This is a genomic window from Aquimonas voraii (genome assembly GCF_900101825.1).
GTDB lineage: Bacteria > Pseudomonadota > Gammaproteobacteria > Xanthomonadales > Xanthomonadaceae > Aquimonas > Aquimonas voraii.
On sequence record NZ_FNAG01000006.1, the window covers coordinates 172,803 to 230,473 of the forward strand.

Annotated in this window: 41 protein-coding genes and 1 pseudogene (2 of these 42 cut by a window edge); 14 read left to right on the forward strand and 28 right to left on the reverse strand. The window is 71.2% G+C overall.

Annotation, left to right across the window (positions count from 1 at the left end; translation table 11 throughout):
- Nucleotides 1-1,645, forward strand: partial view of an efflux RND transporter permease subunit gene (locus BLP83_RS11555; protein ID WP_091242824.1) — the 3' portion only. It extends 1,484 nt beyond the left edge of the window; only the last 1,645 of its 3,129 coding nucleotides appear in the window; its start codon lies beyond the left edge, outside the window; its stop codon occupies nt 1,643-1,645.
- Nucleotides 1,646-1,940: 295 nt separating this feature from the next.
- Here the strand turns inward: BLP83_RS11555 and BLP83_RS11560 are convergent, their stop codons facing one another.
- Together BLP83_RS11560 and BLP83_RS11565 are read right to left on the reverse strand one after the other, a co-directional pair.
- A complete protein-coding gene (locus BLP83_RS11560; protein WP_091242827.1) occupies nt 1,941-3,335 on the reverse strand; it encodes a sensor histidine kinase in 1,395 nt (464 codons plus the stop codon).
- Nucleotides 3,332-3,994, reverse strand: a complete 663-nt coding sequence (locus BLP83_RS11565; protein ID WP_091242830.1) for a response regulator — start codon at nt 3,992-3,994, stop codon at nt 3,332-3,334. Before BLP83_RS11565 ends, BLP83_RS11560 begins: the two co-directional genes overlap by 4 nt.
- Nucleotides 3,995-4,304: 310 nt before the next feature.
- Here BLP83_RS11565 and BLP83_RS11570 point away from each other — a divergent pair, with 310 nt between their 5' ends.
- Entirely contained in the window at nt 4,305-4,865 is a 561-nt protein-coding gene (locus tag BLP83_RS11570) for an REP-associated tyrosine transposase (protein WP_245680029.1), read from the forward strand.
- Between the two features lie 562 nt (nt 4,866-5,427).
- Here BLP83_RS11570 and BLP83_RS19090 read toward each other — a convergent pair.
- Genes BLP83_RS19090 through BLP83_RS18720 form a run of 5 tightly spaced genes read right to left on the reverse strand, consistent with a single transcriptional unit; the run spans nt 5,428 to nt 10,040 of the window.
- Nucleotides 5,428-6,189 carry a tetratricopeptide repeat protein gene (locus tag BLP83_RS19090; protein WP_245680030.1) on the reverse strand — a complete coding sequence of 254 codons (762 nt, stop codon included), beginning with the start codon at nt 6,187-6,189 and terminating at the stop codon, nt 5,428-5,430.
- Entirely contained in the window at nt 6,186-7,157 is a 972-nt protein-coding gene (locus BLP83_RS11580; RefSeq protein WP_091242832.1) for an SDR family oxidoreductase, read from the reverse strand. Before BLP83_RS11580 ends, BLP83_RS19090 begins: the two co-directional genes overlap by 4 nt.
- Nucleotides 7,157-7,828, reverse strand: a complete 672-nt coding sequence (locus tag BLP83_RS11585; protein WP_091242834.1) for an iron-containing redox enzyme family protein — start codon at nt 7,826-7,828, stop codon at nt 7,157-7,159. The genes BLP83_RS11580 and BLP83_RS11585 overlap by 1 nt, the downstream gene beginning before the upstream one ends.
- Nucleotides 7,825-9,384 (reverse strand): AMP-binding protein, encoded by a 1,560-nt coding sequence (locus BLP83_RS11590; protein ID WP_091242837.1) that lies wholly within the window; start codon nt 9,382-9,384, stop codon nt 7,825-7,827. Before BLP83_RS11590 ends, BLP83_RS11585 begins: the two co-directional genes overlap by 4 nt.
- Nucleotides 9,381-10,040: a thermostable hemolysin gene (locus BLP83_RS18720; protein ID WP_176764161.1), complete on the reverse strand. Its 660-nt coding sequence runs from the start codon at nt 10,038-10,040 to the stop codon at nt 9,381-9,383. Before BLP83_RS18720 ends, BLP83_RS11590 begins: the two co-directional genes overlap by 4 nt.
- Before the next feature lie 946 nt (nt 10,041-10,986).
- On the opposite strand from BLP83_RS18720, the gene BLP83_RS11600 reads away from it, so the two are divergent.
- The 5 genes from BLP83_RS11600 (at nt 10,987) to BLP83_RS11620 (ending at nt 19,728) form a co-directional block, all read left to right on the forward strand.
- Nucleotides 10,987-13,416: a cation-translocating P-type ATPase gene (locus BLP83_RS11600; protein ID WP_091242841.1), complete on the forward strand. Its 2,430-nt coding sequence runs from the start codon at nt 10,987-10,989 to the stop codon at nt 13,414-13,416.
- A 558-nt stretch (nt 13,417-13,974) separates the two neighbouring features.
- A complete protein-coding gene (locus tag BLP83_RS11605) occupies nt 13,975-15,036 on the forward strand; it encodes an efflux RND transporter periplasmic adaptor subunit (RefSeq protein ID WP_091242843.1) in 1,062 nt (353 codons plus the stop codon).
- Between the two features lie 2 nt (nt 15,037-15,038).
- Nucleotides 15,039-18,119 carry an efflux RND transporter permease subunit gene (locus tag BLP83_RS11610; RefSeq protein WP_091242845.1) on the forward strand — a complete coding sequence of 1,027 codons (3,081 nt, stop codon included), beginning with the start codon at nt 15,039-15,041 and terminating at the stop codon, nt 18,117-18,119.
- The gene (locus tag BLP83_RS11615) at nt 18,116-18,430 is read left to right on the forward strand and encodes a DUF3240 family protein (protein WP_218121242.1); all 315 of its coding nucleotides are present in this window, start codon (nt 18,116-18,118) and stop codon (nt 18,428-18,430) included. The genes BLP83_RS11610 and BLP83_RS11615 overlap by 4 nt, the downstream gene beginning before the upstream one ends.
- On the forward strand, nt 18,427-19,728 hold the full coding sequence (locus BLP83_RS11620) for a TolC family protein (RefSeq protein WP_091242850.1): 1,302 nt from the start codon (nt 18,427-18,429) through the stop codon (nt 19,726-19,728). The genes BLP83_RS11615 and BLP83_RS11620 overlap by 4 nt, the downstream gene beginning before the upstream one ends.
- A gap of 180 nt (nt 19,729-19,908) precedes the next feature.
- Here the strand turns inward: BLP83_RS11620 and BLP83_RS11625 are convergent, their stop codons facing one another.
- From BLP83_RS11625 to BLP83_RS11645, 5 genes are all read right to left on the reverse strand, one after another.
- Entirely contained in the window at nt 19,909-20,604 is a 696-nt protein-coding gene (locus BLP83_RS11625; protein ID WP_091242853.1) for a VIT1/CCC1 transporter family protein, read from the reverse strand.
- Nucleotides 20,604-21,143 carry a cytochrome b gene (locus tag BLP83_RS11630; RefSeq protein ID WP_091242854.1) on the reverse strand — a complete coding sequence of 180 codons (540 nt, stop codon included), beginning with the start codon at nt 21,141-21,143 and terminating at the stop codon, nt 20,604-20,606. The genes BLP83_RS11625 and BLP83_RS11630 overlap by 1 nt, the downstream gene beginning before the upstream one ends.
- A 180-nt stretch (nt 21,144-21,323) precedes the next feature.
- Nucleotides 21,324-22,127: a lipid-A-disaccharide synthase N-terminal domain-containing protein gene (locus BLP83_RS11635; protein ID WP_176764162.1), complete on the reverse strand. Its 804-nt coding sequence runs from the start codon at nt 22,125-22,127 to the stop codon at nt 21,324-21,326.
- Nucleotides 22,124-22,879 (reverse strand): glycosyltransferase family 2 protein, encoded by a 756-nt coding sequence (locus tag BLP83_RS11640; protein WP_091242857.1) that lies wholly within the window; start codon nt 22,877-22,879, stop codon nt 22,124-22,126. Before BLP83_RS11640 ends, BLP83_RS11635 begins: the two co-directional genes overlap by 4 nt.
- Nucleotides 22,872-24,584, reverse strand: coding sequence for an ArnT family glycosyltransferase (locus BLP83_RS11645; RefSeq protein WP_091242858.1), 1,713 nt, complete (start codon nt 24,582-24,584; stop codon nt 22,872-22,874). The genes BLP83_RS11640 and BLP83_RS11645 overlap by 8 nt, the downstream gene beginning before the upstream one ends.
- Before the next feature lie 493 nt (nt 24,585-25,077).
- Here BLP83_RS11645 and BLP83_RS19095 point away from each other — a divergent pair.
- Nucleotides 25,078-25,608 (forward strand): annotated as a pseudogene (locus BLP83_RS19095) (ArnT family glycosyltransferase); the annotation flags it as partial.
- A 689-nt stretch (nt 25,609-26,297) separates the two neighbouring features.
- On the opposite strand, the gene BLP83_RS11655 reads toward BLP83_RS19095, so the two are convergent.
- The 6 genes from BLP83_RS11655 to BLP83_RS11680 all read right to left on the reverse strand — a co-directional run bounded on the left by BLP83_RS11655 (nt 26,298) and on the right by BLP83_RS11680 (nt 31,904).
- Nucleotides 26,298-27,089, reverse strand: coding sequence for a response regulator transcription factor (locus BLP83_RS11655; RefSeq protein WP_091242863.1), 792 nt, complete (start codon nt 27,087-27,089; stop codon nt 26,298-26,300).
- Between the two features lie 342 nt (nt 27,090-27,431).
- A complete protein-coding gene (locus BLP83_RS11660) occupies nt 27,432-27,929 on the reverse strand; it encodes a hypothetical protein (protein WP_091242868.1) in 498 nt (165 codons plus the stop codon).
- On the reverse strand, nt 27,926-30,529 hold the full coding sequence (locus tag BLP83_RS11665; protein WP_091242870.1) for a serine/threonine-protein kinase: 2,604 nt from the start codon (nt 30,527-30,529) through the stop codon (nt 27,926-27,928). Before BLP83_RS11665 ends, BLP83_RS11660 begins: the two co-directional genes overlap by 4 nt.
- A complete protein-coding gene (locus BLP83_RS11670; protein ID WP_176764163.1) occupies nt 30,519-31,103 on the reverse strand; it encodes an ECF-type sigma factor in 585 nt (194 codons plus the stop codon). The genes BLP83_RS11665 and BLP83_RS11670 overlap by 11 nt, the downstream gene beginning before the upstream one ends.
- Before the next feature lie 108 nt (nt 31,104-31,211).
- Nucleotides 31,212-31,607: a glutaredoxin family protein gene (locus BLP83_RS11675; RefSeq protein ID WP_091242875.1), complete on the reverse strand. Its 396-nt coding sequence runs from the start codon at nt 31,605-31,607 to the stop codon at nt 31,212-31,214.
- 87 nt (nt 31,608-31,694) lie between these two features.
- Nucleotides 31,695-31,904 (reverse strand): hypothetical protein, encoded by a 210-nt coding sequence (locus tag BLP83_RS11680; protein WP_091242878.1) that lies wholly within the window; start codon nt 31,902-31,904, stop codon nt 31,695-31,697.
- Nucleotides 31,905-32,289: 385 nt separating this feature from the next.
- Here BLP83_RS11680 and glnE point away from each other — a divergent pair, with 385 nt between their 5' ends.
- The gene (gene glnE / locus BLP83_RS11685; protein WP_091242879.1) at nt 32,290-35,079 is read left to right on the forward strand and encodes a bifunctional [glutamate--ammonia ligase]-adenylyl-L-tyrosine phosphorylase/[glutamate--ammonia-ligase] adenylyltransferase; all 2,790 of its coding nucleotides are present in this window, start codon (nt 32,290-32,292) and stop codon (nt 35,077-35,079) included.
- 750 nt (nt 35,080-35,829) lie between these two features.
- Here the strand turns inward: glnE and BLP83_RS11690 are convergent.
- From BLP83_RS11690 to BLP83_RS11715, 6 genes are all read right to left on the reverse strand, one after another.
- Nucleotides 35,830-36,546: a LytR/AlgR family response regulator transcription factor gene (locus BLP83_RS11690; RefSeq protein WP_091242882.1), complete on the reverse strand. Its 717-nt coding sequence runs from the start codon at nt 36,544-36,546 to the stop codon at nt 35,830-35,832.
- 442 nt (nt 36,547-36,988) lie between these two features.
- Nucleotides 36,989-38,140, reverse strand: a complete 1,152-nt coding sequence (locus BLP83_RS11695) for a sensor histidine kinase (protein WP_091242884.1) — start codon at nt 38,138-38,140, stop codon at nt 36,989-36,991.
- 457 nt (nt 38,141-38,597) lie between these two features.
- On the reverse strand, nt 38,598-39,878 hold the full coding sequence (locus BLP83_RS11700) for an ABC transporter permease (protein WP_218121243.1): 1,281 nt from the start codon (nt 39,876-39,878) through the stop codon (nt 38,598-38,600).
- Nucleotides 39,865-40,605, reverse strand: coding sequence for an ABC transporter ATP-binding protein (locus BLP83_RS11705; protein WP_091242886.1), 741 nt, complete (start codon nt 40,603-40,605; stop codon nt 39,865-39,867). The genes BLP83_RS11700 and BLP83_RS11705 overlap by 14 nt, the downstream gene beginning before the upstream one ends.
- Nucleotides 40,602-41,783 carry an efflux RND transporter periplasmic adaptor subunit gene (locus BLP83_RS11710; protein WP_091242889.1) on the reverse strand — a complete coding sequence of 394 codons (1,182 nt, stop codon included), beginning with the start codon at nt 41,781-41,783 and terminating at the stop codon, nt 40,602-40,604. Before BLP83_RS11710 ends, BLP83_RS11705 begins: the two co-directional genes overlap by 4 nt.
- Before the next feature lie 5 nt (nt 41,784-41,788).
- Nucleotides 41,789-42,505, reverse strand: a complete 717-nt coding sequence (locus BLP83_RS11715; protein WP_091242890.1) for a YIP1 family protein — start codon at nt 42,503-42,505, stop codon at nt 41,789-41,791.
- A gap of 470 nt (nt 42,506-42,975) precedes the next feature.
- Here BLP83_RS11715 and BLP83_RS11720 point away from each other — a divergent pair, with 470 nt between their 5' ends.
- The 3 genes from BLP83_RS11720 (at nt 42,976) to BLP83_RS11730 (ending at nt 46,501) form a co-directional block, all read left to right on the forward strand.
- On the forward strand, nt 42,976-44,031 hold the full coding sequence (locus BLP83_RS11720) for a hypothetical protein (RefSeq protein ID WP_143006660.1): 1,056 nt from the start codon (nt 42,976-42,978) through the stop codon (nt 44,029-44,031).
- A 496-nt stretch (nt 44,032-44,527) separates the two neighbouring features.
- On the forward strand, nt 44,528-45,583 hold the full coding sequence (locus tag BLP83_RS11725) for an NAD(P)-dependent alcohol dehydrogenase (RefSeq protein ID WP_091242893.1): 1,056 nt from the start codon (nt 44,528-44,530) through the stop codon (nt 45,581-45,583).
- Between the two features lie 84 nt (nt 45,584-45,667).
- A complete protein-coding gene (locus BLP83_RS11730; protein ID WP_091242895.1) occupies nt 45,668-46,501 on the forward strand; it encodes a hypothetical protein in 834 nt (277 codons plus the stop codon).
- A 297-nt stretch (nt 46,502-46,798) separates the two neighbouring features.
- Here the strand turns inward: BLP83_RS11730 and BLP83_RS11735 are convergent, their stop codons facing one another.
- The 4 genes from BLP83_RS11735 to BLP83_RS11750 form a co-directional block, all read right to left on the reverse strand.
- Nucleotides 46,799-47,980, reverse strand: coding sequence for a lipocalin-like domain-containing protein (locus BLP83_RS11735; protein WP_091242897.1), 1,182 nt, complete (start codon nt 47,978-47,980; stop codon nt 46,799-46,801).
- Nucleotides 47,977-50,532, reverse strand: a complete 2,556-nt coding sequence (locus tag BLP83_RS11740; protein WP_091242899.1) for an ABC transporter permease — start codon at nt 50,530-50,532, stop codon at nt 47,977-47,979. The genes BLP83_RS11735 and BLP83_RS11740 overlap by 4 nt, the downstream gene beginning before the upstream one ends.
- A gap of 3 nt (nt 50,533-50,535) precedes the next feature.
- Nucleotides 50,536-51,195, reverse strand: a complete 660-nt coding sequence (locus BLP83_RS11745) for an ABC transporter ATP-binding protein (RefSeq protein WP_091242901.1) — start codon at nt 51,193-51,195, stop codon at nt 50,536-50,538.
- Nucleotides 51,196-51,325: 130 nt separating this feature from the next.
- Entirely contained in the window at nt 51,326-56,002 is a 4,677-nt protein-coding gene (locus BLP83_RS11750) for a reprolysin-like metallopeptidase (protein WP_218121244.1), read from the reverse strand.
- 305 nt (nt 56,003-56,307) lie between these two features.
- Here BLP83_RS11750 and BLP83_RS11755 point away from each other — a divergent pair, with 305 nt between their 5' ends.
- The gene (locus tag BLP83_RS11755) at nt 56,308-57,120 is read left to right on the forward strand and encodes an SDR family oxidoreductase (RefSeq protein WP_091242909.1); all 813 of its coding nucleotides are present in this window, start codon (nt 56,308-56,310) and stop codon (nt 57,118-57,120) included.
- A 154-nt stretch (nt 57,121-57,274) separates the two neighbouring features.
- Nucleotides 57,275-57,671 carry the 5' end (the start) of a CRTAC1 family protein gene (locus BLP83_RS11760; RefSeq protein ID WP_091242912.1) on the forward strand. Its footprint extends 1,331 nt past the window's final position, so only the first 397 of its 1,728 coding nucleotides appear in the window; it begins with the start codon at nt 57,275-57,277; its stop codon lies beyond the right edge, outside the window.

Genomic DNA, 57,671 nt, shown 5'->3' on the forward strand with positions numbered 1-57,671 from the left:
CGGGCCGGTGCTGATGGCGCTGTGCGTGCGCGGACGCATCCGCGGCGAGCACGAGCAGATCCTCTCGCGCAGCCTGATCGCGCTGTACCGGCCGGTGCTGCGCGGCGTGCTGCGTGCGCCCTGGCTGACCGTGCTGCTGAGCCTCGTGATCGCGGCCAGCGCGCTGTATCCGCTGCGCCAGCTCGGCAGCGAGTTCATGCCGCAGCTGGAAGAGGGCGACCTGATGTACATGCCCACCACCCTGCCCGAGCTTTCGCCCGGCAAGGCGCAGGAGCTGCTGCAGCAGACCAGCCGGCTGATCCGGCAGACGCCCGAGGTCGAAACCGTGTTCGGCAAGATCGGCCGCGCCGACAGCGCCACCGATCCCGCACCGCTGTCGATGATCGAGACCACGATCCGCCTGAAGCCCGAGTCCGAGTGGCGCGAAGGCTTCAGCATCGAGGACCTGATCGCCGAGCTCGATGCGCGCCTGCGCATTCCCGGCGTCACCAATGCCTGGGTGCAGCCGATCCGCACGCGCATCGACATGCAGTCGACCGGCCTGCGCACGCCGCTGGGCGTGCGTCTTGCCGGCGATGATCTGCAGCAGCTGACCGCCTTGGCCACCGAAGTGGAAGCCGCGCTGGCCGACGTGCCGGGCATCCGCTCGGCCTTCGCCGATCGCGGCGCTGCGGCGCGCAGCCTGGAGATCCGCCCGCGCCGCGAAGACCTCGCCCGCTACGGCGTCGAGATGGAGGCCTTCATGGCCTGGCTGGGTGAAGCCATCGGCGGCGCACCGATCGCCACCGCCTACGAGGGCCGGCGGCGCTTTCCGGTGGCGATGCGCCTGCCGCAGGACGTGCGCGACACGCCCGAAGCGCTGGCCGAGCTCGGCGTGGTGACCCCGTCCGGCGCGCAGGTGCCGCTGGGCCGGCTGGCCGACATCGAGCTGGTCGAGGCGCCGGCGATGATCCGCAGCGAGAACGCGCGCCTGACTGCGTGGGTGTTCGTCGACACCGACACCCGTGACCTGGTCGGCACCATGCGCGCGGCCGATGCGGCGCTCGCCGAGCGCGTTCAGCTGCCGCCGGGCGTGAGCCTTGGGTGGACCGGCCAGTACGAGAGCCTGCTGCGCGCCAGCGAGCGTCTGAGCCTCGCCATTCCAGCCGCGCTCGGCATCATCCTGGTGCTGCTCTACCTCGTGTTCCGGCGCTGGCCCGATGCGCTGATCGTGCTGCTGACCGCGCCGCTGTCGGTGGTCGGCGGGCTGTGGCTGCTGTGGGGCCTCGACTACGCGCTGTCGGTGGCGGTGGTGGTCGGCTTCCTCGCCCTGTTCGGCGTGGCCGCCGAGTTCGGCGTGGTGATGCTGCTGTATCTGGCGCAGGCCGTGGAGCGCGCACGCGCCACCGGCCGCATGAACACCCTGCGCGAGCTCGATGCGGCGCTGGAGGAAGGCGCCGTGCAGCGCGTACGCCCGAAGGCGATGACCGTGCTGACCCTGCTGGTCGGCCTCACCCCGATCCTGCTCAGCGACGGCGCTGGTGCCGCGACCATGCAGCGCATCGCCGCGCCCATGCTCGGCGGCATGCTCAGCGCGCCGCTGCTGTCGCTGCTGCTGATCCCGGCGATCTACCGGATCTGGCTGGGGTGGAAGCTGCGGGGCTGAGGAGCGGGGATTGGGGATTGGGGATTCGCGGGCGCCGTGCATGCGGTGCCCGCGAATCGCCGCATAGGGTGGGCCCTGGCCCACCGTGGCCTGGAGACTCGCGCCGGTGTCGCGTGTCCCGGCGCCGGGACTTGCCCCGGTGTCGCGTGTCCCGCCCGGTGCGGGTCCATCGATGCGGCCGACACCGCCGCGGCCATCGCCTGCGCCCTTGCTCTGGCGTGAGCGCCGTGGCGCCACGGGCGCCGGGCGTCGATGGCCGGGGCGCGCGTGACGCCAACCTTGGCCGACGCCCTGCCTATGGCGAGGTGGAACTCGCGGGCCAGGCGATCTCCACCCGCAGGCCTTGCCCCTCGCGTCCGGCACCCAGGTTCAACTGCCCGCCCGAGAGCTCGACCACGCGGGCCACGATCGACAGGCCAAGCCCGCTGCCGTCGGCGCGCGTGCCGGGCGGGCGGTAGAAGGGGTCGAGCACGCGCGCACGCTCGTCGGGGGGCAGGCCGGGGCCGGCGTCTTCAACGGCAAGGCGCACGTGGTTGCCACTCTGAACGACTTCGATCCTCACCCGCGCCGGCCGGCCGCCGTGGCGCAGGGCGTTGTCGACCAGATTGCGCAGCAAGAGCTGCAGCTGATCGCGATCGATGGTGATCGCGCAGCCCGGCGCGGCGATGAGCTCCAGCTCGTCGTCGTTGGCAAGGCCGGAGTCGATCCATTCGGCCAGCCAGCCCGGCAGCTGTGCGGACAGTTCGACCCGCTCGCTGCGCGGTGCCGGCGCGCCGGGGCCGAGGCGGCTGAGTGTCAGCAGCTGAGCCACGCCACGCTCCAGCCTGGCCTGGCCGCGCTGGATCTGCGACAGTGCGCGCGCCCGCGCCGCCTCGTCTTCCGCCTCGATCAGGTTGGACAGATGCAGGCGCATACCGGCGACCGGAGTGCGCAACTCGTGCGCCGCCTCGTCGATGAAGCGGCGCTCGCGGCGCAGGGTTTCATCGACGCGGCCCAACAGGTCATTGATGGCGTCCACCAGGCCGTGGATCTCCACCGGAACCCGCGTACGCTCGATCGGCTGAAGGCGGTCGCCCGCCTGGGCCGATACCGCGCGGGCGATGCGCCGCAGCGATCGGCTGCCCATGCGCACGGCCGCACCGATCAGCAGTGCCAGCAGGGGCAGTTCCAAGACCAGCGGCCAGGCCATGCCGCGCGCGATCTCGGTGCTGATATGGCTGCGGACCTGGAGCGGCTCCAGGCCGAGCACGCGCAGGCCCTCGGGGCCGTCGAGACGGAAGCTGCGCCAGACGCGGTCGCCCTCGCGGACTTCGCCGAAGCCCTCGAGCGCCGCCTCGCGATCCAGCGCCGGCGCGTCCTGCGAGCGCAGCAGGAGGCGCTCACCGCGCCAGAGGTAATAGCGGCGCAGGCGCTCGTAGGCGTGACCGCGCGCGCCCGTGGCCGCGGCACCCAACTGGTCCATCGCGCCCTGCCAGGCCGGCAGCTCCTGTGGCGGAGCGCGCTCTCCGCTGTCCTGCAGCAGGCCCTGCGCCAGCACCGCCAGGCCGCGCACCGACTGCGACAGCTCGGCGTCCAGCAGCTCATCGACCTCAACCCGCGCCGCGCGCCAGCTGACCCAGGTGCTGAGCGCGCCGGCTGCGGTGGTGGCGAGCAGCAGGCCGGCCAGCAGCGGCTTCCACAGCGTCCTCATGTGGGCGCCAGCAGGCGGTAGCCGATGCCGCGCACGGTGCCGATACGCTCCGCGCCCAGCTTGCGTCGCAGATGGTGGATCAGCACCTCCAGCGTGTTGCTGCTCACGTCCTCGTCCCAACCGTACAGGCGCTGCTGCAGCAGCTCGCGCGAGACCACCCGGCCGTTGGCCTCGACCAGCGAATGCAACAGCGCGAACTCGCGACGCGGCAGGTCGAGCAGCTGGCCATCGAGCCGGGCCTCGAAGCGCACCGGATCGAGCTCGATACCGGCGAACGCCAGCTGCATGCGCGGCGCAGCCTCGCGCCGGCGCAGCAGGGCCCGCAGCCGGGCCAGCAGCTCGGCCGGATCGAAGGGCTTGGCGAGGAAGTCATCGGCGCCGCCGTCCAGCGCTTCGACGCGATGGGCCACCGCATCGCGCGCGGTCAGCACCAGCACCGGCAGCGCCGCACCCGCCGCACGCGCCTGGCGGATCACCCGCTGGCCGTCGAGCCGGGGCAGGCCCAGATCAAGCACCGCGATGTCGAAGCCACCGTCGCGCAGGGCGTCGAGCGCGTGCTGACCGTCCTGCAGCCAGTCGACGGTGTAGCCGGCGCGCCGCAGGGCTTCCTGCAGGCCCTCGCCAAGCAGGGTGTCGTCTTCGATCAGCAAGAGGCGCATGGGGGCTCCGTGGTGGGCGCGGTGGACACTGTAATCGCAGCGCGGTCATGGGGTGGGCTCCGGCCCACCGTGGCATGGAGGCTCGGCCCGGTCGGGTCGATGCGCGGTGTCGAGGACGGAGGCGCAGGTGGCGTTGGTTGGGGATGACCGGCGCCAGAGCGGAGCTCATGGTGGGCCAGGGCCCACCCTATGCGGTGCTCGCGCGCCGCCCGCCGCGCAAGGCCGCTTCGAATCCCGAATCCCGAATCCCGGCTGCGCAAGCCAATCTCCTACCCGAAGCCACGGGCATCGCGGATGGCAGCGCGTCGCCGTGCCTGTCGAACATGTGCGCATGCCGAACTATCGACGCCCGCGGATACCCGGCGCGACTTCGTTCTTCACGGTGAACCTGTGGAATCGCGAGGCGCGCCTGCTGGTAGAGAACATCGAGGCCCTGCGCGCGGCATTCCGCGAGACGCGTCGAGTGCTGCCGTTCACGCCCATCGCGATGGTGGTGCTGCCGGATCATCTGCACTGCCTGTGGGCGCTGCCCGAGGGCGACTGCAACAGCGCCGCGCGCTGGCAGCGGATCAAGAGCGGGTTCTCGCGCGCCGTGCCCGAGGGTGAGCTGCGCAGCGCCAGCCGGGCGTCGAGCCGCGAGCGCGGGCTCTGGCAGCGGCGCTACTTCGAGCGGGTCATCGTCGATACGCTCGACCTGCGCGCGCACATCAACTACATCCACTACAACCCGGTCAAACACGGCCATGTGCAGCGCGCGATCGACTGGCCGCATTCGAGCTTCCATCGCTACGTGGAGCGCGGATGGCTGGCGCCCGATTGGGGCACGTCCCTGGCGGCCTTTCATCACGCCCTGGGCGAAGCGCGCCCGTGACCGGCAGCGACATCGAATTCGCTTCGGGTGGGCCCTGACCCGCCACGCAAGGGACGCTCGCCCCGGCTTTTCGATGCGCCTTTTCGAAGACCGTGGTCTGGGTGGCTTGGGGTCGGAACGAGCGGGGCCAGAGTGGAGCTCATGGTGGGCCAGGGCCCACCCTCTGCAGGTGTTGCAAGGCGGCCCGCCGTGCAAGGCGGCTTCGATTCCGCTCTCCGATTCCGCTTTCCCATTCCTGCGCAAGCCGCCAAGCCACACCCACAAGCCGACCTCATCACGCACTCCAAGCACGCGGGCGCCGGATGCGAAGCGGAAGCCCATAGGGTGGGCCCTGGCCCACCGTGGCATGGAGGCTCGCCCCGGTTCGTCGATTCACGATGTCGGTGGTCTCGGAACGGAAGGCCTCGGGTCGCGATGACCGGTGCCAGAGCGGGGCTCATGGTGGGCCAGGGCCCACCCTATGCAGGTGTCGCAAGCCAGTCCGCCGCGCAAGGCGGCTTCGAATCCCGAATCCCGAATCCCGAATCCCGAATCCCGAATCCCGAATCCCGAATCCCCACCCTCAACCCCGCAGCTCCTCCTGCGCCTTGGCCAAGCCGGCCTCGATCTCGGCGCGGCGACCCGCGTCGGCGCTTTCGCGGCCGGGACGCGGTGGGGCCGACAGGGCTTTCTGGAAGGCCTGCACGGCGCCGGCGTAGTCCTCCTGATCGAGCAGGAAATCGCCCCAGAAGTAGTTGGCGTCGATGCCGTCGGGTGCGATCGACAGGCCCTGCTGCAACAGCTCGCGCGCCTTGTCTTCGTCACCGAAACCGATCGGCCAGCCGGGCACCTGGTAGTAGAGGCTGCCAAGGCTGGTGTAGGCCGAACCATCGAGCACCTGACCGTCCTTCTCGATCACCGCCTCGAACTCCTTGCGCGCCTGCTTGCACAGGCTGAGCGCGCCCAGGCCGCCCTGCGCGCCGGCTTCGCTGGCCAGCACGATGCCTTTCCAGACCTGCAGACGGAGGTCGTCCGGCGTGCGCTGCTGGGCCCGGCCGATCTCGTTCACCAGTGCATCAAAAGCCTTGACGCGTTCAGCCTCCGGAAGCTGATAGCGGATCTCGGCCCAGCGGGCCTGGATGCCCGTCAGCGGGTCGAGGGCGTCGACCGCGGCGGTCGCCACGGGGGCATTCGCGCTGTCGTCGGCGCGGGCAGGCTCAAGGCCCACCAGCCCGCCCAGCGCGGCAATCGACAGGGCGAGGGCAAGAGCGCTGCGCGTCAGGGACGCAGGCGAACGCGTCGGCGCCACGCGCGTGGCGCTGGAAAAGAGGCGGATCGGCTTCATGGGGTCACTCCTGGGTTCGAGGGTGTGGCGGAGCTTGGGGCGCGATAGGACGCAGGGGTGGGGCCGGCGCCCAGTCGGTGCTCGGGTCGCTTGAGCGCTGCACGGGCCGTGGCACCCGTGTCCGACGCCGGCGGGGTTGCGCCCGCAATGAACGGGGCCGCCGCAGTGGCCGCGCCGGCGGGCGAGCGCGCCGCATGCGTGCGCACCACCGGCAGCGCCGAACGCAGACCGCGATCCACCAGCGTGGGAAGAGCGCCGTTGAGCCAGGCGAAAAGCTTCTCCGGCCAACCCAGCTGCCGCCGGCGCGTACCGGCGCGCAGGGCGTGGACGATCTGCGCGGCGACCTCGTCAACGGCATCGACGTGGGTCTTCAGCGCTTTGTTCAAGGCCACGACATTCGGTGGATTGAAGGCCGTATCGGTGGCGCGCGGGGCGATCCACTGGGCGACGAGGCCCGTGTCGGCATGCTCGCGGCCCAGCGCCTCGATGAAGCCGCGCAGGGCGAACTTCGATGCGCTGTAGGCAGCAAAGCCCGGATGCGCGAGGCTGCCGAAGGTCGAGCCCACCGCCAGCACGCGCGCCTCGGGTCGCTGCAGCAGGGCCGGCAGCAGGGCCTGGGTGAGCGCCATGGGCGCCAACACATTGGTCTGGAACAGGGCCTCGCGCTCGCTGGCCTCGCTGTCGGCGAACAGGCCGAAGCTGCCCAGCGCGGCGGCGTGAATCAGGGCGTCGGGTGCGCTCGCCACCTCGGCGATACGTGCGCGGTCACGCGGGCAGTTGATGTCGGCGACCAGCGGCTGCAGCCGACCGGGCCGGCCCGCAACGCGCTGACGCAGCGCCTCCAGCGCCGCCGGTCGGCGGCCGATGGCGATGACCTGCGCGCCTTCGGCGCAGAGTTCCAGCGCCAGTGCGCTGCCGATGCCGCCGGTGGCGCCGGTCAGTACCACGGTCTTGCCATTGAGCTCCATCACGCCGCCTCCGCCAGCTGGGCGCCGGCGTCGATGCTGCGGAAGATGTCGGCGTAGAGACGATAGAAGCGGCGCGCGGCGTGCACGATCACGGCCTGCTCGGCGGGGTCCTCGATGCGATCCATCAGACGCTCGTAGAAGCCGGCGTGCTCGATATCGAGGTCGCCGTGCGAACGCAGGTAGGTGAAGGCCGTGCGCGGCAGGCCGAGGCTCTGTTCGATCGCTTCGGCCGCGCGCGTGGCCAGCGCCACGCTGGTGCCTTCAAGCACCAGCACCATGCCGAAGAAGCTGAGCGGCGAGACCCGCGCGATGCTGTCGTAGGCGTAGGCCACCATCAGTTCGGTGGCGTGCAGCGGCGTGCTGGCCGCCCAGCGGGCGCGGTCCTCGCCCAGGGCTTCGAGGTCGTCGAGGATCCACTCCTCGTGACCGATCTCCTCTTCGATGTACTCGGCCACGGCGCGACGCAGCCATTCGTGGCTGGCCGGCAGGCGCGCGCCGCAGGCCATCAGCAGGGGCACGGTGTGGCGCACGTGTTGATAGGCCTGGCCGAGGAAGGCGGCGTATTCCTCGCGGCCGATGCGGCCGGCGAGCGCGCGCTGGACGATCGGCAGGCTCTGCAGTTCGGCGCGCTCGCGGCTGGTTTCGGCGAGCAGTCGGGCGTGGAAACTCATGCGGGGATCTCCTGGGGGCGAGAGGTGCGGTTCATCGTTGGACTGGCGTCAATCAGGGCGGCGTCCGGTCCCTGCGCGCGTCGCGCGGCGATGGCCGCGGCGTAGTGGGCAAGCACGGCGGCGCGACGTGGGCGGCCATTGGCGGTGAGCAGTCCGGCTTCGATCGAGAGCGGCGCGGGCAGTCGCAGCGCGCCGCCGATGCGCGCGTAGTCGGGCAGGCCCGCGTTGACGCGCTGGATCACGCGCGCGAGCTCGGCCTCGCTGATGGCTGGATCGCGCGGCCAGATCAGGGCGAGGTTCCAGGGTTCGGCTTCACCGACCACCACCGCCTGGGCGATCGCAGCCTCAGCCAACAGTTCGCCCTCGACCCAGGCCGGCGCCACGTTGCGGCCGTAGCTGGTGATGAACATCTCGCGCAGACGGCCCTCGATATGCACGCGCCCTTCGGCGTCGATGGCACCGAGATCGCCGGTGCGCAGCGGGCCCGGCGGCAGTGCCGGCTCACCGAGGTAGCCGAGGAAGCGCGGGCCGTCCACGCACAGCTCGCCGTTGTCAGCGACGCTGAGCCGCAGGTGCGGCAGCGGCCGGCCGACGCTGCCGGGCGTCACATCACCCCGGCGATTCAGGCAGACCACCGAGCCGGCTTCGCTGAGCCCATAGCCCTCGAAGACGGTGAGCCCGGCGGCGGCCGCGCGCTGCAGCAGTCGCGGCGCGACGCGGGCGCCGCCGACGGCGATCAGGCGCGGCGGCTGCGGCAGGGCGCCATCGGCGGCGATCGCCAGCAGCAGGCCATCCAGCAGCTGCGGGACCAGGATCAGGCTGTGCGGCTGCACGTCGGCCAGCACCGCGCGCAGGCGCCGCGGATCGAGCCCGGCCGCACCGCTGTAGCCGAGCTCCGACAGGCCGCGCAGTTCGACGCGGCCGCCGACGAACAGCGCGGCATAGGCGCCGACGGTTTCCAGCAGGGTCGACAGCGGCAGCGCGCAGAGATGGTGACGCGGCGCCAGCGCGTCGAAGGCTTCACCCAGCGAGCCTGCGACCTGGGCCAGGTGTTCAGCAGAAAGGCACACGCCCTTGGGCGCGCCGGTACTGCCGCTGGTGTAGGTGATGCAGGCGGTGCCCGACGGCAGCGCGACAGCCTCTGCCGGCGCGGCGCGACGCCAGAGCGACAGGCCCGGCCACGGTGCGGAAGCTTCGCAGCGCCAGCGGGCATCGGGTGCCGGCGCGCCCTGCGGCAGCAGCAGCATCCGCGCACCGCTCTGGTCCAGCGCGTGCCGGCACTGCGCGGCCGTGAAGTAGGGCGGCAGGGCCAGTGCGGCGACATCGGCCGCCTGCGCCGCAAGCTCGACCAGCAGGGCCGGCACGCCGTTGTCGAGCCGGCTGGCGAGCACGGGCCCCTCGATGCGCAGGGCGTAGAGCAGGCCGGTCAGCACGTCCGGCAGCTCACCGAAGCGCAGCGCCCAGTGGCCGTCCTTGAGCGCCAGGGCCTGCGGCTGCGCGCGGGCGGCATCGAGCACGCGGGCGTACAGGGCATTGTGGATGGGCGGACGGCTCATGCCGGTGCCTCGCAGCCCAGCGCGGCGCGCGCGACGACGGGGACGTCGCGCGCGGGCTTCGACGCGGCGTATTCACCGACGCCCACGCGAGCGCCTTCGAGATCCCCGAACAGCACTTCCGGGTCGGTTTCGTAATAGCGCCCCCAGGCTTCGCCCTCGGAACCCAGGGCCTCGGCCTGCGCCCGGCACAGGAAGCGCGGGTCCAGACCCAGGCGGGCGAAGGCATTGCGCAGCTGGCGGGTGGCGGCGAACAGGGTCCAGCGCAGGCCGGCGCCGCGCAGCAGGGGGATCAGGGCGAGGATCAGCGCGCGCGCCGCACCCGGCGTGGCGGCGGCGAAGTTGCCGATCTCCACCACCTCCGCACGCGGCGGCGCGTGGCCCAGACGCTCGGCCAGCACGCGCTCGACCGGCGCGCCGAGGTAGCGCTCGACGAACAGCGGACCTTCGATGGCGCAGCGCAGGCCCACCGCGGCGAGCAGTTCACCGTCGGCGTCGCGGAACGCCAGCAGATGCGGCATCAGCGCCGGCGGCCGCGCGTCGAAACGCGCGGCATAGATCGCGTGGATGAAGGCCTCGACCTCGGCGCGCTGCGGATGCGCACGGTCGATGCAGTCGGCATGGCGGAAGGCGCGAGCGCCCTGGGGGGAGGTGTCCATGGCGCAGAGCCTGCGCGCCGAAGCTTGGGCCAAGCTTGTGGCGGCGTTAAACCGGCGTTCGCGGCGGGTTAGGGATTCGCTGCATGGGCTGGGTGCTCGGCGCATGGCGCACAGGCCGGTGCGCCCAGGGCACGGGATTGGGGATTCGGGATTCGGGATTCGAAAGAGCGAGCGGCCGCGGTTCGCCGTGCATGCCCGAACACCGCATAGGGTGGGCCCTGGCCCACCATGAGCTCGACACCCGCCGCGCAGAGGGTCTTCGACGGGGCAAGGCCGGCTATCCGGGTACGCCTCCGTCGAAGTCCCGGGGCGAGCCTCCAGGCCACGGTGGGCCAGGGCCCACCCTATGCAGGCTTCGGCTTCGGCTTCGGCTTTGGCGGCCAGGCGCCCGCGCTCTTCAAGGGGCCCCTGGGGAGCGGCGGAAGGCGGTCGATCTGCCCGCAGGGTTGGCCGCAGGGATGCGGCCAAGGTTTTCGACAGGCCAGGGATGGCCTGTCCGGAAACCCCGACCGACTCACGCGAACTCTTCGCGCACGGTTGCGCGAAGGGCGCGGACGAACAGGCCTTTCTTTGGCCTACCTTTCTTGACTCCGGGCATCCGGCCCTCCGCCCCTCCGGGGCCGCCTTCGGCGTTCGCGCCGCTCTTGCGGCGCAGTGGCCACGCAAAGAGAGGTAGGTCGGGCAGCCCGCACGTGGGAATGGCCATGGATGGCCATGCTTTGGGAGCGCGGAAGGGCTGGCCGAAAGCTCTTGCTCTGCGCTTCCAGCAACGGAGCGACGAGACAGGACCGGGGCGAGTGCGAAGCGCATGGTGGGCCAGGGCCCACCCTATGCGGTCGCGGGGCGCACACGCCTGCGGCACGAGCGCACGACGCCCTCGGGCCTGCGATCAAAACCGGCAGCACCCGCGCATGCGAGCATCGCAGCAGAACCCCGGATACCGCACATGCCCACACCCAGCGAGCTGCTCGATCGACTGTCCAGCCTGCCGAACGTCGAGACCGGTCTCACCGCGGCGGAGGTCGAAGGCCTGCGCGCCCGCTACGGCGACAACCGCATCGTCGAGCCGCCGCGGCACCGGTTCTGGCATGCCCTGCGCGACGCCTCTCGCGATCCGATGCTGGGCTTCCTGCTGGTGGTCAGCACGCTGTTCTTCGCCACCGGCGAGACCGTCGAAGCGGCGGTGCTGCTGTTCGCGATCCTGCCCCTGCTCGGGATGGACGCCTTCTTGCACCGGCGCACGCGGCTGTCGACCGCGGCGCTGGCGAGCCGGCTCGCCAGCGCGACAGAGGTGCTGCGTGAGGGCCGATGGCAAACGATCGCGGCGACCGAACTGGTGCCCGGTGACCGCGTACGCGTCGGCAGCGGCGAGGCACTTCCCGCCGATGGACTGTGGCGCGTGGCCGAGGCGCTGCAGGTCGACGAGTCCAGCCTGAGCGGCGAATCGGTGCCGGTGCGCAAACAGATCGCCGGGAGCGCGATGAGCGCGTCCGAGGGCTGGGGCTTCGCCGGCACCCGCGTGCTGGCCGGCCACGGCGAGCTGCAGGTGCTCGGCACGGGCGGCGACAGCCGCTACGGCGAGCTGGTGCGGCTGGCGGTGACGGCGCCGCAGCCGCGCACGCCGCTGCAGCAGGCGGTGGGCCGGCTGGTGCTGCAGCTGGTGTGGATCGCGTTCGCCCTGTGCCTGCTGCTGGCCGCGGTGCGCCTGTGGCAGGGCCAGGGCTGGCTGGATGCGCTGCTGAGCGGGCTGACGCTGGCGATCGCCGCCCTGCCCGAGGAGTTCCCGGTCGTGCTGAGCCTGTTCCTCGGCGTCGGCGTGTTCCGGCTGGCGCGGCGCAATGCGCTGGTGCGGCGCGCGGTGGCGGTCGAGGACATCGGCCGGGTCAGCGTGCTCTGCACCGACAAGACCGGTACGCTGACCGAGGGCCGGCTGCGCCTGCGCGAGCTGCGGCCCGCGCCGGACCTTTCTGCCGAGGAACTCGCGCAGCGCGCCGCGCAGTCGCTGGCCATCGACAGCACCGACCCGCTGGATGTCTGCCTGCGCGAGGCCGCGGCTGCAGCCCCCGCCTTGGCGGTTCAGCAGCGCTTTCCCTTCACCGAGGACCGCCGCCGCGAAACGGTGCTGCTGCTCGACGGCACGGCGGTGATCGCGCGCATGAAGGGCGCGCCCGAAACCGTGCTGCGCGCCTGTGCGATCGAGGCGGATGCAGCCACGCGCTGGCGGGCCGAGGCGCAGGCGCTGGCATCGCGGGGGCTGAAGGTGCTGGCGCTGGCCGAACGCAGCATCGAAAGCACTGCCGAGGAGAGCGTCGAGCCGGACGCGGGCTTTCGGATGCTCGGCCTGCTGGGCTTCGGCGATCCGCTGCGGCCCGGCGTGGCCGAGGCGGTGGCGCGCTGCCGCGCGCAGGGGCTGCGGGTCGTGATGCTGACCGGCGACCATCCCGCCACTGCGACTGCCATCGCCATCGAAGCCGGCCTGTGTGCTGGCGCGCCGCGGGTGGTCAGTCTTGAGGATGCGGTCAGCCCGGAAGCGCTGGCGCTGGCCGACGTGGTGGCACGCGCGCAGCCGAAGCAGAAGCTGGCCCTGGTGCAGGCCCTGCAGGCTTCGGGTGCGGCGGTGGCGGTCACCGGCGATGGCGTCAACGATGTGCCGGCGCTGAAGGCCGCCGACGTCGGCATCGCCATGGGCCAGCGCGGCACCCAGGCGGCGCGCGAATCGGCCGCCATTGTTCTGCTGGACGACGACTTCGCCACGCTGGCCGGCGCCATCGCCGAAGGCCGCGCGCTGTATCGCAATCTGCGCGCCAGCTTCGCCTACCTGCTGCTGGTGCACCTGCCCTTCGTGCTCAGCGCGGCCCTGGTGCCAGCCTTTGGCGGGCCGCTGCTGTTCCTGCCCCTGCACGTGGTCTGGCTGGAGTTGATCATCCATCCGAGCGCCATGCTCGGCTTCCAGCGCGAGGCCAGGGAAGGGGACGGCGGCGCGCCAACCCAGGCCGGGCGGCTGTTCGATGCGCGCGCGTGGTGGCGACTGCTGCTCGGCGGCAGTCTGGGCTGCGCCGCCGTACTGCTGGCGCAGGCGCTGCCGGGGTGGTTCGATCCCGCCCACGCCGAGGCCGGCCGGCGCGCACTGGCACTGGCCGCACTCATCGCCTTCAGCGCGGTGGTGCTGAGCGGCCTCGGCCGCAGCCGCAGCGCCTATCTCATCGCCACCCTGTCCCTTGGCAGCCTCGCGCTCACCCTCTGGCCCGCGGCCAGCGAGGTGCTTGCCACTGCCCCGCCGGCGTTCGCACCGCTGCTGCTCGCGCTCTCCCTTGGCGGCGTTGCCGCGGTGGCGGCTTTGGCGCTGCAACCGCTGGGACGGGCGCGGGTTTCCTGAGCCGGGATTCGGGATTCGGGATTCGGGATTCGGGATTCGGGATTCGGGAGAGGCTCGTGGCCGAGCGCGTGCGACGCAAGCGGTGCCTCGCATAGGGTGGGCCCTGGCCCACCATGACCTCGACACTCGCCCCGGTGCATGGCATCGCGGATCTCCGCATGCGCGCTCGTGTTGCGAGTCGACGACCGAGGCGAGAGTGAAGCCCACGGTGGGCCAGGCCCCCCAATCGGAGCGCCGGCTTCTCGATGCGCCTGCCGCCGCGTCGCCACCTGCAGTGCTGCCCGCGGAGTTGTCGGCAAGCCTTGAGCGGGATGGGGACGGCGCGCTTGCCGGGCGAGGCCAGCCCTTGCACATGGCGGCTTTGCCACTTGCCGCTTTCCGCAAGGCGCCTGGCCCCCCTGCGCCACCTCACCCGAGGCGACGCCAGGCTCGCCGGGCCTGCGCCGCCACAACGCGTGCACAGCCGCACAGCAAGAACGCGCGAATTTGATCGCGCTTAAGGCTCGCGAAAGATTCGGCTGCCACCCTCACCGGGAACCCAGCTTCTGGAGAGGCGCCGTGACCCGCACACTGACCGCCCGCCTGCTGTTCTTGGCGCTCGTTTCGCTGGCGCCCTTGGCCCATGCACAAACGCGGCTGAAGCTGGCGCTGCAGCCTGGGCAGGTCGAGGCCATGGCCCTGGGCTTCGCGGCACCGGTGCCGGTGGAGTGGATTCCCGTCGCGCGACTGCCGGCCGAACTCGAATCCCCGCCGGAGACGCAGGCGCTACTCGTCGCCGCCTTTCCCGGCACCCTGGTGCAAGGCATCGCTGCCGAAGGCGAGCTGTTGCAGGCCGGAGCGCCCGTCCTGCGGCTGGCCAGCCCCGCCTGGGCGGCAGCCCTGGCCGAGGCGCAAGCCCGGGCAGCGCGCAGCGAGGCCGCAAGCCGCCAGTCCGAACGCAGTGAGGCACTGCTCGATGCCGGTGTGATCTCGCTGCGCGAGGCGGAGGCGCTGCGGGCCGAGGCACTCGCCCTGGATGCCGCGGTGCGGGGCGACCGCGGGCTCCTGGCGGCCTCACTCGCGGCCGACGGCAGCGTGCTGCTGAGCAGCCCGCGCGCGGGGCGTCTGCTTGCACGCATGTCCGGCGCGGGCATGGCCTTCGAGGCCGGTGCCCTGCTTGCCAGGATCGGCGACGCTGCGGAACGCATCGCCCACGCCCAGGCGCCGGCGCGACTGGCAGGCGTGATCCTGCCGGGCATGCAGGCACAGGTCGGCGAGGCCAGCGGCGAAGTCGTCGCGGTGGCGGCGGCGCTGGATCCCGAGAGCCGCTCGCTGGCGGTGACCGCGCGGGTGCCCGCCGCGGCCGGCTTGCCGGGGGCTCCGGTGGAGCTGGCGGTGTCACGGCCCGCTCCCGCCGGGACGCGGCGCATTCCCGCCGCTGCGCTGATCCGTGTCGATGGCGCCGATGTCGTGTTCGTCCGCCGCGAGGGCGAGATCGAGGGCATGGTCGTGGGCGTGGCCTTTCGTGACGGCGAAGCCGCCTGGGTGACCGGCCTGCCCGACCGCGTCGAGGTCGTGTTCCGCGGCGTCCTGGCGCTGAAGGCGGTGGCCGAAGCCCAGGCCGCCGACGGGGAGGGCTGAGCATGCTCGCCCGTCTTGTCGCCTGGGCCCTGGCGCAGCGCTTGCTCGTCGCGCTCGCCGCGCTGGGGCTCGCTCTGGCCAGCGTGCAAGCCTGGCGCGGACTGCCGATCGACGCGTTTCCGGACATCGCGCCAACCCAGGTGAAGCTGATCCTCAAGGCGCCCGGAATGACGCCCGAGGAGGTTGAGCAGCGCGTCATCGTGCCACTGGAGATGGAGCTGCTGGGTATCCCACGCCAGACCATGCTGCGCGCCTCGGCCAAGTACGCTCTGGCCGACATCACCATCGACTTCGAGCAGGGCAGCGACATCTACTGGGCCCGCCAGCAAGTGGCGGAGCGCTTCGCCGCAGTGGCGGGGGATCTTCCGCCGGGGCTCGATGGTGGGCTCGCGCCGATCGCCACGCCGCTTTCGGACATGTACATGTTCACCGTCGAGGGCGAAGGCTACTCGCTGGCGCAACGGCGGGAAGTGCTCGACTGGGTGATCCGCCCCGCCCTGCGCACCGTGCCCGGCGTGGCCGATGTCAACGCGCTCGGTGGGCGCGTGCGCAGTTGGGAAGTGGTGCCGGACCGGGCGGCACTCGCGGCCGCCGGCCTTGGCATCGAGCACCTGGCAGCGGCACTTGCCGACAACAACGGCAACGACGGCGCCGGACGCCTCGACGAGGGCGAGGAATCGCTGGTCGTGCGCGCCACCGGCGCGATCCGCGACGGTGCGGACATCGAGGCCACGGTGGTCGCCGCGGTCGACGACCGGGTGCTGCGGGTGGCCGATCTGGCCGCGGTCCGCGAGGGCGCGCTGACCCGCTACGGGGTGGTGACGCGCGACGGCAAAGGCGAGGCGGTGCAGGGGCTGGTGGTTGGCCTGCGCGGGGCCGACGCCTCGGCGGTGGTTCGCGGGGTCAAGGCGCGCCTCGCCGAACTCGCCCCCAGCCTGCCGCCGGGCATGCGTGTCGAGGCCTTCTACGACCGCAGCGAGCTGATCGGACGCGCGACCGGCACGGTCGGGCGCGCGCTGATCGAAGCGATGGTGCTGGTGGTCGTGCTGCTGCTGCTGTTCCTGGGCGACGTGCGCGCCGCGGTGGTGGTGGCGGTCACCCTGCCGCTGTCGGTGCTGGTGACCTTCCTGGTCATGCGGATGACCGGGCTGAGCGCCAATCTGATGAGCCTCGGCGGGCTGGCGATCGCGATCGGCATGCTGGTGGACGCCGCGGTGGTGGTGGTCGAGAACACGGTCGAGCAGTTGGCGCCCGCGCGCGAAGGCGATGGCGTTCCGCGTCTTCACCGGGTGTGGCGCGCGGCCGCGGAAGTCGCCGCGCCAGTCAGCGCGGGCGTGCTGATCATCGCCCTGGTGTTCACGCCGCTGCTGACCCTGGAGGGCCTGGAGGGGCGGATGTTCAGTCCGGTGGCGCTGGCCATCGTGTTCGCCCTTGGTGCCTCGCTGCTGCTGTCGCTGACCCTCATCCCGGTGCTGGCCTCGTGGCTGTTGCGCAGCGGACACCACGCCGAGCCTTGGTTGATGCGCCAGCTCAGCCCGCTTTATGCGCGTGCCCTCGAGGCGGCGCTGGCACACCCTCGCCTCGCCGCGACGGCGGCCGCAGCGGCGCTGCTGTTGGCGGCGCTCGCCTGGTCCGGCATCGGCAAGACCTTCATGCCGACCATGGACGAGGGCGCGATCCTCGTGCAGCTCGAGAAGCTGCCTTCCGCCAACCTCGACGCCAGCGGCGAAGTCGACCTCGCGGTGCAGCGTGCCCTGCTGGCCGAAGTCCCCGAAGTGCGCAGCATCATCGCCCGCGCCGGTGCCGATGAGCTCGGCTTCGATCCGATGGGCCTGAACCAGACCGACAGCTTCCTGGTGCTCGCGCCAAAGGACGAATGGCGGCAACCCGACAAGGACTGGCTCACCGAGCAGCTGCGTCAGGTGCTGGATCGCTTTCCTGGCACCGCCTATGCCTTTACCCAGCCGATCGAGATGCGGGTGTCGGAGATGCTGACCGGCGCGCGCGGCGACATCGCCATCAAGCTGTTCGGCCCCGACCTCGTCGAACTCGAGCGACTGTCGGCCAAGGTCGAGGACGCGGTCCGCGCGGTGGCCGGTGCCGAGGACGTCTATCGCCTGAGCAATGGCGGCGTGCAGTATCTGGAGATCGAGGTCGATCGCCTGGCGGCGGGACGCATGGGCTTCGATGTCGCCAGCCTGCAGCGCGAGCTGCGCGTGCAGGTCGAGGGCGTTGCGGTCGGCGTCGTGATCGAAGGTGGGCGGCGCATTCCACTCGTGCTGCGCGGCGACGAGTCGCTGCGACGCGACCCCGCCCGTTTCGCCGACCTCGTGCTGGTCTCGCCCAGTGGCCAGCGCGTGCGCGTCGGCGACTTGGCGGAGGTCCGGCGCGTGGAAGGCCCCGTCAAGGTCGATCGCGAGGCTGGCTCGCGCTATGCCCTGGTGCAGGCGAACGTCAGTGGTCGCGATCTGGTGGGCTTCGTGGAGGAAGCGCGGGCTGCGGTCGCCACCGCGGTGAACCTGCCACCCGGCTACCGGCTGGCCTGGGGTGGCCAGTTCGAGAACCAGCAGCGGGCCGCCGCGCGGCTTGCGCTGGTGGTGCCGATCGCCCTGGGCCTGATCTTCGTGGTCCTGTTCAGCAGCCTCGGCAGCGCCCGCCAGGCGCTGCTGGTGCTGACCAATATTCCCTTCGCACTGGTCGGCGGCGTGCTCGCCCTGTGGGCCTCCGGCGAGTATGTGTCGGTGCCTGCCTCGGTCGGCTTCATTGCCCTGCTCGGCATTGCCGTGCTCAACGGCACGGTGATGGTGGGGCATTTCAACGACCTGCACGCGCGCGGCCTGCCGATGGCGCGGATCGTCGTGGAGGGCGCGCGACGCCGGCTGCGGCCGGTGCTGATGACGGCAGCCATCACCGCGCTGGGCCTGGTGCCACTCTTGCTCGCGAGCGGCCCGGGCTCGGAGATCCAGCGTCCGCTGGCGATTGTGGTGGTCGGCGGGCTCGCCACCGCAACCCCGCTGACCCTGCTGCTCCTGCCCCTGCTGTTCCTCCACTTCGGCCATCCCCGTGCCGGGAGCACCTCATGAACGCAAGGTCCATGGTCCAGCTCGTCCTGGCCTACCCGCGCCCCGCCGAGCGCCAGCTGCTCGCCGAACTGCTCGATCTCGAACCCGGCATGGGCGGCTTCACCACGCTGCTTGCCGAGGGTCACGGCAGCGGGTTCGCTCGCGCTTCGGTGCAGGAGCAGGTGCGCGGGCGCGCCGATCGCGGCCTGCTGCTGGCGGTGATGCCGCGAGAGACGGCCGAGCGCCTGCTCGCAGGGCTGCGCGAGCGCCTGCCTTCAAACGAGATCGCCTGGTGGATCCTGCCGGTCGAGAGCTTCGGGAGGCTGGCATGAGAACGCGCATACTGATTGCGTTCAGCGCAGTGCTGGCCCTGCTGCCGCCTGCGCCTGCCCGGGCGGCGTCGGCCGGGCCGGCGGCTGAACTGGCAACCGCTCTGCCGCCGCGCGCCGCCGTGCTGGCCGCGCTGGACGCGGACCCCGCGGTGGCGCGCGCGCGCGCCGGACAGGCCGCCGCAGAAGCCCGGGCAGCGGCACGCCTGCGCGGGCCGCATGAATGGACGCTCGAAGGCCAACTGCAGAATCGCGACGCTGGCAGCGAAGGCGGCTTCCGCGAATGGGAGGTCAGCGTGCAGCGCGCCTTGCGCCTGCCCGGCAAGGCCGAGCTCGACCGCCAAATCGCGAGCGCCGAACGGGCTCTGGGTGGCAATGCGCTGGCCGAGGCCCGCCATTCCGCGGCGGTGAACCTGCTCGAACACTGGGTGGAATGGTTGGCCGCCAGCGAACTGTCCCTGCATCGCGGCGCCGCGGCAGACATCGCGGCGCGCGACCGCGGCTCGGCGCAGCTGCGCTTCGCGCGCGGTGACCTGTCGGCGGCAGGGCTGGATGCGGCAACCGCCGCCGACGCGCAGGCCGCGCGCGCGCTCCAAGAGGCGGAGCTGCGCGAGCAGGAGGCCGCCCTGGCCCTCAGTGCGCGCTTTCCCGCCATCATCCGGCCGAGCCCCGCGCCGCGCCTGCCGCCGCCCGCCGAGATCGATCCCGACTGGCCGGCCTGGGCGGAGCAGGCCATCGATCTGGACCACGAAAGCAGGGTGGCGCAAGGCCGCGCCGAACTGGCCAGACTCGACGCCGAGCGGGCCTACCAGGATCGGCGCGCCGACCCCTCCTTTGGCCTGCGCACCCTGTCGGAGCGGGGCGGACAGGAACGGGCGCTGGGCCTGTTTGTCAGCATTCCCCTGGGCAGGGGTGTTCGTGGTCACGTGGCCGCCGAGCAGACGGCGCTGGCCGACGCAGCCGAGGTCGAGGCCGCGGCGATCCGTCGCGAAATCGATCTCAAGGCCCGCACGCTGGCGCGACGGGCTGGGCTGCTCACCCAGGCCTGGCGCCTCGCCCAGGCCTCGGCCAGCGCGCAGGGCGAGGAAGCACGCCGACTGGCCGAGGGCTACGCCCTGGGCGGCGTGGACTTGACGGAGCTGCTGGCGGCGCGACGCCGCGCCAGTGAAGCGGCTGCAGCCGAGGTCGAGGCCAGGGCCGCCGCCTTCAGCGCAGCCGCGCGACTGCTGCTGGACGCGCATGCCTATTGGCTGGAGACCAGCGCGCAGACCGGGGCGGATCACCTGCATCCCGACCACTGAAGGCAGCTGCGAGGCCATACACCCGACGCGCCGGCGAGTGCGTCGCGAGCCGTTCGTGGCGGAGCGCGGGACCGGAATTCCCAGGCGTTCGGCGGGCGGGTGAGCACGGACTCCGCGTCGTGCGCTGCCGCCACCCAGGGCCGGCGGCGCCCGCAGCAGGCGAAAGGTTGATGCCTGCTCTCAGCCGACCGCCCCGAACAGCGCCCCCGCCGCCCAGGTGCAGGCCATCGCCAGCCCGCCCCAGAACAGCACGCGCGCCGCGCCACGCAGGACCGGCGCGCCACCGGCCCAGGCGGCCAGGGCACCGAGCGCGCCCAGCAGGACCAGGCTGCCCACCAGCACCCACATCGCCATCGCCGCCGGCGCGGCCAGCAGGACCAGCAGCAGCGGCAGGCCGGCGCCGGTGGCGAAGGCCGCCGCCGAAGCCAGCGCGGCCTGCACCGGGCGCGCGCGCTGCTGCTCGGTGATGCCCAGCTCGTCGCGCGCATGCGCGCCCAGCGCGTCGTGGGCGGTGAGGGCGATCGCGACTTCGCGGGCCAGTGCGGGCGGCAAGCCGCGCGCCTGCTGCAGGGCGACCAGCTCTTCGAGTTCGGCCTCGGGGGTCTCGGCCAGCTCGCGCCGCTCGCGGGCCAGATCGGCGCCCTCGATGTCGGCCTGGGTGCTGACCGAGATGTACTCGCCGGCCGCCATCGACAGCGCGCCGGCCACCAGGCCCGCGGTGCCGGCTACCAGCACCGCGGACGTCTCGCCGCCCGCGGCGACCACGCCGAGCACCAGGCTGGCCGTCGAGATCAGGCCGTCATTGGCGCCCAGCACGGCCGCGCGCAGCCAGCCGCCGCGCTGCACGCCATGGCGCTCGACGTGCCAGCGGCGCATCACGCCCGCGGCCCCGGCAGCATCCGCCGCAGGGTGTCGTCGCGGCGCAGGTAGTGGTGGTAGAGCCCGGCCAGCGCATGCAGGCCGATCAGGGCATAGCCCAGCGTGGCGCCGATCTCGTGCCATTCCTCCAGCGTGTGGGCGAGCTCACCGTTCTTGCCGACCAGGGCCGGCAGCGGAAGGCCCCACAGGCTGATCGAGGCGCCCTCGGCCGAGAGGATCAGCCAGCCGACGAGGGGCATGCCGAGCATGAACCCGTACAGCGCCAGGTGGCCGGCGGTCGCGGCCAGCTTCTGCAGGGCCGGCAGCGGTGGGCTGACCGGCGGGATCGGGCCGCGCAGGCGCAGATAGAGCCGCGCGAGCACGAACAGCAGCACGGTCAGGCCGCCGGAGAAATGGATCGCCTTCATCAGCTCGCGCGGCTCGCTGCCGCGCGGGAAGACGCCGCGGAACTCCATGCAGGCGTAGACCACCGCGATCAGCAGCAGGGTCAGCCAGTGCAGCGCGATCAACGGACGGGGATAGCGGGCTTGGCTCATGGCAGGACCTCGTGGGATGGGAACAGAACTGCGGCGCGATCTTCGCGGCAGAGGTGACACGCGCGAAAGAGGGCAATCCGTCGGACCGAGCGCCGGCGGCTGGCAGGACTTTCACGCGACACGCGAACCGGATCTGGCGGTCCGGCGCAGGTCCGTACCGCCTCACGACACATCAATCGCTCAAGCGCTTGCTTCGTCGTCGCGGCCATCCCTGACCGGGCTGGCAGCCCGTTCTTCAACAGCCTGCAAAGGACGGTTCGTCTGCCGCGGGTCCGCCGCGCAGGCCTCCTCGCTCGCGCCTTCGGCTTCGCGCAGGGCGGCGACTTCATCCTCGAAGTCCTCGCCATGGTGGTCGGGCTCGCGGTGCTTGCGGATCAGCGCCAGATTGCGCAGATAGACGATCAGGCCAAAGCTCTGGCCGAGGATGATCACCGCATCGCCGGTGTGCAGGGCATAGGCCAGCAGCAGCAGGCTGCCGGACAGCGACAGGTACCAGAACTGCACGGGATTGACCGAGGCTTGGGCGCGCTCGGAGGCATAGAGCTGGACGACGAAGCGGCCGGTGAACAGGGCCTGGCCCAGGAAGCCGAGCGCGAACCACAGCGGTGCCGCGCGTTCGACCGCCGCCTTCGCCACCGGCGCCTCGTGGCTCAGCAGGCCGGCGGCGAGCGCGAGCCCGGCCAAGCCCAGCCACGGCCACAGAAAGCCGATCGCGCGGCCCCGCGCCGCGCGCTGCACCAGCTCGATGTTGCGCAGGTAGATCGCGAGCCCGACGATCTGCCCGAGCGCGATCACCGCATCGCGCTGGTGCGCGGCATAGGCCAGCAGCAGCACCGAACCCGCCACGCTGAAGAACCAGAAGTGCACCGGCAGCAGGGAGCGTCGCGCGCGCTCGGACAGCACCCACTGCACCAGGAAACGCGCCGAGAACGCGGCCTGCGCAACCAGACCCACCGCCAGCCAGATCGGATCGGCGAAGTTCACGAGGGCCGCTGCTCGTTGAGCGTGGTCACCCGCGTGCGCCGGCCCAGCCAGGCCACGCCGAACAGGTCGACGATGCCGACCCACAGGCGGTTCCAGGTGCCGTAGTGCGACTGCCCCGCACCGCGCGGCCGGTGGTTGACCGGCAGGCTGTCGACGTTCCAGCCGCCCTGGCGGATCAGCGCCGGGATGAAGCGGTGCATGTGGTCGAAGGCCGGCGCGTTGAGCAGGGCGGCGCGTTCGACCACGCGGATGCCGCAGCCGCTGTCGGGCGTCGAGTCGCGCAGCAGGCCACCGCGCACGGCGTTGGCGATCTTCGAGGACAGGCGTTTGATACCGGAATCGCGGCGGCTGACCCGCCAGCCCTGGATCAGCTTGAGCGCGGGGTCGGCGCGGCGCTCGATCTCGGCGAGCAGGCGCGGCAGGTCGGCGGGATCGTTCTGGGCATCGCCGTCGAGCGTGCCGATCCACACCCCGCGCGCATGCCGCACGCCGTTGATCAGCGCGGTGCTCTGGCCGGCATTGCGCACGTGGCGCAGGACGCGCAGCTGCGGCAGGCGCTGCTGCAGCCGGGCCAGCACGGCCGGGCTGTCGTCGCTGCTGGCGTCGTCGACCACCACGATCTCGTAGTCGCGGCGGCCGGCGAACGCGGCTGCCACCTCGTCGATCAGGCCGGGCAGGTTGCCGGCTTCGTTGTGGGCGGGAATGACGACCGAAATCGTCAGGCGGTCGGAAGCGTCCAAGGGCTCAGTCATCCGGATCGAGATGGAGGGGAGAGGTTTCGTCGGGGGCCGGCGGCACGCAGTCCGCGCGCAGGCCGGCGGCATTGACCAGGAACCAGTGGCGGCGGTTGGACACGCCGACCTCGATGGCCCGGGCCGGGTCGATGCAGTCGTCCTTGTCGCTGCGCTGGATCAGCATCCAGTGGCGATCGGACTCGCGCAGCCAGGCGTCGGCGAGCTGGCGCTGGTGCTCGACCGGGGTCTTGAAGCCGAAGGCGCGGACCTCGCCCACGCCCTGCAGCAGAAACTGCTCGGGCGCGCCGACGAGGCCGAGGGCGGCGTCCCCGGGCAGCAGCGCGTGGGCGCGCTCCATCAGCGCGCGCCCGGAGCGCGCGCCGTTCATGTCGGGATAGCCGAACAGGCCGTAGCCGCTCCACACCAGGGTCATCACCACGGCGAAGGCGATCGCACCGCGCCGCCACAGCGCGACGCAGGCCAGCACGCCCAGCGCGCCGACCGCGAGCAGCCAGTCCCAGGGCGCGACGCCGTTCTGCTCCAGCACGCGCTGGGCGAAGCGCGGCTCGCCGACCAGCGCCCAGGCCGCGGCGACCGCGAGCAGGCCGGCGATGGCGAGGCCCAGAGCCCACAGCGCGCGCTGCGCGCCGGCGCGGCGCAGCAGGCCCGGCAGCAGCGGCGCCAGCGCCATTGCCAGCGCCGGCACCGCCGGCAGCAGGTAGACACCGCGCTTGCCCGGCGACAGCGAGAAGAACAGCAGCACCAGCGCCACCCAGCCCAGCAGCAGCAGCGGCCGCGCATCGCCACGACGCATCCGCCGCCACCACGCGGGCAGCGCCCAGGGCAGCAGCAGGGCGAGCGGCAGCCACAGCACCGGCACCACCTCGACCAGGTAGTACCACCAGGGCTTCAGGTGCATCCAGGCATTGGCATAGCGGGTGACCGTCTGCTTGAACAGCAGGTCGTCGCGGTAGGCGGCGAGTTCGGCGTTGCCCGGCTGGGCGGCGAAGTAGAGCAGCGGCAGCGCCCAGGCGAGGATCGGCAGCAGCATCGCCAGCGGGCCCAGCGCCCAGCGCCAGCCGCCCTCGAAGCGGGCCAGCCCGCGCATGCCGCGCACACGGGCGACGGCATACGGAATCATCAACAGCCAGGGCAGGAAGCCGGTGCCCTTGGTGATGACGCCGAGCCCGGTGGCGACCCCGGCCAGCACATACCAGCCCCAGGCCGGGCCAAGCAGCAGATGGCGGAGGAGGCCGTACAGGCCCAGCGTGGTGAACAGCACCAGCACCATGTCGATCTGCGCGGTGCGGCCCTGCAGGGTGAACTGCACGCAGAAGAGCAGGCCGAGCGCGCCCCAGAAGGCGACGCGGCGGTTGTAGACACGACGCAGCAGATCCCAGGTCAGGGCCAGGGTGCCGAAGGCCGCCAGCAGCGAGGGCAGCAGGAAAGCGAGGCGGGTCTGTCCGGTCAGCGCATAGGCCGCGGCCTGCAGCCACAGGAACACCGGCGGCTTCTCGGCGTACAGCTCGGGCCCGCGGTGCGGCACCCACCAGCGCGCGGTCTCGACCATGTCGCGGCCCATCAGCGCGAAGCGCGGCTCGTCCGCCGGCCAGGGCTCGCGCAGGCCGTAGCCCACGCCCAGCAGCCACAGGGCGAGGGCGGCCAGCAGCCAGAGGTCGAGGGGCGCGCGCAGTCGCGGCACGACGGGGAGGACGGAAACCATGGGTGGGAAGAATGCGCGTGCGGGTTTGCGGAAAGCTTGGCAGGGAGTGAGTGATTCGTTAAGCCGGAGCGGCGCGAGACTCCGCTGCAGCGATCGTAGCGCGCTGCCGTCGCCGCGAGTTCCGGCGTGCAAGCGTAGCCGCTGTCCGCGACGAGCGCCCCCGCCATGGCCGACGCGGCAGCGCTGCGCGCGCTTTGATGCGGTTCGATTCGCCCCTGCGCAGGCTGAGGATCACCACGCGCAAGGCGCGCTCAACGGAATTGCTTAACATCGCCCGCGCCAAGCTGTCGCCACCCATGCTACGTGACTCGACTCCGCCGTGCCGACACTCGATCCCCATCGCGCCCCCTTCGCCTTGCGTCGGCGGCCCCCTGCGCTTGCGCAGTCGCCGCTACCCGTCCTGCTCGCTCTCTTGGCTTTCGCCATCGCCTCGCTGTGGCTGCGGCCGACCCTGCCGGTGGACGAAACCCGCTATCTCGCAGTGGCCTGGGAGATGTGGTGGCGCGGCGATTTCGTGCTGCCCTGGCTGAGCGGCGAGCCCTACCACCACAAGCCGCCGCTGCTGTTCTGGTTGATCCATGCCGGCTGGTCGGTGTTCGGCGTCAGCGAGGTCTGGCCGCGTCTCGTGAGCCCGCTGGCCGCGGTGGCGGCGGTGTTCGGCCTGCGTGCGCTGGCCCGCGCGCTGTGGCCCGAGCGCCCTGCGGCGTCGGCGCTGGCGCCGCTCCTCGCCTTCGGCAGTCTGTATCTGTTCGCGTATGCCTCGGCGCTGATGTTCGACACCCTGCTGCTGGCCCTGCTGCTGGCCGCATGGCTGCAGCTGCACCGCCTGCTGAGCGCACCTTCGGCGACCGCGGCCGCGCTGTTCCTGCTGTGGGCGAGCCTGGCCCTGCTCTGCAAGGGGCCGGTGGCGATGCTGCACCTGCTGGCGCCGATCCTCGGCTGGCCCTGGTGGCGGCCGGCTGGGCAGCCCGCGCTCAAGCGCCTGTGGCTGCCCCTGCTGCTGACCGTGCTGGCGGCCCTGCCCCTGCTGCTGTGGGCGCTGGCCGCCAGCGAACGCGGCGGCGAGGCCTTCCGCCAGGCCCTGCTGTTCGGCCAGACCCTCGACCGGGTGCAGGGGGCGATGGGCCACCCGCGGCCGTTCTGGTTCTACCTGCCCTTCCTGCTGCTGTTGACCGCGCCCTGGAGCCTGTGGCCGCGCGCCTGGCGTGCGCTGGGACGGCTGCGCGCGCTGCGCGGCGACAGCGGCGCCCGCTTCGCGATCGCCACGCTCGGCCTGGCCTCGCTGATCCATCTGTTCATCGCCGGCAAGCAGGTCCACTACCTGATTCCCATGCTCGCGCTGGGCTGCCTGCTGCTGGCGCGACTGCTCACGGAGGCGGACCCGCCCCTGCGCGCGGTGCAGAGGATCGCCCTCGGCGGCCAGGCCGCGCTGCTGCTCCTGCTGGCGCTGGCGGCGGTTCCGCTGTCAGCGCACTACCCGCTGCGGGCGATCGGTCAGGCCCTGGCGGCGGTCGAGGCGCAGGGACGACCGATCGCCTACATCGGCAACTACCAGGGCGAGTTCCACTTCGCCGGCCGCCTGCGTCAGCCGATCGCGGAGATCGCGCCGGCGGAGGCGTTGTCCTGGGCACAGGCGCATCCGCAGGGCCTGCTGTTCGCCCGCGACAAGCGCCTGCGCGGCGCGCTGGCGGCGCGCAGCGAGGCGCGCTTCGACTACAAGCGCAGCCCGCTGTGGCTGCTGCCGGCGCGCGCCTTCATCGATGGCGCAGTGCAGGCGAGCGAGCCCGATCCGGCAGACAGCGCGCTCGAGTCCGATGCGTTCGCCATCGACTCGCCGACGTCGCCGTCGCCAACCAGCCGATAGCCCAGCCCGTACACGGTGCGGATCAGGGGGCGATCGAAGGGCCGATCGAGCACCGCGCGCAGCGCAGCCATCAGGCTGTGCAGGGCATCGATGCCGGGTGTCTGCGCGCCCCAGACCTGCTCGGCCAGCCGCGCGCTGTCGACCACGGCGGGGCTGGCGCGCAGCAGCGCCTCCAGCAGTCGCGCCTGCAGGGCGGAGAGCGCGAGCCTGCGCCCTGCCCGGCTGAAACCGCCGCCGTGCGGATCGAAGCTGAGCTCGCCGGCACTCAGGGGGCCGCCGGAGTTCCGGCGCCGGTGCAGGCTGAGCAGCCGGGCCTCCAGTTCGAGCAGAGCGAAAGGCTTGGGCAGATAGTCATCGGCCCCGCGCCTGAAGCCGGCCAGGCGGTCGTGGAGATCGCCGCGCGCGCTCAGCATCAGCACGGGCACAGCGTGGCCGCGGGCGCGCAGGCGTTCGCAGAGCTCCAGCCCGTCGAGACGCGGCAGTTCGAGATCCAGCACCAGCGCATCGAAATCGCCGGTCTCGGCCATGCGCAGGCCCTGCAGCCCATCGCCTGCGTGGTCGATGCAATGGCCACGCGCCTCCAGGAACTCCCAGAGGTTGGCGGCAAGGTCACGCTGGTCTTCCACGATCAGGATCTTCATCGGCCGTTCGCTGCACGGTGGGCGCCGCATCGCCGGGGCGACGACGCGGGCGTCGGTGGCGCATCGACCGCAGGCCATCACGCCCCCGGCAACCCTCGCGACACCACGCAAGGCACATGCCGCCACAGCCGCCTTGCGCCAGCCTTGCGCCCGGGTTAAGCCGCCGTTGGGCGCCTGCGGCGCGGCCACGCTGTCAGGGCGCAGGCGATCGGTCGCGCTCTTCGCGCCGGAGCGCTTCGCCGCGGCCGTCCATGTTCAGGCAACACGGATCAAGACCGGCCCGGCCTTGATCCGTCTCGCGTGGAAGCTGCGCGCTGGCCTACCCGCGCGACGACCTCTCGCTCAGAGCGGCTCGTCTCCGCAGCGGAAGCCGGTGATGTCGAGGTCGCTGGCCGTGCCGTTGCTGACCCGCACCGTCACGCTGACCGCCTGGATACCGGGGCAGTGGAAGCTGATCGTGGGGTTGCTGTGGGGCGGGTAGGTGGTGGTGGTCCAGCCGACCCGCACGGTCCACTCGTACTGCAGGCGATCCTCATCGCCCGGGTTGACCGCATACACCCGCGGCCAGGCTTCGCAGGTGGCGCTGTTCGCGCCCGTGAAGCATTCGAGGATGGCGTAGACAGGTTCGTTGACCGCGATCGATTTTGGGCAGACCAGGTTGGGGGCAGCGACCACGTAGAACGAGCCTTCGGCGCCGGACTTGGGGATGGTGCAGAGCACCGGCGTCTTGGGCGGCGCCTGGGTCGGCGCCGATTCAGACGGGTCCTCGCCAGCGGCGATGGCCGCCCCGGTGGCGGCAAGCATGAGCAGCAGGAGCGGCGGAAGCAGGGGCAGGTTCATGGCGAATCCTCGTGGGTGACGGGCGCAGGCGCTGCGCCGGGCGGGGTGAGGCCAGTGCCGTCGGCCGCGTGCGGGACCTGCTCCGTCTGGCACTGGAGGTAGTGGGCGCGGACGGCACGAGGAGCCTGGTCCGGCGGCGGCGACGCGCGCGGCGTGCAGTCGGGCGTGCCGTACAGCCGCCCCAGCAGATCCAGGAAGTCGGCGCGATTGCCCGCATCGAAGCGCTCGACCTGCGGGTACCCGCTTGCGGGCAGCAGCACCTCGCGCGCCTTGGCAAAGCGCTCGCGCTGCAGCAGCTGGCGGGCGAACACGGCGCGGAAGAACATCGGCAAGGGCGACAGCGGCGGCCGCGCGCGCGAGGCGCTGTCGACCGCCGCCGCGAAGTCGTCGTCGGCGGCGTCCGTTCCCGGCTGCAGATGCACGCGCAGCTGGGCCGCGTTGAAGCGCGCCCGCGCCGCATTCAGATGATGGTCGCCGAGGCTGGCGGCGTACTCGATCGCCGCCGCGCTGTAGGCATCGGCGGCCTCGGCGAACCGCTGCTGCGCCATGCGTAGGCTGGCGCGACTGGCCTGCAGGTGGGCGAGCACGGCCGAACGCTGACCGAAGCGCTCGGCGATGGCCGGCGAGAGCGCCTGCAGCTCGGCCTCGGCCTCGTCCAGCCGGCCGAGCTCGACCAGCACATCCAGCCGATGCAGCCGGGTCAGCAGTGCACCACCCTGGCCGAGCTCCCGCTGGCTGTCGAGCAGGGCGGCCAGCACGGCCAATGCCTCCTCGGCCCGCCCCGCGAGCCGCAGCGCCCGCGCCTGCAGCCAGAGCAGCTCGCGGCGCAGGCTCGGCTCCAGCGCATCCGCGCGCTGCAACAGCGGCTGCAGCGCAGCCAGCGCGGGCTGTGCCTCCTGCCCCTGCAGCCAACGTTGCGCATCGATCAGCGCGACCCGCGGGTCCGCGGGCGCGGCTTCGCGCAGCTGCGCGATTCGCGCAGCGGCCTCGTCGAGCCGCTGCGCCAGCACGAACTCACGCGCGGCCGCGAGCTGCAGACGGCGGATGAGTTCGGCATCCACCCGCTGACGCTCGGCATGGGCGAGCGCCTGCGCCAGCACACCGTCATCCTCGAGGATGCCGAGCGCGCTGCGGATCTCGCTGATCTGCGCGCTCAGTTCGGCGGCCAGTGCGGGCTGGGTCGACTGCAGCGCGTGCAGCCGCTCGGCAGCGGCCTGCAGGACCTCGCGCACGCGCGTCTCACCGCCCTCCGAACGGGTCGGATCGGACGCGAGAAAGGCCTCGTTGAGAATGCCCAGCGCGGCGACGGCACGATCGCGTTCGTGGGCCGCCACCCGCCCCTGCCGCCACACCTGCGCGGCAGCGCCGAGCAGCACGAGGGCGCTGAGCGCCGCCAGCCCAGCGGCCAGCGCATTGCGCTGCAGGAAGCGCTGAAGGCGGTACCAGAGGCGACCCTGGCGCGCCTGGACCGGCCGTCGCTGCAGCCAGTTCTGCAGGTCCTCGTCGAAGGCTTCGACACTGGAATAGCGCTGCGCGGGCGGCTTGCGCAGGGCCTTCTGCACCACCGCCTCAAGGTCGCCGCGGAGCGCGCCTGCCCACGCGGACAGATCGTCGCGCCCAAGCCGTGAACGCGCTCGCTCGCGGCCCACGCAGCTCTGCGCCAGCGTGGGCGGAGTGGCTTCCAGAATCAGCTGCTCGGCGGCTCCCGCCGAGCGATCGGCCAGCTCGAAGGGCGCTGTGCCCGCGAGCAGCTCATAGAGCAGCGCACCGAGCGCATAGACATCGGTGGCGATGGTGATGCGCTCGCCGCGCAGCTGCTCGGGCGCGGCATAGGCCGGGGTGAGGAAGCGCGCCGCCGTCTGCGTGCGCTCCTGCGGCTCGGCGTCAAGGAAGCGCGCCAGGCCAAAATCCAGCAGGCGTACGCGGCCGTCCTCATCCACCATCACGTTCGAAGGCTTGAGGTCGCGATGCACCAGCAGGGCCCGATGCGCATGCGCGACCGCCGCCAGCACGCCGCGGAACAGCTCGACGCGCTCGCGCACGCCCAGGCCGCGGTGGGCGCACCAGTCCAGCAGCGGCTCGCCGCGCACCCGCTCCATGGCGACGAAGGCGATGCCCTCGGCGCTGCGACCGGCCTCGAGCAGGCGCGCGATGCCCGGGTGGTCGAGACTTGCGAGCGCGCGCGCCTCTTCGCGCAGTCGCTGTTCGGCAAGCGGGTCCCAGCGATCGCTGCGCAGGATCTTGATCGCCGCATGCTGCTCCACGCCGTCGCGCGTGCAGACGCCATGCAGCACGCGCCCCATGCCACCGCGACCGAGTTCGCCGGCGATGGCGAAGCGTCCGATCCGACTTGGCAGGGGCTCGGCGACTTCCGCACACCAGGCCTGCAGGGCCGCCTCCGGGCGCTGCGTGGGCTCGGCCACGATCACCTGGTCACGCTGGAGCAGGCGCCGCAGCTCAGCGCGCAGTGCGCCGTCGTCGCCATCGAGCCGCGCAACCCAGTCCTCTCGCACCGCGGGATCCAGCGCGATCGCCTGGTCGAACAGCGTGCGCAGACGACGGAAGCGCTGCGCTTCGTCGGCGCGGACCTCAGCCTTCACTGTCCAGTTCCATCTGTTCGGCCAGCCAACTGCGGGCGAAGCGCCACTGCCGCACCACCGTCGGCACGGAGACGCCGGTCAGTGCGGCAACGGCGTCGATGGTCAGTCCGGCGAACACGCGCAGCTCGATCACGCGCGCGCAGTCGGGGTCGAGCAGGCTCAGCCGGTTCAGGGCCTGGTCCAGCGCCAGCCAGTCGGTGTGGTCGCCCTGTCGGGGCAGATCGACCTCGCGGGCATCCTGCAGGGCCAGCACGACGGCGTCGGCACCGCGCTTCTCCGCGCCGCGCGCGCGCAGGTAGTCGATCACCACCCGCCGCAGCAGCGACGCAGCGATGGCGAAGAAGTGGTCGCGGTTCTGCCAGTCGACCACGCGCTGCGCCTGAAGACGAATGAAGGCTTCGTTCGCCAGCGCCGTCGCCGACAGGGTGGGCGTGCCGTCGACATCGCGCAGCTGGCTGCCGGCCAGCCGCCGCAGCATGGGGTACAGCTGCTCGACGATGCGCGCTTCGACGCTGCGATCGCCTGAACTCCAGCGCTCCAGCAGCTCGGTGATGTCGCCGGAGGGTTCGTTCACGCCGCGATCCCGCAACAGGACAAGCGCGCGAGTGTAGGTGCCGAAGGCGGACACCGCCACGCCGCTCGGGTCAGGCGCCATTGCCTGCGTCGATATCACTCGCGCAGCTCAGGGTGCACGTGCCGGCTGCGCCTGCAGCAAGGTCTGCAGCTGCTCTGGCACATACCCGTTGACCCGATGCGTGGCAGTGAACAGCACCGGCACGCTGTCGATACCGAGCTCACGCGCGAGACGCGCCGCCTCCGCATCGGTGTCGACGCTGAGCTCGTGGTAGGTGATGGCGTTGTCGCCCATCCAGCGCCGCAGCTGGGCGCAGGCGGGGCAGGTGCTGAGGGTGAACACCACCGGCCGTGGCAGCTGCTCCAGGGCCGCCACCGGCGCGCTCAGCACCTCGACGGCCAGCGGCTCCGGTGTGCTGAACCACCAGCGGGTGAGCAGGCTGCCGCCGACGGTGCCGGCGAGCACCACGATGAGCATGAGCAGTGCGGTCTTCAGCGTCTGCATGGGAATCCTCCGGGCAAAGCCGCAGCCCGGCGCGAGGCCGGGCCGCAGCAGGGGCGCGACAGGCGCGCGTTCTGGCTCAGCCTCGCATCAGGGAATGATGCAGCGACGGCTCAGCATGCAGCTCTCGTAGAGGCCGATGCAGCGCGGGTGGTCCTCGCCGTAGGACCAGTTGCAGTCGTTCTGCAGCTGCGTGCAGCAGATGTACATGCTGTAGTTGATGGACTGGGCCTGGACGCTGGCGCCCAGGGCGGAGCCGACAGCCAGCAGCGCGCCCAGCATCAGTTTGCTGATCTTCATGGTGTTCTCCCTCATTCGGTCCTATGGAAGGATCCCGCCTGCGACACGGCTTGCCCTCTCCCTGGCGCTGTCGCCGACGTCCTCCCAGGGCGTTACGCGCAGCGCAGCGGTCGATCTGATCACGCCCCTCGGTGGGCAACGATGGCGTCGTGGTGTCACGGTCGGAGCGCTTGGCTGCGTTGTCGGCCCTGGCCGCGCGCCCTGGCCGGCGCTGCCGCGGATCGGGCACGCAGGGGCCTGGGCTCGCCCACGCGACTCCGGAGATGCGCCGGACCCGCGAGCACCGATTCAGGCCACGGGGGGCGTGATCGGCGTTGCCCTAGACTGCGGCGGAGCGCTCTTCGCGCGCATCCCCTCCAGCCTCCGGGAGCCTTACGTGACCTCGATGGAACTCCGCCTGTCAGCCCTCGTGCAGGAGCGCCGCAGCCGACTTCAGTCGCTGGACGCGGCGAGCTTCGAAATCCTGCAGTCAGGAGCGCTTGGCCCTTGCCTCGACCGCCTGCTGGCGGCCTCGGACTACGCCTACGAGCAGCTGTGCAAGCGCCCCGCACTGATGGCCCAGCTGCTGCAGCCCGAGCCGGAGCCCGTGCTCGACGGTCTTGATGAGGCCACGGCAATGGCCGTTCTGCGCCGCTGGCGCCACGCCGAATGCGTGCGTCAGATCGCCCGCGACGTCGCCGGTCTCGACGCCGTGCAGGACACCGTGCGCGCCAGCGCCGTACTCGCCGACCGCTGCTGCCAGCTCGCGCTGGACTACGCCATGGCGGCCCTGGTCGCGCGTCATGGCCAGCCGCGCTCGCGTGAGGGCGCGCCACAGCAGCTGGTGGTGTTCGGCCTCGGCAAGCAGGGCGGCAGCGAGCTCAATTTCAGCTCGGACATCGACCTGGTCTTCGCCTATCCGGAAGCCGGTGAAACCGACGGCGCGCGCGCGCTCGACAACGAGAGCTTCTTCGTGCGCCTGGGCCAGCTGCTGATCCGCCTGCTTGGCGAGGTGACCGTCGACGGCTTCGTCTACCGCGTCGACATGCGCCTGCGGCCTTTCGGCAATGCCGGCCGGCTGGCGCTGTCGTTTGCGGCGATGGAGCAGTACTTCCAGCGCGAGGGCCGCGACTGGGAGCGCTACGCCTGGATCAAGGCGCGGCCGATCGCCGGCGACATCGAAGCCGGCGAGGCCTTCCTGCGCACCCTGCGACCTTTCATCTACCGGCGCTACTTCGACTACACCGCCTATGAAGGCCTGCGCGAGATGAAGGCCATGATCGAGGCCGAGGTGCAGCGCCGCGAGCTGGCCGAGCATCTGAAACTCGGCCCCGGCGGCATCCGCGAGATCGAATTCATGGTGCAGCTGCAGCAGCTGATCCGCGGCGGCCGCGAGCCGGCGCTGCGCGCGCGCGGGCTGGAGCCGGCGCTGGCGGCGCTGCGTGAGGGCGGGCATGTGGACGCGGCGCAGGCGGATGCCCTGCTCGCCGCCTATCGGCTGTTGCGTCATGCCGAGAACCATCTGCAGATGCTGCGCGAGCAGCAGGCGCACGAGCTGCCGGAAGAGCCCTTCGAGCAGCTGCGGCTGGCCCGCGGCTTGGGCTTCGCCGACTACGCGGAGCTGCTGCAGGCCTTGAATGCGCAGCGCGCGCTGGTGCGTGCGGCCTTCGAGGAGGTCTTCGAGGGCGGCCGCGGCGAGACCGCCAGCCCGCGCGCGGGCCTGCTGCAGGACTACTGGCGTCAGATCGACCGCGAGCCGCCCATCGAGCTGCTGCGGCAAGCCGGCTTTGCACAGCCCGAGGCGGCGCAGCAGCGGCTGCTGCAGTTCGCCGCCAGCCCGGTGCGGGCCCAGCTGTCGGCACGCGCGCGGGCGCGCCTCGATCGCCTGGTGCCGGCCCTGCTCGAAGCCCTGCCCTCGCGGCCGCAGCCGCAAAAGCTGCTGGAGCGCGTGCTGCACTTCCTGCATGCGGTGCTGCGCCGTTCCAGCTACCTGGCCCTGCTCGACGAGAGCGCGCCAGCCCGCGAACGCCTGCTCGACACCTTCGTCGCCAGCACCTGGATGGCCGAGCGCCTGTCGGCCCATCCGCTCTTGCTGGATGACCTGCTGGACACCCGCAGCCAGGGCGCTCCGGAGTCGCGTGCCGCGATCACCGAAGAGCTGCAGCAGGCCCTGATCGAAGTGCCGCGCGACGACATCGAACGCCTGCTTCCGGCACTGAATGAATTCCGCCAGAGCGTGGCCTTCCGCATCGCACGGGCCACCCTGTTCGGCGGCCAGGCGCCAACCGAGAGCGCGCGTCAGCTGGCCTGGCTGGCCGAGGTCATCGTCGATCTGCTGCTGGAGCGCGCCGAGGCCGAGGTCATCGCCGCCCACGGCCGTCTGCCGGACAGCGGCGTCGCCCTGCTCGGCTTCGGCAGCTTCGGCGCCTATGAGCTGGGCTTCAACTCCGACCTCGACCTGGTCTTCCTCTACCGCGCCCGCGAGGGGGCCGAAAGCGACGGCGCGCGCGGCTTGGATGCCGCCCGCTACTACCAGCGCGTGGTGCAGAAGCTGCTGTCCTGGCTGGGCATGACCACCACCGGCGGGCGCCTGTACGAGGTCGACCTGCGGCTGCGCCCGGACGGCAGCAAGGGCCTGTTGATCTCGACACTCGCGAGCTTCGAGGCCTACCAGCGCGAGCGCGCCTGGCTGTGGGAGAAACAGGCCCTGGTGCGGGCCCGCTTCGTCTGCGGCGATGCGCAGATCGGCGCCGGCTTCGAGCGCGCGCGCGCGCAGGTGCTGGCAGAGCCGCGCGCGCTGGACGAGGTGCTGCGCGAGGTCGCGGCGATGCGCCGGCGCATGCGCGAAGCGCTGGATCGCAGTCGCGCGGGCGAGTTCGACCTGAAGCAGGGCGAAGGCGGACTGGTGGATCTGGAGTTCCTGCTGCAGGCCGGCGTGCTGGCGCTGGGCGCCGCGCATGGCGAACTCGTCGAGGCGCGCGAGAGCGCCGAGCTGATCCAGCGCTGCGCCAAGGCGGGCTGGTTCGATGCCGACACGGGGGCCGCTCTGGCGTCTGCCCATGCGGAGCTGTTGGCGCTGGGCCTGGCCTGCACGCTCGACGGCCGGCCGCGGCTGGTGCCGGAGTCGAAAGCGCCCGAGACGGCGCGAGCGGCGATCACGCGGGCTTGGCAGGCGCGTGGACTCGGATCGGTCTAGGCGCGGCCTTGGTCTGCTTGGCGCGCAGCCCCGGCGTCGATAACGGTGCGGCTGCCCGCGCTCGTGCCGGTACCGGCGGCAAGATTCAGGATTCGGGGTGAGGCGGCGCGTTTGCGCGGCATGCCGCGCGCGCCGCCGAACGCCCGAGCGCTGTGCGCGAGGGCGGGGAGCGGGATTCGCAAGTGCAAGAAGCCAGCGCGTCATAGGGTGGGCCCTGGCCCACCATGAGCTCGACGCTGGCCACGGTCCTGCGCTCGTGATGCTCCAGCTCCCCCTCGGTCCGCCACTCGCCAGACACCCTGCCCGCCTCGCGGGACGGTTCGCGCCGAGCTGGGGCGCGCCCATGCGTCACCGCCCGAGGCTCCGCGAATCTGTCACAAAGCGCTTCTGGTCGGCTTTAGTGCACTGCAGCGTGCAAGCCCACCTGAACAGTGTCTAAAGTCGGCCCCGCGGTTGCGGCGCTATGACGTCCGCCGCGAACCCTGGGGAGGGAGAGGCCCGCTTCGTGCAGACGAAGCGGGCTTCGTTCTTTTCAGGCGCCCAAACTCGCAGGGGCATGCGCAGGCGCTGCGCCTCCAAGACTTACGCGCGGCTTGGCCCATGTGACCGGGATGACCGGGGCGAGCGTGCAGCCCACGGTGGGCCAGGGCCCACCCTATACAGCGCCGGCTTCGCGCTGATGACCGGCGCGCGCGGCATGCCGCGCAAACGCGCCGCCTCACACCCAATCCCGAATACCGAATCCCGGCTTTACAGCGCCATCTGCGCCCGCAGCTGCTGGGCCGCCCTTCGACTGACTTCGATATCGGCGCCGCTGGCGGTCCGGGCGATCAGGCCCTGGCCGACATCCGGTTCAAGACTGCGGATCGCATCCAGCCTGAGGATGCAGCTGCGATTGACGCGGAAGAAATGGGCCGGGTCGAGGCGTTGCTCGATGCGGTTGAGCGAGCTCAGCACGAAGCTCTGGCCGTATGGGGTGTAGACCGCGGCGTGGTTGCCGACCGACTCGAAGCGCTCGATCTCGCGTAGACGGACGATGCGCGCGCTCTCGCCGAACTTGAGCAGCAGGCCGTGCTCCATCGGCAGGGTCGCGACCGTGGCCCGGGTCTCCGGCGGGCGCAGGCGTGCGATGGTTTTCGCGAGGCGCTCGGGCTCCACCGGCTTGACCAGATAGTCGAGGGCATTGAGGCCAAAGGCGTCGATGGCGAAGCTGTCGAAGGCGGTGCAGAAGACGAACTGGCAGCGGTCCTCGATGTGCTCGGCCAGCTGCAGGCCGCTCATGCCGGGCATCTGGATGTCCAAGAAGGCGAGGTCGGGCTGCAGCTGCTCCAGCGCGGCGAGCGCCTCCTGCGCGTGGGTGGCCTCGCCGACGATCTCGATCTGCGGATGCGCGGCCAGCAGACGCCGCAGCTCGGCGCGAGCGAGGCGCTCGTCATCGACCAGCAGGGTACGGATGCGGGCACTCATACGGACGTGCTCCCCGTGCGAGCGCGCACGCAAGCACATGGCGCGGGCCCCGGCCCACCGTGGCGAAGGGGTGTCCTCTCCCACTCCGACAACGAGGTCGCAACGTCGACGCGCGCCTTCGTCCGCCCTCTTCCCTTGCTCAGGAATAGGGCGGGCCCCGGCCCTCCACGGCGAAGGCCTGTCCTCACGAACTCGCATGGCGAGATCCACACACAGACCGGCACCCTCATGCGCCCTCTCCGCTTACACGGGAAAAGGGTGGGCCCCGGCCCTCCACGGCGAAGGCCTGTCCTCACGAACCCGCATGGCGAGATCGACACACAGACCCGCACCCTCGTGCGCCCTCTCCACTTACACGGGAATAGGGTGGGCCCTGGCCCACCGTGGCGCAGGCGCGTCCTCACCAACCCGCATGGCGAGGCCGACACATGGGCCGGCGCCCTCATGCGCCCTCTCCGTTCGATCGCCAGGGCAGGCACAGCCGCGCCCGGAACTGGGTGGTGAGCGCCTGCAGCTCCAGCCGCGCCGCATCGCCATAGCCGAGCTGCAGGCGCTCGCGCAGATTGGCGAGCCCGGTCCGGGTGCCGTCGGCATGCGCGTCGGAGGACAGCGGGTTCACCACCTCCAGCCACCAGTGATCGGCCTGCGGACGCGCGCGGATCAACAGCTCGCCACCTTCCGGCCGCGGCGCGATGCCGTGCTTGATCGCGTTCTCGACCAGCAGCAGCAGGGCCAGCGAAGGCAGGCTGCGGCTCAGGCAGACCGGATCGAGATCGACGTTCACCCGCAGACGCTGCTCCAGACGCGCCTGCTCGATGGCGAGGTAGCGCTGCGCCAGCCGCCATTCCTCTTCCAGCGTCTGCGTGCTGCGCTCGGCCTGCGAGAGATGGAAGCGGAACAGCTCGGACAGCTGGGTCACCAGATCGGCCGCGCGCTGCGGGTCTTCGAAGATGGTGCCGCGGATGGTGTTGAAGGCGTTGAACAGGAAATGCGGATTGAGCTGGCGGGTCAGCTGGTCCAGCCGCGCCTGGCGCACCTGCTGCTGCAGGCGGCGGCGCTGGCGGAAGGCGTGCCAGCCGAGGTAGAGCGCCGTCCAGACGCACAGGGTGGAGGCGAGATTGGCGACGGCCAGCACGTAGAACTGCGCGCCCTCGATGCTGACGCCGAACTCCGCGCCCTCGGAATTGAAGCGCACCGAGGTGATGGTGCCGGCCTGCATCAATTTCAGAGAGTCGATGGCGAGCGTCGCGCCCAGCGACAGCAGGGCCAGCACGACGATCCACCCGAGCAGCCCGAGCCAGGCCGGCCAGCGCGGCACCTGGCCGAGGAAGAACAGGCGCAGTGCAGGCCGCAGTCCCGCATGCGTGATCAGGAAGAAGACCCAGGACTCCAGCGCCATCCGCGCGATCCAGGCCTGGCTGCTGGCGCCGCCGCTGCCCACGATCTTCTGCAGCAGGGTGGCACTGACCAGAATCGAGCCAATGAACACCGCCGTCTGCAGCGCCCAGTAGGCGGGCGAGGCGTTGAACAGGGTGGCGCGCCAAGCCCTCAGCAGCGAGCGCGCGGTGCTTGGCGATGGGGCGTCGGCGTGCATGGGGTCTCAATGATGTTCAGGCCCGCGCATCATCGCGCGGCGCGAGGCAAGATGCCGCCCGCGCGCGTCCCTGCGCGCGGCACGACGGGACGCGCGAACGCCCCCCAACCGAAGCGCGTCCCGCGCTTCGCAGCCACCGCATCGCTCGCGATGCGGCGGAGTTCGAACGAGCGAGCGCCCCCTCTCCCCCAGCCCACCTTCGCTTCGCTCGGGCTCCAGAGAGCGTCGGCTGCCACCGGCAGCCGACAAGCGCTCTCCTCCGCTTCCCACCAGGGGAGAGGGGAGCTTGGGAATCGCTCTGCGCAGATTGGATCTGGGCGTTCCAGGCCGAGACTCCGGTGTCGGAAGGACGCCTGACTTCGAGCCCCTCTTCCATTGAGGGAGAGGGGAGCTGGCACAGCGCTCAGCACCGAGGGGTCTCGCCAATCCCGAATCCCTAATCCCCAATTCCGGCTTCTCACTCATACCGCAGCGCCTCGATCGGATTGAGCCGCGCCGCCTTCACCGCCGGCGCCAAGCCGAAGATCACCCCGATCGCGGTGGTGAAGCCCAGCGACAGCAGCACCGCCCAGCCCGGCACCGAGGCGCCGCTCAGGGCCGGCACCACCGCGCTCAGCAGGAAGGCGAAGCCCCAACCCAGCGCGAGACCTATCAGACCGCCGAACAGACTGAGCACCAGCGCTTCGACCAGGAACTGCAGCAGGATGAAGCGCGGCGTCGCGCCCAGCGCCTTGACGATGCCGATCTCGCGGGTGCGCTCGGTGACCGAGACCAGCATGATGTTCATCACGCCGATGCCGCCGACCAGGAGGCTGATGCCGACCACCGCGCCGGCCACCAGGGTCACTCCGCTGACGATGCTGTCGAAGTTCTCGCGGGTGCGCTCGGCGGTCTGGAACTGCACCGGGTCGGGCGCGTCCTTGGCCAGCGCGCGGCGCGCCCGGATCACCTGCTTGACCTGGGCTTCCAGTTGCTTGATGTCGCCGCCCGCCTTCGGCCGGAAGTAGATCTGCACGTCCTCGCGCGCGCCGGGCGCCGACAATGAGCGCAGGGTCGAGAAGGGCGCGAAGACATAGTTGTCCTGGTCGAAGCCGAACAGGGTGCCGCGCGACTCGCCCACGCCGATCACCCGGAACCACTCGCTGCCAAGCTGCACGAACTGGCCGACCGGGTTGTCGCCAAGCTCCAGATCCTTCACCACGGTAGTGCCCAGCACGACGACGCGGCGGCGGCGCGCATCGTCACTGTCGGAGATGAAGCGACCCTGGTCCGTATAGACGCGCACCACGTGCTGGTAGTTGGCGGTGGTGCCGAGGATCTGCGCGGTGGCGGTCGAGGTCGCGCTGCGGATCTGCCCGCCGAGGCCGATCGCCTGGGTCACCGCAGTCATGTCCTCGACCTCTCGAACGCGCTCGCGCACGGCCAGGAAGTCCTCGCTGGACAGCGTGTTGCGCAGGCCCAGCATGGCCTGCTGGCGCGGCGTGTAGGCGCTGACGATGACCATGTCGGAGGCGAGGTCGTCGAGCTGCTTGGTGACCGAGCTGGACAGGCCCTGCATCACCGCCACCACGGCAATGACCGCGGCCACGCCGATGATGATGCCGAGCGCGGTCAGCGCGCTGCGCAGGGCGTTCGCGCGGATCGCCGCGATCGCCGCGAAGCTGCCCTCGAGCACCGCATGGCCAAGGCCCGACTCGATCACCGCGGGCACGCCGCGAACCTTCTCAGTGCGCGCCATCGGCCACCCCCTTGCGCCCGGACTGGCGGCGGTCCTCGACGATGCGGCCGTCGACCAGGCGCAGGCTGCGCTGGCAGTGATCGGCGATGTCCTGCTCGTGCGTGACCAGCAGGATGGTGTGACCTTCCGCATGCAGGGCATCGAACAGGGCCATGATCTCCACCGTGGTGCGGCTGTCGAGGTTGCCGGTCGGCTCGTCGCCCAGCAGGATCGTCGGCTCAGTGACGAGGGCTCGCGCGATCGCGACGCGCTGGCGCTGGCCGCCGGAGAGCTGGTTGGGCAGATGGTTCACCCGCTGCGCGAGGCCCACCCGTTCCAGCGCATGCAGCGCACGCTCGCGACGCTCGCCGCGCGACATCACCCGATAGACCAGCGGCTGCATGACGTTGGCCAGGGCCGAAGCCCGCGGCAGCAGGTTGAAGCTCTGGAAGATGAAGCCCACCGAGCGGTTGCGCTCGTGCGCGAGTTCGGTCTCGTCCATCTTCGCGACGTCGCGCCCGCGCAGCAGGTAGCGCCCCTCGCTGGGCACGTCGAGGCAGCCGAGAATGTTCATCAGGGTCGACTTGCCCGAACCCGAGGGCCCGACAATCGCCACGTACTCGTTGGCCTCGATGGCGACATCGATGCCGTCCAGCGCCATGAACTCGCTCTCGCCCATGCGGTAGCGCTTGCGCACGCCTTCGAGACGGATGACCTCATCCGCATGGGCCACCGGTTGCACGGTCATTGGTCGGCGTCCCCGTCGGCCGCAGCCTCGGCTGCGCCCTCGCGCAGGCGCAGCGGCTGACCCACGGTCAGCGAAGCCAACACCCGGCCCGGGCCGGTGACCACGCGATCGCCTTCCTTGAGCTCACCGCGCACTTCCTGCGAGAAATCGTTGGCCATGCCGACCTCGACATCGACGCGCTCGGCCACCTGCTCGCTGCCCACGCGCCAGACGTAGTGCTGCTCGCCTTCCTTGCGGACGGCCGCCACCGGCACGTTCAGGCCGGGCTCGCCCTGCGCGGTCTCGATCTCGGCGCGACAGCTCATGCCCGGATGCAGCACCAGCTCGGTCGGATCGATCTGCACCTGCACCTTGAAGCTCAGGCTCTGGCTGACGCCCTGCGCACGCGCCGAAGTGCCGATCTGCACGACGGTGCCGGTGAGCGGGGTGTTCGGATGCGCCGCCGCAAAGACCTGCACCGGCTGGCCCAGGCGGATGCGCGCGATGTCGGCTTCATCCACCCGCAGCTCTGCCAGCAGCACTGACGGATCGGCCAGCACCATCAGGTCGGAGCCGACGATGTTGGTGGTGCCCGCGATGACGGTTTCACCCGGTTTGATGTCGACCGAGATCATCACGCCGTCGATCGGTGCGGTGAACAGGGTGCGCTGCAGGCGATCGCGCGACAGCTCGCGCTGCGCCTGCGCTTGCGCCAGGGTCTGTTCGCCAGCCTCGACTGCGATGCGCGCGATCTCGTGCTGGCTCTGCAGCTGCTCGAAACCGTCCTGACCCACCAGCCCGCGCTCGCGCAAGGCACGCTGGCGCTCCAGCTGGCGCGACAGGTCGGCCAGCCGCGCGCGACGCGAGCGGATCTCGATCTCGGCCGCGCGCACACCCGCATCGGCGGCATCCAGATCGGCCTGGAAGGCTTCCTGGTCGAGGCGCATCAGCAGATCGCCGCGCTGCACGCGCTGGCCTTCCTCCACCAGCACCTCGGCAACCCGTCCGGTCACTTCCGAACGCAGCTGGATCTGGGTCTCGTAGACCAGGTTGCCGGAGGCCAGCGCGGTGTCGTTGAGCGCGCCGCGCTCGACTTCGGCGACGTCGACCTGGGGAACCTGTTGGCCACCGCGCGAACCGGCCCAGAGCACCAGACCGAGGCCGGCAGCGATGGCGAGAGCGATGAGAGGCTTGCGCATGGGGATCAGCCCTTCGCCAGAACGATGGCCAGCCACGGGCCGTAGATCAGCAGGCTGGGCAGAGCTGCCAGCAGCAGGGCCTTGCCCCAGCCGAGACCGCTCCAGACGCGCGCGGCCACCGCCACGAGGAACAGGCTCCAGAACGAGAACAGATTGACGCTGCTGGCCAGGGTGTGACCGTCTTCGCCGGCCGGAATGCCAAGGACGAGCGCATTGAGGCTGGCGTAGTTGCCGAGGTCCATCGGCAGGTTGCCGCCGCCGCGCACCAGCACCAGCGCGATCAGACCAAGCGCGCTGAGCACCATCGGCAGCATCGAGAAGCACGAGGCCGCGAACCAGCGGCCGAAGCTGTTGCGCTCGCGGCTCAGCAGGCGCTCGCCGGCGAAGTAGACCAGGCCGAACAGCAGGGCGAAGATCGGCAGCGAGACCACGCTGCCGCCCGCCGCGAAGTGCGCAGTCATCGGCGCGAACTGCTGCATCTGCGCGCGCATCGCGGCCTCCTGGTCGACCGGCATGTCGGGCTGCGCGGCCATCTGCTGCTCGACGATCCACTCCGGCGTCATGCCGCTGAACAGGGTGTAGGTGGAGGCCACCGTGGCCAGCGCTACCAGCAGCAGCGCCGCCCAGGCCCAGGCGGGACGCTCGCGCAGGGCGGCGAAAGCCTGTGAAGGCGCGAGATAGGTGTCGATCAGAGCGGAAGGCAGATTGCGCGAAGCGGTCATGGTGGTCTCCCCGGATACGTGTGCACAGTGAGCGTGCCCGGGGCCAGACGCGGCTGCCGGAAAAATGTGATCAGCGGTTTTACGGCGTGGGGAGCGGTCGGCTGGGCGGAGCGCACGCGGCTCCGCAACGACTCTGTCAGCCACACCTGCGCTGCTCAAGATCGCTCTGGCCCGACCGCCGCAGTGCGCTGGCCTCGTCCCGCCATTCTCGGGACGCACAGGGTGGGCCCTGGCCCGGCGTGAGCTCCACACTCGCCTCGTTCTTGCTTCGGTGCTCCAAGCGAAGAGGGATCGCTCGAGATCAGCCCTGCCGCGCTCGCGATGTCTGGCGACCCACGGCCATTTCCTCTTTTGGCCCGAGCAAGCGTTTGCCTGACGCCCCCGCTGAGCAGTGCGGATGCCCGGCCGCGAGAGCCTGCCCACGGAACTCCGCGCCAACTCCACAGTCTGTTCGGGCCCCGCACCTTTCGGTGCTTGCCTGTCTGCCTTCCATGACCCGTCACTATCGCGTCCTGTTCTGGACAGCTCTGGTCCTTTCCGCGCTCGCAGCCGCGTGGCACGTTTATGCCCCCCGCGCAGCCCAACCCGGCCACCCCCATCCTGCCGCGATGCCGTCCGTTGCAGCACGGGAACCCGGGCACGTGCAGGAGGGCGCTGAAGCTGGCGCCGTGTTTGGGGCGGCTCCTGCCCGTGCGGGCACAGGGCAGACAAGCGCCTCCGGCATCGCCGCTGCCCTCCTGCCCGACGACACCCCGGTCGACCACGTCATCGCCCAGCTCGACATGGCCGCACGTGCGGGTGACGCTCAGGCGGCCTGCCGCATCGGCAACGAGCTCATGCGCTGCGAGAAGCTGCGCTACTGGGAAACCCGAGAGTGGTCCGAAGAGTTCGTGCGGCGCGCCGCCGGGCAGGAGGGCATCGACCGATTGCTTCCCGAAATGACGCAAGCGATCGAGCGCGGCCAGAGGCTCGCCGAATCCTGTGCACGCGTCGACGCAAGGCTCAGGCGCGAGCTGCCCCGCTATCACCTGGTCGCTGCCCTGCAGGGCGACGTGCACTCGGCCGCGCAGTTCGTTTCCATGGCGACGCAGCCGCGCGATCTGGTGCGCGATCCGCAGCTGTATGCGATGTACCGTCTGCATGCCTGGCGCCTGTTCCGGCTGGCCTTTGACGCGGGCCATCCGGACGTGCTCCTTGCCTGGAGCGGAGCCAGCTCGGGTGCGAACGCCCTCGGCGGGGTGATTCCGGAGGAGTGGCGCAAACCCGAGGTCGCCTCGGCCCTGTTTCGTCGCGTCTACCTGGGCGGCGAAGATTGGCGCGAGGTGCAAGGCAGGCCGCTCAGACCGGAGCAGGTCGACGAAGTGGAATCGATCTACCGTCGGCACTTCGAGCACAGCCCCTGGGAGCCGCAGTTTCCCCAGCTGGCGGGCAGGCCTGACGACCTTGGCGAACGTCTGCTGCAGGAGATCTCGGAACCGCTTCGGCTCAAGTCCTGCGCGGCATCCACTGCGCCGTATTCGCCATAGGTCAGACGAAGTCAGTCCGTCGCGGGCCTCGTGCGTGCCCGCGGCAAAGGTGCCGCGGAGGGACCGTTCTGGGCTAAGCGCTGATCGAATGCTCTGCGCCTTGTGCAAGGCGGCACATGGTCGGAAAGACGAGAGGCAATGCTCCGCGACGGTTGTAGCAATCACTTCGCTAAGCCCTCACACCAACCCCTTGGCCTTCGCCTCGCTCGGGCTCTCGGCGGCAGAGGGAGAAGAGCTCAGGCACAGAAGCCGAGACGACGTGCTCGGCGAAGTTCGGAGCACGCGCTGCGCCCGGCCCTTGCCCCAAGCCCTTGGCCTTCGTTTCGCTCGGACCCTCGGCGCCAGCGGCTGCCACCTGCAGCCGCTGGCGCCGAACCGCTCCGCTGGGGGAGCGGCCAAAGCGCTGCAGCGCAGGCCGGAGCGACTTGAGCGCCCCCCACGCCGCGACTGCAGTCAGTGGTCTAGCATCGTCCGACCCATGCACCGGAGCCTCCCCATGCCCCACCCCACCCTCTCCTACGCCGCCCCCTCCGCCAAGGCCCCGCTGGCGCCCTTCAAGCTCGATCGCCGCGAGGTCGGGCCCACCGATGTGCTGATCGAGATCGCCTACTGCGGGGTCTGCCATTCCGATCTGCACCAGGCCCGCGAGGACTGGGGTCCGGCCCTGTTTCCGATGGTGCCGGGCCACGAAATCGTCGGTCATGTCAGCGCGGTCGGCGCCAAGGTCGAGAAGTACAAGGTCGGTGACCGCGTCGGCGTCGGCTGCATGGTCGACTCCTGCCGCACCTGCGAGCAGTGCTCAGCCGGCGAGGAGCAGTTCTGCGACCGCGGCGCGTCGATGACCTACAACGGTTTCGAGCAGGACGGCAAGACGATGACCTTCGGCGGCTACAGCCAGCGCATCACCGTCGATCAGGCCTTCGTGGTGCGCGTGCCCGAGGCCCTGCCGCTGGACCGCGCCGCGCCGCTGCTGTGTGCGGGCATCACCACCTATTCGCCGCTGAAGCGCTTCGGCGCCGGCCCCGGCAAGAGGGTCGGAGTGATGGGCCTGGGCGGGCTGGGCCACGTCGGCGTGCGCATCGCCCGCGCCATGGGTGCGGAGGTGACGGTGATCTCGACCTCCGAGCGCAAGCGCGCGGACGCGGCCGAACTCGGTGCGCACGACTTCCTGGTCAGCACCGACGCCAAGGCGATGAAGGCCGCCGCCGGGCGCTTCGACCTGATCCTCGACACCGTGTCGGCGCCGCATGACCTGAACGCTGGCCTCAACCTGCTGCGCACCGACGGCACCCTGGTGCTGGTCGGCGTGCCGGAAGAAGCCCTGCCGGTGCAGCCCTTCGCCCTCATCGGCCGCCGTCGCCGCCTCGCCGGCTCGCTGATCGGCGGCATCGCCGAGACGCAGGAGATGCTGGACTTCTGTGCCCGGCACGGCGTGCTGGCCGACATCGAGACCGTGGCCATGGCCGACATCAACCAGGCCTGGGAGCGCCTGCTGAAGAACGACGTGCGCTACCGCTTCGTGATCGACATGGCGACCCTGCAGGCGGCCTGAGGCGATCGGGCCGGGTGCGCGCCTTGACGCGGCGCGCACGCGGCCTGCACGCCAGCTTACGACGACCTGCCCAAGCATGCGTGCATGCCAAACCTGAAACTCCCCGCGCTTCGCTTCTCCCGCCTTGCCCTGTTTGCGATCGGCCTGGGCGCCGCAGGCGCTGCCGCGCACGCCGCCGTGCCCGAGCCTGGCACAGGCGCGCGCCTGCTCCGCTATGCCGGCGAGGCGCGCGCACCCGACAGCGGTGCGCTGATCTACGTGGAAGAACACCTGCTGCGCGAGCTGGCCGGGCAGCCGGTCGAACGGCTGGTGCTGTACCGCTGCGCCGACGGCACGCCCTTCGCGCGCAAGCAAGTCGAGTACGGCACCCCGCCCTTCGCGCCGGCCTTCGAACTGGTCGATGCACGGCTCGACTACCGCGAGGGCCTGCGTCGCGAAGGCGGGGACTGGATCGTCTTCGGTGGCGCCGGCGAGCGCGCTCACCAGACGCCGCTGGAGGAGATCGGCTCGATCGTCGCCGACGCCGGCTTCGAGCCCTTCGTGCGTCAGCACTGGGCGCAGCTGCAGGCGGGCGAAAGCGTCGGCATCGATTTCCTGGTGCCCTCACGGGCGCGCAGCTACGGCTTCCGCCTGAGCAAGGTCGAGGCGCTTGAGATCGACGGCGAGGCCGCCAGCCGCATGCGTCTGGCGCTGAGCGGCATGTTCGGCCTGTTCGCGCCCCCCATCGATGTGATCTACCGCGATGCCGACCAGTGGCTGCTGCGCTTCGAGGGCATGACCAACATCCGCGAGAGCGCACGCGAGAACGTGGTGGCGCACATCGCGTTTCCGCAGACGCCGCAGCCGGTGGCCGCCGACGCGTGGGCGCAGGCGAGCGCCGAATCGCTGCAGAGCTGCGCGCTGCCGGCGGCGGGTTGAGGATCGAGGCTGCGGGCGCTGCGCGGGTCGAAGCGCCGCGGGTGATCCGGGGCACGCCTCGCCAACCGGGCGATCGGGCGATCGGGCGATCGGCGCTACCAAGACAGCGGTTCCACCTAGGGTGGGCCCTGGCCCACCCTGAGCCCGACGCTGGCGCCAGTCATCCTCATCGACGAGGCGCGGGGCGCGATGTATGGAAGCGGATGCGGACATACCGGAGGGGCGTGCATGCCGCGGTGGGCCAGGGCCCACCCTACGCGGGCTTCATGACCAGGTTCGCGATGCCCCCGAAGCCGCTCACTCCCCGTAGCCCGTCAGCTCCAGATAGCCCTCGGCCCGAACCTCACGCCCGTCGAGCCGCCCGCGCGCATCGATCGCGCCCTCCCAGTAGCGCACCGTGGTGTCGAGCTCCTGCGCGTCCTGCACGCTGTCGACTTCGAGATCGAAGTCAAAGCGGGTCGAGCGCAGGCGCCAGCCCAGCGGATAGCGCACGCCGGTCTTGGGGCTGAGCCACTGGCGCTGCGCGCTGGCTTCCACCATGCCATCGGCGAAGGGCTCGACCCGCCCGTCGGCGTGGATGAAGCTGCCGCGGCTGGCGACGACTTCGCCAGAACGATCGCGGATGTGGAACAGCATCAAGGCCTCACCCGAATCGAAGCGCAGCGAGAACCAGTCCCAGCCGACCTGGTCGGCGCCGAGCAGGCTGGACGTCCATTCGTGGTCGTACCAGGCGCCGCCCTGCACCGCATGCGTCTCGCCGTCGAGCGTGATCGCGCCGCGCGCGTCGAGAAACGGATACGCGTAGTAGAACGAGGCCGCGCCCGGAAGATCGGACTTGGCGCTGTAGCCACCCTCGCCGTGCAGTACGCGCGGGCCGGCTTCCGACAGTTCCAGCCGGTAACGGAAATCCTCGCCACCGCAGTCGAGGGTGAGCGGGAAAAGCGGCTGCGCATTGGACGACGCACCCACGCAGTCGCCCAGCCAGCCGCGCCAGGGCGAGGTCTGCACACCCGCAAGCCCTGCTGCACCGCGGGCGAAGCGCTCGACGTGGCGGAAGCCTCCGCGGTCGAGATCGCTGACCGCCGCATGCAGCATGTAGACCTGGCCACCGGAGAAGTCGGCGCGGGTGGCTGCGTCTTCCGGCCGCAGCGCGAAGCGGAACAGCGCCCACTGCGCGCCGAAGCGCCGGCCCTGCGCGTCCTGAAGCCGCGCGGTGAGATACCACCATTCGATGCGATGCCGCGGATGCGCGCCGTGGTCGGCGGGGAAGCCGAGCGCGCGCGGCGTGACCGTGTCGAAACCTGCGGTGTCCTCGCCGAGCTGGAGGGTGCGGGCGAGGGGGGCAGGCGCATTCGATTCGACCTCAGCGCCTGCGTCGCCCGGTTCGCGCGCGCAGGCGACCAGCACGAGCAGGGTCGACAGCGCGAGGGTGACTCCGCGCAGCCGCCGCAGACCTCGGAGCTTCGCGATCGCAGTCATGCGCCCGCGCCTCGCAGCTGACGGCTGAGATCCGCGCCGGCGCTGCGCCGCGCCGGCCACCAGGCGGCCAGCACCGCGGCCAAGGTCGAGATCGCGATGGCGCTGGCGATCTGAGCCCAGGGCAGGTCGAGCTGCATGCTCCAGCCGAAGCTGCGGCGGTTGATCACTTCGATCAGCAGCACGGCCAGACCCAGCCCCAGCGGCAGGGCCGCCAGGCCGGCGATCAGGCCGAGCACCGCGCCCTGCACGCGCTGCAGGCGCGAGAGTTCGACCGGCGCCAGGCCCAGCGCACGCAGCAGGGCGAACTCGCGGCTGCGCTCGATCGCCAGCGCCGACAGTGCGCCGAGCACCGCGACCACGGCGATCAGGCCCGCCAGCAGACGCAGCACGTCGGTGATGGCGAAAGTGCGGGCGAACACCTCCAGGCTGATCGCACGGATTTCGCCGGCGGTGACCACCTGCAGGCCGGCGTGCTCGGCGAAGCGCGCGGCGATCAGCGCTTCGAGTTCGGTCTTGAGGCGCGCGGCTTCGGAACCTGGCGCATACAGGGCCAGGGCCCCAACTGCGCGGTCGCCGAACAGCTGCTGATAGCGCGCGAGGTCCAGGGTCAGCACGCCCTGCGGACTGCTGTAGTCGCGGTAGATGGCGGCCACGCGCAGATCGACCTGGCCCTGCGGCGTGGGCATGCGGAACACGTCGCCCACGGCAAGCCTCAGGCGCTGCGACAGCGGCTCGCTGACCAGGGCTTCGCCGGCAGCGAAGCGCGACCAGAGATCCGGATCGTCGGCACCGGCGATCAGCTCGAAGCCGCTGCGGCCCTGCGCCGGCAGCTGCAGGCCCACCACTTCCACGGGGCCGGACTCGGGCAAGCGCTGGCTGCGGCGATTGAGGCCGATGCCCTCGACGCCCTCCAGTGCCTCGGCCGCCTCCACCAGGCCCTCGGGCAGGGCGCTGCGGCCGCCGGCCGAAAGGTAGACCTGGGCCTGCAGACTGTGATCGATCCACACGCTCAGCGCCTCGCGGAAGCTGTGGATCATGCTGCTCATGCCGATCACGGTGGCGATGGCCAGCGCCAGTGCGGCCAGTGCGATGCCGGTGCGGCCCAGCGTGCGGCGGGTGCCGGCGATCAGCCAGCGCCAGCGCACGGGGGCGTCCCGCAGCACCGCTTCGAGCGCGCCCAGGGCATGGCCGGCGGCCCACGGGATCAGGCCCAGGGCTGCGATCAGGCAGGCGAACAGACCTGCAAAGCCCCAGAACAAGCCCTGCGGTCCGTACAGGATCAGCATGAGGCCTGCCGCGAAGAGCACGACGGCCGGCAGCAGCAGCGCGCGCAGACGCTGCTCGGGCGCGCGCAGGCCGGCGCTGTCGCGGCCCAGCGCATCCAGCACCGGCACGCCCAGCGCATCGCGCAGCGGCAGCAGCACGGCGACGAGGGCGCCTGCGATGGCCAGCGCCGCGGCCTTGCCGAGCAGCAGCGGCGACAGGCTGAGCGCGCTCACCTCGATCCGGTAGAACAGCTCGCCGTAGCTGCGCGCCAGGCCCTGCAGCAGCACGCTACCCAGCGCGATGCCGAGCGCGATGCCGATACCCGCGGCCAGCGCGCCGACCAGCGCCGCCTCGCCGAGCATCAGCGTGCCGAGCTCACGGTTCGACACGCCGAGCGCGCGCAGCAGGCCGATCAATCGTCGACGCTGCAGGGCCAGGAAGCTCAAGGTCTGGAACACCACGAACACGCCGACCAGCAGGGCCAGCAGGCTGAGTGCCTTCAGGTTGATCTCGAAGGCGCCGCTCATCGCCGCAAGCTGGCTGTCCTGCTCGGTGGTGGCGACGAGACGCAGGCCCTGCGGCAGCGACTGCGCAATGGCGGCGGCGCGGGCTTCGTCCGCGATCAGGTCGATGCGGGTGAAGCCTTCGAGGCCGGTGATGGCCTGCGCGGCAGCGATGTCGGCCAGCACCCAGTCGCCGCTGCCGCTCGGCAGGCGGTCATCGGGCAGCAGGGCGAGCACGCGCAGCGCCTCGCGGCGACCGTCGACGCTGAGCGTGAGCGCATCGCCCGGCGCGAGCTTCAAGCGCGCCGCCAGCCGCTGCGACAGCAGCACGACGTCGTTGCGTCCAATCAACGCACCCGGGTCGATGGGAGCGGGGTCGAGCGGCGCCGACTCCTCATCACTTCGGCCCCCCATGTCGCCCGCCAGCCAGGGCCGCAGCGCGGCTTCGCTCAAGGGCTCGATGCCGAGCAGACGCAGGCGCGCGCCAGAACCCGCATGCAGCACCTCGCGCTCGATCAGCGGCGCGCTGCGCCACAGCCCCTGCGCGCGCAGCTCGGCCAGCAGCGGCATCGGCACCTCGCCGCCATCCGCGGTGATCTGGTGCGTGGCCGCGCCCGACAGCGCGCGCCGCGATTCGAGAAAGGCGCCACGCGCAGAGTCGACCGCGAGATCGATGGCCACCACCACCGCCACGCTGAGCGCGAGGCCGAGCAGCATCAAGAGCGCCTGGCCCGGCGCGCGCCGGTGCGCGTTCCACAGCGTCAGGACGAGACGCGACGGCATGACTCAGGCCGGCACCAGGCGGCCGTCCTGCATGCGCAGCAGGCGGTCGGCCTGGCCCATCACCTCGGCCGCATGGGTCACCAGCAGCAGGCTGGCGCCGGCCTCACGACACGCACCGATCAAGAGCCGCATCACCGCCGCCGCGCTCTCGGCATCGAGGCTGCCGGTGGGCTCGTCGGCCAGCAGCACCGAGGGCCCGTGCACCAGCGCGCGCGCCACCGCCACGCGCTGCTGCTGGCCGCCGGAGAGTTCATCGGGAAAGCGTTTCGCCAGCGCACCGAGCCCCAGCTGATCGAGCAACGCCTGCGCGCGCCTTTTCGCCTCCGTACCGCCGACTCCGATCAACTCCAGCGGCAGGCAGAGGTTGTCGAGCGCGGAGAGGCTGGGCACCAGGTTCCAGCTCTGGAACACGAGCCCCAGATGCCGCCGCCGGAAGCGCGTTCGCGCCGCTTCATCCAGCGTGTCGAGCCGCGTGTCATCGAAGCGGATCTCGCCGCCATCGGCGCGATCGATGCCCGCCACCAGATGCAGCAGGGTCGACTTGCCCGCCCCGCTGCGCCCCACCAGGGCCACGCACTCACCGGGCGCGAGGTCGAGGTCGAGCCCGTCGAGGACCGGGGTATCGCCGAATCGGCGCTGCAGCTGGCGGACGGTGAGGTGCATGGGCGGCAGTGTGGGCCGATGCGCGTGAAATGCGGATGGGCTCGGGCGGCCCGGCGCCGGGCCACGTGGCGAAAAGCAGAAGGGCAGGCCGCAAGGCCTGCCCTTCCGTTTTCAACGCGCGGCGGCGGGCTTACTCGAAGCCGTCGGCGAAGACATCGTCGAGGCCGACGGTGCTCTGCAGGCTGGCGCTGTTGTTGGCCGGCATCGGGTCGGTGAACGGCGCCACCGGGCTCACGGTGGCGGTGCTGGTCAAGCGCGTGCCCAGGGCGGTGCCTGCCGCCACCGTCGCGGTGATCTGCAGGCGCGCGCTGCCGCTGATGCCGAGTGCGAGGCTGGGCAGCGCGCCGCTGCCGCTGGCCGCCGAGCAGCTCGATCCGGCGGACGCTGTGCAGGTCCAGCTCAGGCCCTGCAGCTGCGTGGCGGGGGTGAAGGTCACGGTGGCCTGCGGTACTGCGAGCACCCCGCTCGCGTTCTCCACATCGATGACATAACTCACCGGAGCGTCTGCGAGGACCAGGCCCGGCAGCCGCGCCAGGCTCAGGCGCAGATCGGCGACGAAGTCGTCGTTGACGATCTCGCCGATGGCAGAGGCGGGATTCAGCACGATCCCCGGCTGGCTGGTCGAGAGGTCGAGGAAGAAGCGCTCGTCGGCCTCGGCCTCACTGTCGCCAATGACCTGCACGATGAGCGTTTGGCTGGGGTTGACGCTGCCATCAAAGCTCAGGCTGCCGCTGCTGGCGACGAAGTCCTGGCCGGCCACTGCCGTGTCGCCGCGCGTGGCATAGGCGACATCGAAGCCCCCCGCCACCTGCCCGTTCAGCTGCAGGGTGAAGGTCAGCGGACGCGTAGCGCTGTCGCCCTCGGCCACCAGCACGGGGGCGGTGCTCAGGGTCGCGCTGTCGTTGTCGGTGATCGCCACGGTGATCGGAGCAACGCTGACCCCGGCGTAGCCGCCGCCGCTGACGCTGTGCGTGATCATGCCCGTGTGAGGGCCTTCGACCACGCTGTCGTTGACGGCGCTGACGGTGATGGTCTGCGGCAGGTTCCAGTTCAGCGCGTCGAACTGCAGGGTCGTCTGGCTGAGCTGCAGCTGGGCGTCCGGGCTGGCGGTGAAGCTCACGGTGCCGGAAGGCGGGGCGCTGAGGCTCACGGTGTAGGTGTCGCCATCACCGCCTTCGGTGGCCGTCGTGTTGCCGCCGCTCTCGATCAGCACCACCGACACCTGCGGACCACAGCCACCGTTGCCCTGGCTGCAGATACCCGCCGGGCGCGACGCCGACAGGCGCAAGCCCGGGGTGATGCCGCCCTGCGTCGTCGGCAGCTGGGTGAACACGCTGCCGGTCGTGGCGGCCTGGGCGCCGACGGTAGCCGAGACGCCGTTCGCATTGGCGCTGCCCGTCTGCGCGTAGAGGTAGCTGAACGCCTCGCTGCCCTCGACGAACTCGATGGCGAAGTTCACCGTCTGCGCCACGGCGGTGTCCTGCACGTGCTTGCCCCGCCATTCGATCAGCCAGCGGCGGTTGGGCGCGGTGCCCAGCACCTGCTGGTAGACACCCGCACCGGGCGAACCGGCGGTACGCAGGTCGAGATCGTCCCAGTAGGGCATCAGGACAGCGTTGGATGCCGGGAAGGCGCCAGCGCCGCCGTCCGCATTGCCCGCGCTGGGCAGTGCAGTATTGGTCCAGCCCGACGAGCCGCCGGTGCCGACCAGCTGCAGGTTGCCATTGGTGCTGACCCGCAGGGTTTCGCCGCCGGTGTAGCTCTGTCCGTAGACGCTGAAGGCGAAGCCGGCGGGCACGCTGAGATTGACCACCGCGTCATCCACCTGCGTACCGGCGACCAGGGTGCCGCCGCCCGGCAGGGTGGCGCCGCTGCTGGGGGTGAAGGTGTAGTTCGGCGAAGCCGCCTGGCCCACCGGCAACTGGATCGTGCTGCTGAAGGGACCGCCGCCGCCGCTGTAGTCCACGGTGAGCTGCAGGTCGATATTGCCGAAGCAGGTCAGGCCGTCCGAGGTGCTGATCTGGAACGGCGTCTGGCTGGTCTGGCTGTCGCCATTGCCGGCGATGTCGGCGAAGCTGGTGCTGGCCTGGCTGATGGTGACGCCGGGCGTGGTGGTGGCCAGGGTCGCGCTCACGGCCGTTGCAGCGCCTGCTCCGTTGTTGCGCAGACTGACGTTGAACTGGTTGCACTCGTTCGGCTCGACCAGGCCGTTGCCGGTGGGCAGGCTGGTGGACGCGACCTCCAGCGCCGGCTCCGCATTGGCCACCGTGAGGGTGAAGCTGCGACGCTCGATCGCGCCACAGCTGTCCGCCGCCTCGACCGTGATCGGATACGCCCCGAACGGCGTGGTTGCGCCCACCGCCAGGGTGACGGTGCCGTTGCTGGCCACGCTCACGCTGCCGCCTCCGTCCAGACTCGTCGGAGTCACGCTCACGCCAAGCAGGTTGCCATTGGCGTCGGCGACCGCGGCACTTGGCGTCACGGCCTGGCTGGCGCCCCGGATCAGGATCTGGTTGGCGTAGGCGCCGAGGCTCGGCACCTGGTTGCGCGACACGTTGACCACGACGTCGGCCGTCGTCGTCGCGCCGCCGCTGTCGGTCACGCTGAGCTGCAGCGGATAGGCGCGGTTGCCGTTCGGCGCCACCAGCTCGCAGCTGGCCGTCGCGCTCAGGCTGACCGTGCCGCCGCTGTTCACCGCGCTGACCGCAAGACCTGGAGGTGCGCCGCTGATGGCGACCGCGAGGCTGCCTGCGCTCTGCTGCGCATCGCTGACGGTGGCGACGTTGGCGGTGGCGGCCGGGCTGCCCTGGCGGGTGCTGAGCGCGCCGGTGACGCTGACCGAAGGCGGCGTGTTGCCGGCGGCGGTGACGCTGAAGTTCGCGTCGCTGACGTCGAAGAAGATGTTGCCCACCGCCTGCACGCGGACGCGCGCCTGCGTGCTCGCCGGCAGGTTTGCCGGCAAGGTCAGCTCCTCGCTGCCGTCATTGGCGGTCGAGGCAGCGAGTTCGATGGGCCAGCTCCGTCCGCCATCCAGCGACAGCGTGATGCGGACATTGGCGGTGTTGATGCCGTTGGCGGTGGTGCCGGCGACGTTCCAGGTGACCGTCTGCAGGCTTCCCGCCGCCCAGCTTGCGGCGGTGTTGGGTGCGGTGACGGCGAAGGGTCCGGCCGCCGCCACCACCGTCACCGCCGTGCTGGCCTCGTTGGTGCCGCCGCCACCCGCGCGGTTGTCGCGTGCGGTGACGCGGAAGTTGAGCGTGCGGTTGGTGCTCGGCAAGACCTCGGCGGTGAGCCAGTTCGGTGAGCTGGTGCCCGGCAGCGGCGCGGTGGCGGGTGCCACGTTCGCGTTGTTGAGGATCCAGCGCCAGCTCGGAAACACCCGGCTGGACGACAGGGTCGGCGCGAACGAACGGAACAGGGGCCCCTGGCCGGCATCGACGATGGTGCCGGCGACATTGGCGCTGGTGCCGCGGTCGAACTGCTCCCACAGGTAGCTCAGGGTGTCGCTGTTGTCATCACTGCCGGTCGCCGTCAGCTCGAAGGGCGTGCGCGAAGGGATGGTCCAGGCGGCAGGGGTGCTGATCGTCGGTGGGGTGTTGCCGGTGGCATTGGTGGTGCCGCAGTTCGAACCACCGCCGGTGGTGGTGAAGGCCAGCATCTCGTTGAGGCTGACCCGATGGAAGTAGTCGTCGCTGTTGGGCTGCAGGTTGTCGGCGCCGCAAATACCGGCATAGGCCTGGATGGTGATGCCGCTGCCGGGCTCATAGGCGGTGTTGCCGTTGCGGTTGCCGCCGCTGCAGCTGCCGCCCGAGCCGTTGAAGGTGTGGTTGCCGGCGAACTGGTGGCCCATCTCGTGGGCCACGTAGTCGACGTCGAAGGGGTCGGCAACCGGCGAGCCCGAGCCGGTGACGCCGCGCGCCTTGCTGGAGCTGCAGACCACGCCCAGGCCGGCAATGCCGCCGCCGCCGGTGCTGACGACGTGGCCGATATCGAAGTTGGCCGAGCCGATCACCGTGTTCAGATTGGCGACGTTCTCGCCGAGCATCGTCGACCCGCTGGTGTTGGTGTACGGGTCGGTGGCGGCATTGGTGTAGATGATGCGGTCGTTGTCGGCCACCAGCACCATCCGCACCGACAGCTCGCGCTCGTAGATGCCGTTGACGCGGTTCATGGTGGTCACGATGGCCGCCAGGCCGTCGGCCACGGTGCCGCCGTGGAAGGCGGTGTACTCGGCGGTGGCCGCCACCGCCAGGCGGTAGGTGCGGCGCACGGTACCCGAGCTGATCTTGGCGGCCGCGCCCTTCTGCTGGAAGTTCGGCAGGTCCTTCGGCAGCGCCTGGCCGGTGACGCCACAGCGCGGGCGCTCGCCGTCGTCCGGCGCGTCGCGCTTCGAATACACCACGTAGGTGTCGAGATCTTTCGGCTGATAGGGATCGACGTAATAGCTGCCGCGCCAGCCGATGACCTGGGCGCGGAAACCCTGCGGACTGACATCGAAGCGCAGGGTAGCGGTCGGGTCGTCGATGCCCTGGCCGAGGTAGGTGCGGATCTCGGGGAACTTGGCCGCGAGCGCGGCTTCCATGATCGGCGACTCGACGATACGGAAGCGGGCGTAGTCACCCTCGGGGGTCGGCAGGCTGAGCTCAAGGCTGCTTTCCACCGCCGCGGTCTGCGCTTCAAGCGGGGCGGACTTCAGCAGGTCGGCCAGGCGCGCGCGATCCAATTGCTGGGTGCGGTAGCGCTGCGGCACCAGCCGCCGCGGCTCCGCGCTGCGCGCGACCTGGGCTTCGTCGATCGGGGTCCACAAGCCGTCCGCGGAGGCAAGGGCTTGGCCGAAGGCCGCACCCGAGGGCACAGCAAGCAAAAGAACTGCAAGCAGAGCAGCCAGAGCTGTCCGCAGAGCGGCATGAAGCATGGAGGGTCCCCGTTCAGAGCACGACGGGCGCCGTGCAAGCGATCAAGCATGCGCGGCCTGCGCCGGCTTGGGCAAGTGCACCCAGGTCGCAAATTCGATGCGGCTTGCGGGCTGCGGACGACGCGATCGAAGCTGCGTCCGTCGCCGGCCACGGCCTACACTCCGGCGCATCCACCCCGCCTTCGGAGTTCGCCCGCATGTCGCTGAAAGATCGCACCCTGTTCATCACCGGCGCCTCGCGCGGCATCGGTCTCGCCATCGCGCTGCGGGCGGCGCGCGACGGTGCCAACGTGGTGATCGCGGCGAAGTCCTCGGTGCCGAATCCGAAGCTGCCGGGCACCATCCACAGCGCGGCTGAGGCCGTGGTTGCGGCCGGTGGGCAGGCGCTGGCGGTGAAGTGCGACATCCGCGAGGAGGATGAGGTGCAGGCCGCAGTCGCAGCCGCGGTCGAACGCTTCGGCGGCATCGATATCCTGGTCAACAACGCCAGCGCGATCTGGCTGCGCGGCGCGCTCGACACGCCGATGAAGCGCTATGACCTGATGCACGGCGTCAACGCGCGCGGCACCTTCCTGTGCAGCCAAGCCTGCCTGCCGCATCTCTTGAAGTCGTCGAATCCGCACATCCTGACGCTGGCACCGCCGCCCAACCTCGACCCCAAGTGGTTTGCGCCGCACACCGCCTACACCATGGCCAAGTACGGCATGAGCCTGGCCACGCTGGGCCTGGCCGCGGAGTTCGGCCCGCAGGGCGTGGCGGTGAATGCGCTGTGGCCGAAGACGGTGATCCTCACCGATGCGCTGAAGATGATTCCCGGCGTCGACCACGACGGCTGCCGCAGGCCGGAGATCGTCGCCGACGCCGCCCACGCGGTGCTGTGCACCCCGGCCGCGCGGCTGAGCGGCCAGTTCCTGATCGACGAGGACGTGCTGCGGGTGCACGGCATCGAGGACTTCGAGCACTACGCGGTGAAGCCCGGACACCCGCTGATGCCGGATCTGTTTCTCTGACACGGCGTGCCGGCGGCCGCCGGGCGGGCTGAGGCGCCGCGGGGCACGGTGACGCTTGCCTGGGCCCTGCGGCCAGTCCCCTGCTGGAAGCCGCCGAAGCGATTCACTCACGAACGTGTTGGACTTGTGATTCCAGTGGGTCAGACTGCGGCCCATGGGGAGAATCAAGAACACGCTTGGCCTCGACCGGCTGCGCCCAGCGCGGCTCGCGCTGGCGGGGCGCCTTGCCCTCGGTGCCGCCTGCGCCGCCGCGGCGGGCCCGGCGTCCGCGCAGAGTTCCAGTTGGCACTTCGAAGAGGACAGCGTCGCCGCGGGCCTCAGAATCAGCCATGGCTACACCTTCGGCTTCGACGGTGAGCCGGACATGATGGGCGGTGGCGCAGCCGCCGGCGATCTGGACGGCGACGGCGACGTCGACCTGGTCGTGGTGCGGGGCGACCTGGGCGCGCCCGCCCTGCTGCGAAATCGCGGCGACGGCCGCTTCGAAAGCCTGACGGCCGGCAGCGGCGTGCCCGCGGCCGGCAAGTACAACGGCGTGCACCTGGTCGATC

Coding starts and splice junctions, on each gene's coding strand:
- BLP83_RS11560 (WP_091242827.1), bottom strand. CDS start 3,335: ATGAGGACGCTGTGGAAGCCGCTGCTGGCCGGCCTGCTGCTCGCCACC.
- BLP83_RS11565 (WP_091242830.1), bottom strand. CDS start 3,994: ATGCGCCTCTTGCTGATCGAAGACGACACCCTGCTTGGCGAGGGCCTG.
- BLP83_RS19090 (WP_245680030.1), bottom strand. CDS start 6,189: ATGAAGCCGATCCGCCTCTTTTCCAGCGCCACGCGCGTGGCGCCGACG.
- BLP83_RS11580 (WP_091242832.1), bottom strand. CDS start 7,157: ATGGAGCTCAATGGCAAGACCGTGGTACTGACCGGCGCCACCGGCGGC.
- BLP83_RS11585 (WP_091242834.1), bottom strand. CDS start 7,828: ATGAGTTTCCACGCCCGACTGCTCGCCGAAACCAGCCGCGAGCGCGCC.
- BLP83_RS11590 (WP_091242837.1), bottom strand. CDS start 9,384: ATGAGCCGTCCGCCCATCCACAATGCCCTGTACGCCCGCGTGCTCGAT.
- BLP83_RS18720 (WP_176764161.1), bottom strand. CDS start 10,040: ATGGACACCTCCCCCCAGGGCGCTCGCGCCTTCCGCCATGCCGACTGC.
- BLP83_RS11600 (WP_091242841.1), top strand. CDS start 10,987: ATGCCCACACCCAGCGAGCTGCTCGATCGACTGTCCAGCCTGCCGAAC.
- BLP83_RS11610 (WP_091242845.1), top strand. CDS start 15,039: ATGCTCGCCCGTCTTGTCGCCTGGGCCCTGGCGCAGCGCTTGCTCGTC.
- BLP83_RS11615 (WP_218121242.1), top strand. CDS start 18,116: ATGAACGCAAGGTCCATGGTCCAGCTCGTCCTGGCCTACCCGCGCCCC.
- BLP83_RS11620 (WP_091242850.1), top strand. CDS start 18,427: ATGAGAACGCGCATACTGATTGCGTTCAGCGCAGTGCTGGCCCTGCTG.
- BLP83_RS11625 (WP_091242853.1), bottom strand. CDS start 20,604: ATGCGCCGCTGGCACGTCGAGCGCCATGGCGTGCAGCGCGGCGGCTGG.
- BLP83_RS11630 (WP_091242854.1), bottom strand. CDS start 21,143: ATGAGCCAAGCCCGCTATCCCCGTCCGTTGATCGCGCTGCACTGGCTG.
- BLP83_RS11640 (WP_091242857.1), bottom strand. CDS start 22,879: ATGACTGAGCCCTTGGACGCTTCCGACCGCCTGACGATTTCGGTCGTC.
- BLP83_RS11645 (WP_091242858.1), bottom strand. CDS start 24,584: ATGGTTTCCGTCCTCCCCGTCGTGCCGCGACTGCGCGCGCCCCTCGAC.
- BLP83_RS11655 (WP_091242863.1), bottom strand. CDS start 27,089: ATGAAGATCCTGATCGTGGAAGACCAGCGTGACCTTGCCGCCAACCTC.
- BLP83_RS11660 (WP_091242868.1), bottom strand. CDS start 27,929: ATGAACCTGCCCCTGCTTCCGCCGCTCCTGCTGCTCATGCTTGCCGCC.
- BLP83_RS11675 (WP_091242875.1), bottom strand. CDS start 31,607: ATGCAGACGCTGAAGACCGCACTGCTCATGCTCATCGTGGTGCTCGCC.
- BLP83_RS11680 (WP_091242878.1), bottom strand. CDS start 31,904: ATGAAGATCAGCAAACTGATGCTGGGCGCGCTGCTGGCTGTCGGCTCC.
- glnE (WP_091242879.1), top strand. CDS start 32,290: ATGGAACTCCGCCTGTCAGCCCTCGTGCAGGAGCGCCGCAGCCGACTT.
- BLP83_RS11690 (WP_091242882.1), bottom strand. CDS start 36,546: ATGAGTGCCCGCATCCGTACCCTGCTGGTCGATGACGAGCGCCTCGCT.
- BLP83_RS11695 (WP_091242884.1), bottom strand. CDS start 38,140: ATGCACGCCGACGCCCCATCGCCAAGCACCGCGCGCTCGCTGCTGAGG.
- BLP83_RS11700 (WP_218121243.1), bottom strand. CDS start 39,878: ATGGCGCGCACTGAGAAGGTTCGCGGCGTGCCCGCGGTGATCGAGTCG.
- BLP83_RS11705 (WP_091242886.1), bottom strand. CDS start 40,605: ATGACCGTGCAACCGGTGGCCCATGCGGATGAGGTCATCCGTCTCGAA.
- BLP83_RS11710 (WP_091242889.1), bottom strand. CDS start 41,783: ATGCGCAAGCCTCTCATCGCTCTCGCCATCGCTGCCGGCCTCGGTCTG.
- BLP83_RS11715 (WP_091242890.1), bottom strand. CDS start 42,505: ATGACCGCTTCGCGCAATCTGCCTTCCGCTCTGATCGACACCTATCTC.
- BLP83_RS11725 (WP_091242893.1), top strand. CDS start 44,528: ATGCCCCACCCCACCCTCTCCTACGCCGCCCCCTCCGCCAAGGCCCCG.
- BLP83_RS11730 (WP_091242895.1), top strand. CDS start 45,668: ATGCCAAACCTGAAACTCCCCGCGCTTCGCTTCTCCCGCCTTGCCCTG.
- BLP83_RS11735 (WP_091242897.1), bottom strand. CDS start 47,980: ATGACTGCGATCGCGAAGCTCCGAGGTCTGCGGCGGCTGCGCGGAGTC.
- BLP83_RS11740 (WP_091242899.1), bottom strand. CDS start 50,532: ATGCCGTCGCGTCTCGTCCTGACGCTGTGGAACGCGCACCGGCGCGCG.
- BLP83_RS11745 (WP_091242901.1), bottom strand. CDS start 51,195: ATGCACCTCACCGTCCGCCAGCTGCAGCGCCGATTCGGCGATACCCCG.
- BLP83_RS11755 (WP_091242909.1), top strand. CDS start 56,308: ATGTCGCTGAAAGATCGCACCCTGTTCATCACCGGCGCCTCGCGCGGC.